51 protein-coding genes and 1 tRNA gene (2 of these 52 running past the window's edge) are annotated in these 56,673 nt (G+C 71.1%); 29 read left to right on the forward strand and 23 right to left on the reverse strand.

What is annotated here, in order from left to right:
- Window positions 1-255, forward strand: partial view of a DegT/DnrJ/EryC1/StrS family aminotransferase gene (locus G401_RS0118390; protein ID WP_027343669.1) — the final stretch only. It extends 852 nt beyond the left edge of the window; 255 of the gene's 1,107 nt are visible here — the last part of the coding sequence; its start codon lies off the left edge, out of view; its stop codon occupies window positions 253-255.
- A gap of 131 nt (window positions 256-386) precedes the next feature.
- On the opposite strand, the gene G401_RS0118395 is transcribed toward G401_RS0118390, so the two are convergent.
- Window positions 387-1,409: a TolB family protein gene (locus G401_RS0118395; protein ID WP_027343670.1), complete on the reverse strand. Its 1,023-nt coding sequence runs from the start codon at window positions 1,407-1,409 to the stop codon at window positions 387-389.
- Window positions 1,406-2,647, reverse strand: a complete 1,242-nt coding sequence (locus G401_RS0118400) for an MFS transporter (RefSeq protein WP_027343671.1) — start codon at window positions 2,645-2,647, stop codon at window positions 1,406-1,408. The genes G401_RS0118395 and G401_RS0118400 overlap by 4 nt, the downstream gene beginning before the upstream one ends.
- A 158-nt stretch (window positions 2,648-2,805) precedes the next feature.
- On the opposite strand from G401_RS0118400, the gene G401_RS0118405 reads away from it, so the two are divergent.
- Window positions 2,806-3,417, forward strand: a complete 612-nt coding sequence (locus G401_RS0118405) for an acyltransferase (protein WP_027343672.1) — start codon at window positions 2,806-2,808, stop codon at window positions 3,415-3,417.
- A gap of 76 nt (window positions 3,418-3,493) precedes the next feature.
- Window positions 3,494-4,111 (forward strand): DUF998 domain-containing protein, encoded by a 618-nt coding sequence (locus tag G401_RS46590; RefSeq protein WP_051366810.1) that lies wholly within the window; start codon window positions 3,494-3,496, stop codon window positions 4,109-4,111.
- Between the two features lie 916 nt (window positions 4,112-5,027).
- On the opposite strand, the gene G401_RS0118415 is transcribed toward G401_RS46590, so the two are convergent.
- Entirely contained in the window at window positions 5,028-5,807 is a 780-nt protein-coding gene (locus tag G401_RS0118415) for an alpha/beta fold hydrolase (RefSeq protein ID WP_281174192.1), read from the reverse strand.
- 142 nt (window positions 5,808-5,949) lie between these two features.
- Between G401_RS0118415 and G401_RS46595 the strand changes: the two genes are divergently transcribed.
- Window positions 5,950-6,942, forward strand: a complete 993-nt coding sequence (locus G401_RS46595) for a hypothetical protein (protein ID WP_051366811.1) — start codon at window positions 5,950-5,952, stop codon at window positions 6,940-6,942.
- A 73-nt stretch (window positions 6,943-7,015) separates the two neighbouring features.
- Here G401_RS46595 and G401_RS46600 read toward each other — a convergent pair whose 3' ends face one another.
- From G401_RS46600 to mce, 4 genes are all read right to left on the reverse strand, one after another.
- Window positions 7,016-8,479 carry a coiled-coil domain-containing protein gene (locus G401_RS46600; protein ID WP_034592132.1) on the reverse strand — a complete coding sequence of 488 codons (1,464 nt, stop codon included), beginning with the start codon at window positions 8,477-8,479 and terminating at the stop codon, window positions 7,016-7,018.
- Between the two features lie 156 nt (window positions 8,480-8,635).
- Window positions 8,636-9,865, reverse strand: coding sequence for a coiled-coil domain-containing protein (locus tag G401_RS0118430; protein WP_027343674.1), 1,230 nt, complete (start codon window positions 9,863-9,865; stop codon window positions 8,636-8,638).
- Window positions 9,866-10,068: 203 nt separating this feature from the next.
- Window positions 10,069-11,400, reverse strand: a complete 1,332-nt coding sequence (gene ccrA, locus G401_RS0118435) for a crotonyl-CoA carboxylase/reductase (protein WP_034592212.1) — start codon at window positions 11,398-11,400, stop codon at window positions 10,069-10,071.
- A gap of 192 nt (window positions 11,401-11,592) precedes the next feature.
- Complete coding sequence (gene mce / locus G401_RS0118440) at window positions 11,593-12,042, reverse strand: methylmalonyl-CoA epimerase (RefSeq protein WP_027343676.1); 450 nt, start codon at window positions 12,040-12,042, stop codon at window positions 11,593-11,595.
- 74 nt (window positions 12,043-12,116) lie between these two features.
- On the opposite strand from mce, the gene G401_RS0118445 reads away from it, so the two are divergent.
- From G401_RS0118445 to G401_RS54800, 6 genes are all read left to right on the forward strand, one after another.
- Entirely contained in the window at window positions 12,117-13,301 is a 1,185-nt protein-coding gene (locus tag G401_RS0118445; protein WP_027343677.1) for an acetyl-CoA C-acetyltransferase, read from the forward strand.
- Window positions 13,298-14,245, forward strand: coding sequence for a methylmalonyl Co-A mutase-associated GTPase MeaB (gene meaB / locus G401_RS46605; protein WP_034592134.1), 948 nt, complete (start codon window positions 13,298-13,300; stop codon window positions 14,243-14,245). The genes G401_RS0118445 and meaB overlap by 4 nt, the downstream gene beginning before the upstream one ends.
- A gap of 109 nt (window positions 14,246-14,354) precedes the next feature.
- Window positions 14,355-17,390, forward strand: coding sequence for an FtsX-like permease family protein (locus G401_RS0118455; RefSeq protein ID WP_169734209.1), 3,036 nt, complete (start codon window positions 14,355-14,357; stop codon window positions 17,388-17,390).
- A complete protein-coding gene (locus G401_RS46610; protein ID WP_084557322.1) occupies window positions 17,390-18,493 on the forward strand; it encodes an ABC transporter ATP-binding protein in 1,104 nt (367 codons plus the stop codon). The genes G401_RS0118455 and G401_RS46610 overlap by 1 nt, the downstream gene beginning before the upstream one ends.
- Window positions 18,493-19,146, forward strand: a complete 654-nt coding sequence (locus G401_RS0118465) for an ABC transporter ATP-binding protein (RefSeq protein ID WP_027343679.1) — start codon at window positions 18,493-18,495, stop codon at window positions 19,144-19,146. Before G401_RS46610 ends, G401_RS0118465 begins: the two co-directional genes overlap by 1 nt.
- Before the next feature lie 82 nt (window positions 19,147-19,228).
- Window positions 19,229-20,086 (forward strand): Asp23/Gls24 family envelope stress response protein, encoded by an 858-nt coding sequence (locus tag G401_RS54800; protein WP_051366812.1) that lies wholly within the window; start codon window positions 19,229-19,231, stop codon window positions 20,084-20,086.
- A gap of 147 nt (window positions 20,087-20,233) precedes the next feature.
- On the opposite strand, the gene G401_RS0118475 is transcribed toward G401_RS54800, so the two are convergent.
- Complete coding sequence (locus G401_RS0118475; protein ID WP_027343680.1) at window positions 20,234-21,910, reverse strand: acyl-CoA mutase large subunit family protein; 1,677 nt, start codon at window positions 21,908-21,910, stop codon at window positions 20,234-20,236.
- A 145-nt stretch (window positions 21,911-22,055) separates the two neighbouring features.
- Here G401_RS0118475 and G401_RS0118480 point away from each other — a divergent pair, with 145 nt between their 5' ends.
- The 9 genes from G401_RS0118480 to G401_RS46630 all read left to right on the forward strand — a co-directional run bounded on the left by G401_RS0118480 (window position 22,056) and on the right by G401_RS46630 (window position 35,039).
- Complete coding sequence (locus G401_RS0118480) at window positions 22,056-25,142, forward strand: FtsX-like permease family protein (RefSeq protein WP_157545854.1); 3,087 nt, start codon at window positions 22,056-22,058, stop codon at window positions 25,140-25,142.
- Window positions 25,139-28,018 (forward strand): hypothetical protein, encoded by a 2,880-nt coding sequence (locus G401_RS0118485; RefSeq protein WP_027343682.1) that lies wholly within the window; start codon window positions 25,139-25,141, stop codon window positions 28,016-28,018. Before G401_RS0118480 ends, G401_RS0118485 begins: the two co-directional genes overlap by 4 nt.
- The gene (locus tag G401_RS0118490; RefSeq protein ID WP_027343683.1) at window positions 28,015-28,863 is read left to right on the forward strand and encodes an ABC transporter ATP-binding protein; all 849 of its coding nucleotides are present in this window, start codon (window positions 28,015-28,017) and stop codon (window positions 28,861-28,863) included. The genes G401_RS0118485 and G401_RS0118490 overlap by 4 nt, the downstream gene beginning before the upstream one ends.
- Before the next feature lie 4 nt (window positions 28,864-28,867).
- Window positions 28,868-29,776 carry a tetratricopeptide repeat protein gene (locus G401_RS0118495; protein WP_027343684.1) on the forward strand — a complete coding sequence of 303 codons (909 nt, stop codon included), beginning with the start codon at window positions 28,868-28,870 and terminating at the stop codon, window positions 29,774-29,776.
- A 25-nt stretch (window positions 29,777-29,801) separates the two neighbouring features.
- Entirely contained in the window at window positions 29,802-30,785 is a 984-nt protein-coding gene (locus tag G401_RS46620; RefSeq protein WP_084557323.1) for an arginase family protein, read from the forward strand.
- A 1,107-nt stretch (window positions 30,786-31,892) separates the two neighbouring features.
- Window positions 31,893-32,177, forward strand: a complete 285-nt coding sequence (locus G401_RS56780; RefSeq protein WP_027343685.1) for an SHOCT domain-containing protein — start codon at window positions 31,893-31,895, stop codon at window positions 32,175-32,177.
- A gap of 35 nt (window positions 32,178-32,212) precedes the next feature.
- A complete protein-coding gene (locus G401_RS46625; RefSeq protein ID WP_051366813.1) occupies window positions 32,213-33,175 on the forward strand; it encodes a sensor histidine kinase in 963 nt (320 codons plus the stop codon).
- Window positions 33,172-33,840 carry a response regulator gene (locus G401_RS0118515; RefSeq protein WP_027343686.1) on the forward strand — a complete coding sequence of 223 codons (669 nt, stop codon included), beginning with the start codon at window positions 33,172-33,174 and terminating at the stop codon, window positions 33,838-33,840. Before G401_RS46625 ends, G401_RS0118515 begins: the two co-directional genes overlap by 4 nt.
- Before the next feature lie 164 nt (window positions 33,841-34,004).
- Window positions 34,005-35,039 (forward strand): golvesin C-terminal-like domain-containing protein, encoded by a 1,035-nt coding sequence (locus G401_RS46630; protein ID WP_245601764.1) that lies wholly within the window; start codon window positions 34,005-34,007, stop codon window positions 35,037-35,039.
- Between the two features lie 13 nt (window positions 35,040-35,052).
- Here the strand turns inward: G401_RS46630 and G401_RS0118525 are convergent, their stop codons facing one another.
- Window positions 35,053-37,101 (reverse strand): BTAD domain-containing putative transcriptional regulator, encoded by a 2,049-nt coding sequence (locus tag G401_RS0118525; protein WP_027343687.1) that lies wholly within the window; start codon window positions 37,099-37,101, stop codon window positions 35,053-35,055.
- A gap of 161 nt (window positions 37,102-37,262) precedes the next feature.
- Here G401_RS0118525 and G401_RS0118530 point away from each other — a divergent pair, with 161 nt between their 5' ends.
- Window positions 37,263-37,865 (forward strand): hypothetical protein, encoded by a 603-nt coding sequence (locus tag G401_RS0118530; RefSeq protein ID WP_027343688.1) that lies wholly within the window; start codon window positions 37,263-37,265, stop codon window positions 37,863-37,865.
- Window positions 37,866-37,869: 4 nt separating this feature from the next.
- On the opposite strand, the gene G401_RS0118535 is transcribed toward G401_RS0118530, so the two are convergent.
- The 3 genes from G401_RS0118535 to G401_RS46640 all read right to left on the reverse strand — a co-directional run bounded on the left by G401_RS0118535 (window position 37,870) and on the right by G401_RS46640 (window position 40,092).
- Complete coding sequence (locus G401_RS0118535) at window positions 37,870-38,604, reverse strand: HD domain-containing protein (RefSeq protein WP_034592137.1); 735 nt, start codon at window positions 38,602-38,604, stop codon at window positions 37,870-37,872.
- 44 nt (window positions 38,605-38,648) lie between these two features.
- Entirely contained in the window at window positions 38,649-39,473 is an 825-nt protein-coding gene (locus G401_RS46635; RefSeq protein ID WP_051366814.1) for an MHYT domain-containing protein, read from the reverse strand.
- 106 nt (window positions 39,474-39,579) lie between these two features.
- Window positions 39,580-40,092, reverse strand: coding sequence for a DUF6232 family protein (locus G401_RS46640; protein ID WP_051366815.1), 513 nt, complete (start codon window positions 40,090-40,092; stop codon window positions 39,580-39,582).
- Between the two features lie 575 nt (window positions 40,093-40,667).
- On the opposite strand from G401_RS46640, the gene G401_RS0118550 reads away from it, so the two are divergent.
- Window positions 40,668-41,639: a C40 family peptidase gene (locus G401_RS0118550; protein WP_027343690.1), complete on the forward strand. Its 972-nt coding sequence runs from the start codon at window positions 40,668-40,670 to the stop codon at window positions 41,637-41,639.
- Window positions 41,640-41,902: 263 nt separating this feature from the next.
- On the opposite strand, the gene G401_RS0118555 is transcribed toward G401_RS0118550, so the two are convergent.
- Together G401_RS0118555 and G401_RS0118560 are read right to left on the reverse strand one after the other, a co-directional pair.
- Window positions 41,903-42,835: a sigma-70 family RNA polymerase sigma factor gene (locus G401_RS0118555; protein ID WP_034592225.1), complete on the reverse strand. Its 933-nt coding sequence runs from the start codon at window positions 42,833-42,835 to the stop codon at window positions 41,903-41,905.
- A gap of 600 nt (window positions 42,836-43,435) precedes the next feature.
- Window positions 43,436-43,642, reverse strand: a complete 207-nt coding sequence (locus tag G401_RS0118560) for a DUF397 domain-containing protein (protein ID WP_027343692.1) — start codon at window positions 43,640-43,642, stop codon at window positions 43,436-43,438.
- A 407-nt stretch (window positions 43,643-44,049) separates the two neighbouring features.
- Between G401_RS0118560 and G401_RS0118565 the strand changes: the two genes are divergently transcribed.
- Both G401_RS0118565 and G401_RS58345 read left to right on the forward strand, forming a co-directional pair.
- Window positions 44,050-44,913: a helix-turn-helix domain-containing protein gene (locus G401_RS0118565; RefSeq protein WP_027343693.1), complete on the forward strand. Its 864-nt coding sequence runs from the start codon at window positions 44,050-44,052 to the stop codon at window positions 44,911-44,913.
- 51 nt (window positions 44,914-44,964) lie between these two features.
- Window positions 44,965-45,168 carry a DUF397 domain-containing protein gene (locus tag G401_RS58345; RefSeq protein ID WP_157545858.1) on the forward strand — a complete coding sequence of 68 codons (204 nt, stop codon included), beginning with the start codon at window positions 44,965-44,967 and terminating at the stop codon, window positions 45,166-45,168.
- Between the two features lie 27 nt (window positions 45,169-45,195).
- Here G401_RS58345 and G401_RS0118575 read toward each other — a convergent pair whose 3' ends face one another.
- Both G401_RS0118575 and G401_RS0118580 read right to left on the reverse strand, forming a co-directional pair.
- A complete protein-coding gene (locus G401_RS0118575) occupies window positions 45,196-46,185 on the reverse strand; it encodes an NADP-dependent oxidoreductase (protein ID WP_034592140.1) in 990 nt (329 codons plus the stop codon).
- 23 nt (window positions 46,186-46,208) lie between these two features.
- Complete coding sequence (locus tag G401_RS0118580; RefSeq protein ID WP_034592144.1) at window positions 46,209-46,661, reverse strand: MarR family winged helix-turn-helix transcriptional regulator; 453 nt, start codon at window positions 46,659-46,661, stop codon at window positions 46,209-46,211.
- Between the two features lie 129 nt (window positions 46,662-46,790).
- On the opposite strand from G401_RS0118580, the gene G401_RS46645 reads away from it, so the two are divergent.
- Both G401_RS46645 and G401_RS0118590 read left to right on the forward strand, forming a co-directional pair.
- Complete coding sequence (locus tag G401_RS46645) at window positions 46,791-47,576, forward strand: serine/threonine-protein kinase (RefSeq protein WP_051366816.1); 786 nt, start codon at window positions 46,791-46,793, stop codon at window positions 47,574-47,576.
- A gap of 64 nt (window positions 47,577-47,640) precedes the next feature.
- Window positions 47,641-48,354 carry a DUF1775 domain-containing protein gene (locus tag G401_RS0118590; protein WP_027343696.1) on the forward strand — a complete coding sequence of 238 codons (714 nt, stop codon included), beginning with the start codon at window positions 47,641-47,643 and terminating at the stop codon, window positions 48,352-48,354.
- 215 nt (window positions 48,355-48,569) lie between these two features.
- On the opposite strand, the gene G401_RS0118595 is transcribed toward G401_RS0118590, so the two are convergent.
- Window positions 48,570-49,058 carry a DUF4188 domain-containing protein gene (locus G401_RS0118595; protein ID WP_027343697.1) on the reverse strand — a complete coding sequence of 163 codons (489 nt, stop codon included), beginning with the start codon at window positions 49,056-49,058 and terminating at the stop codon, window positions 48,570-48,572.
- Between the two features lie 75 nt (window positions 49,059-49,133).
- On the opposite strand from G401_RS0118595, the gene G401_RS46650 reads away from it, so the two are divergent.
- Window positions 49,134-49,883: a MerR family transcriptional regulator gene (locus tag G401_RS46650; RefSeq protein WP_084557326.1), complete on the forward strand. Its 750-nt coding sequence runs from the start codon at window positions 49,134-49,136 to the stop codon at window positions 49,881-49,883.
- On the opposite strand, the gene G401_RS46655 is transcribed toward G401_RS46650, so the two are convergent.
- Window positions 49,778-51,091, reverse strand: a complete 1,314-nt coding sequence (locus G401_RS46655) for an MFS transporter (protein WP_245601766.1) — start codon at window positions 51,089-51,091, stop codon at window positions 49,778-49,780. The two genes, G401_RS46650 and G401_RS46655, sit on opposite strands and share 106 nt — an antisense overlap.
- Before the next feature lie 70 nt (window positions 51,092-51,161).
- Here G401_RS46655 and G401_RS0118610 point away from each other — a divergent pair, with 70 nt between their 5' ends.
- Complete coding sequence (locus G401_RS0118610) at window positions 51,162-52,127, forward strand: GlxA family transcriptional regulator (RefSeq protein WP_027343698.1); 966 nt, start codon at window positions 51,162-51,164, stop codon at window positions 52,125-52,127.
- Here G401_RS0118610 and paaI read toward each other — a convergent pair whose 3' ends face one another.
- The 3 genes from paaI to G401_RS0118625 form a co-directional block, all read right to left on the reverse strand.
- A complete protein-coding gene (gene paaI / locus G401_RS0118615) occupies window positions 52,128-52,493 on the reverse strand; it encodes a hydroxyphenylacetyl-CoA thioesterase PaaI (RefSeq protein WP_034592232.1) in 366 nt (121 codons plus the stop codon).
- A gap of 14 nt (window positions 52,494-52,507) precedes the next feature.
- Complete coding sequence (locus G401_RS46660) at window positions 52,508-53,209, reverse strand: tetratricopeptide repeat protein (RefSeq protein ID WP_051366859.1); 702 nt, start codon at window positions 53,207-53,209, stop codon at window positions 52,508-52,510.
- A 101-nt stretch (window positions 53,210-53,310) separates the two neighbouring features.
- Window positions 53,311-53,565, reverse strand: coding sequence for a hypothetical protein (locus G401_RS0118625; RefSeq protein WP_027343700.1), 255 nt, complete (start codon window positions 53,563-53,565; stop codon window positions 53,311-53,313).
- 95 nt (window positions 53,566-53,660) lie between these two features.
- On the opposite strand from G401_RS0118625, the gene G401_RS0118630 reads away from it, so the two are divergent.
- Window positions 53,661-55,079 (forward strand): carbohydrate-binding protein, encoded by a 1,419-nt coding sequence (locus G401_RS0118630; RefSeq protein WP_051366819.1) that lies wholly within the window; start codon window positions 53,661-53,663, stop codon window positions 55,077-55,079.
- A gap of 89 nt (window positions 55,080-55,168) precedes the next feature.
- Here the strand turns inward: G401_RS0118630 and G401_RS0118635 are convergent.
- Window positions 55,169-55,241, reverse strand: a tRNA-Arg gene (locus G401_RS0118635).
- Between the two features lie 97 nt (window positions 55,242-55,338).
- Here G401_RS0118635 and G401_RS52915 point away from each other — a divergent pair.
- On the forward strand, window positions 55,339-55,845 hold the full coding sequence (locus tag G401_RS52915) for a hypothetical protein (protein ID WP_157545860.1): 507 nt from the start codon (window positions 55,339-55,341) through the stop codon (window positions 55,843-55,845).
- On the opposite strand, the gene G401_RS0118645 is transcribed toward G401_RS52915, so the two are convergent.
- Window positions 55,787-56,673 carry the 3' portion of an alpha/beta hydrolase gene (locus G401_RS0118645; RefSeq protein ID WP_211240774.1) on the reverse strand. The gene runs 112 nt beyond the window's last position, so the window shows 887 of its 999 coding nt (coding positions 113-999); the start codon falls outside the window, past its right edge; the stop codon is at window positions 55,787-55,789. The genes G401_RS52915 and G401_RS0118645 overlap by 59 nt on opposite strands.

A 56,673-nucleotide genomic window follows, 5' to 3' on the forward strand; every position in this document is an offset into this window, starting at 1 on the left:
CGCGTACCCGGCGACGGCACGCCGGCCCGCCGTGACGCGGTGCTCGCCGAGCTGAACGCGGCCGGGATCGGAGCGGGCATCCACTACCCGTACCCGGTGCACCTGACGCCGGCGTTCTCGGGTCTCGGCTACGGGCCCGGTGCGTTCCCGGTGGCGGAGAAGACCGCGACGGAGATCCTGTCGCTGCCGCTGTTCCCGCAGATCACGCCCGAGCAGCAGCAACGCGTCGTCTCGGTGCTGACCACCGCCCTGTAACGCCGCTTCACGGCACCCCCAAGATCCCGTTTGGATCAGGGAAATCACCCGAATCATGGACCAAGATTCGGGTGGAAAACCTGATCCAAGCGGGATCTTGGCGTACCCGGGAGCCGGCTTGGGGGGCTTGGCTAGCGGATGACGGCGGGGGACCAGGCGTCGTGGACCAGGACCGACGGGCTGCCGGAGCCGTCCGCGGGGACCTGCCAGATGTCGCTGGTCGCCGTACCGGCCGTGTCCCGGGAAAGTCCATACAGGACGGTCTTGTCGTCGAGCCACTCCACCTGGTCGTCGACGCTGCGCTCCTCGGCGAGCACGGTCTCCTTGCCGCTGGCCAGGTCGTACACCGCCAGCCGCCAGTGCCCCGCCGGCAGGTCGCCGTGCTTCTTGAAGGCGATCTTCGTACCGTCCGGCGACAGCGACGGGCACTCCACGTCGCCGCGTACGCTCACCAGGCGCCTGTCCGCGATGCTGCCCTTGACCAGCCACGTCTTGCCGCCCGAGGCCGCCGTCGCGTAGAAGGCGTCGTCGTCCACGAAGGTCACGCCCCACACGTTGCGGTCCGTGGCCGTGATCTTCCTGCCGTCCACCAGCAACTCGTACTGTTCCGCGTCCGCGACCACCTGGCCCGAGGAGCGGCTGATCAGCGTACGCGTGGAGAACTGCCCCGGATTCGCGTAGGAGTCGCCGAAGACGAAGGTCGTCGTGCTGGTCAGCGTGCCGTCGCGGGAGATGCGGGCCCGGCTCGGCAGTCCCGAGAGCGACAGGTCGGCGGTGGGCTGGAAATCCGCCCCGAGCATCTGCCCCTTGTACGACGTGACGAGTCCCCGCGTCGCGAACAGGCAGATCGCGGCGCCGCGCTGCGCGTACACCCGATCGCAGGTGGCGGGGGTGACGGCCCGCGGGCCGTCGGCGTTCGTCAGGGGTGTGACGGCGACCTGGCCGTAGCCGTCGCCGAGGGCGGTGTTGCGGAAGACCAGGTGCGGCGCGGCCAGGTAGCCGGCGAGATCGGTGGAGGTGGCGGTGGTCGTGGCGGATTTCGCGTCGGCCTGCTGCCCGTGCACGTGCGCGAGGTACGCGACGGTGCCGCCGACGGCCACGACGACGACCGCGGCCAGGGCGAGGAGCCGGCCGCGGGTGAGGGTCTCGGTCACACGGCCTCCACGGGCGTACGCGTGGCGAGCAGCCAGGCCGCCACGGGGATGACGATCGCCAGGAGCACCGAGACGAGGGTGAGCGCGCGGGCCGGGCCGAGGGCGACCGACAGCGAGCCGAAGGCGACCGACGAGGCGAACCGGGCGAAGACCTGGACGGTCTGCGCGGCGGCGAGGCCGGTGCCGCGTCCCTGTTCGGGGATGAGGCGACTGATCAGCGCCGAGAGTACGCCGTCGGTCGCGGCGTAGAAGGTGCCCAGCAGGGCGAGTGTGACGATCGTCCAGGCGAGGCCGGTGACCGGGACGGCGGCCGTGATGTAGACGGCGACCAGCACGACGTGCCCGCCGATGAGGACGGCCGGCTTGCCGATGCGGTCCGCGAGCCGCCCGAGCGGGATCGCCAGCGCCAGGTACGCGATGTTCGTGCCCACGTAGAGCAGCGGGAACCACTGGGCGGCGAAGTCGTCGCGGTGCTGCAGGGACAGGTAGAGGAAGCCGTCGCCGACGGTGAACAGGCCGAGCAGCGCGGCCGCGAGCACCGGTTTGCGCATCGCGCGGCCGGTCGCGATCTTGAGCAGCGCCCCGATGCCGGGCTTCTTCGCGCCGCTCGCGGTACGCCGGTTCGGCACCAGCAGGACGAGCACGGCCACCCCGATCAGGGCGGCGGCGAACGAGGCGACCCAGACGGACCTGTAGCTGCCCGGCAGCAGGGCGAGGATGCCGAAGGCGACGATCGGTCCCACGGCGGCGCCGACCGTGTCCAACGCCCGGTGTACGCCGAACGAGCGACCCAGGTTCGCCGGATCGGAGTTCGCCGCGATCAACGCGTCCCGGGGCGCCGTACGCAGCCCCTTGCCGAGCCGGTCGGCGCTGATCACGCCCAGGATGGCGGTGAGGCCGTGGGCCGGGAACATGGCGAGCCGGCTGAGCGCGGAGACGCCGTAGCCGATCACGGCGACCAGTTTCGGCTGCTCGCCCCGGTCCCCGGCGAAGCCGCCGACCAGCCGGACGAGTCCGCTGACGCCCTGGTAGACCCCGTCCACCAGCCCGTACGCGACCAGGCTCAGGCCGACCTCGGCGGTCAGGTACACCGGCAGGACGGCGTTGACCATTTCCGAGGAGATGTCGGTGAACAGGCTCACCAGGCCGAGCACCACGACCGTGGTGGCCACGCGACGGGCAGCGGGGGCTGCGCCGGACTCGGTCTGACCGGGCCGGTCACGGACCGAGACGTACATGGGACCCAACCTTACGGGCCGCGGCCCTCGTCCGACAGACGGCTAAACGACACTTTCCGCTGCTCGCGCGGCTGATCCGGGGCCGGTATCTTCGGTCCGGTCCGCTGAGGATCCGCTGGGAAGGCCCGCTGAGGGTCCGCTGGAAGGAACAGTCCGCCATGACAGTACGCATCGCCGCCACCGCCGACGTCGACGAGCGCGCGACGATCGGAGACGGGACGAACGTCTGGCACCTCGCCCAGATCCGGGAGGATGCGACCCTCGGCGAGAACTGCAACGTCGGCCGGGGCGCGTACGTGGGACCGGGCGTGCGGATCGGCGACAACGTCAAGCTCCAGAACTACGCCCTCGTCTACGAGCCGGCCGTGCTCGGCGACGGGGTGTTCATCGGACCGGCGGCGGTGCTGAGCAACGACGAGTACCCCCGCGCGGTCACCCCCGACGGCCGTCTCAAGAACGGCGACGACTGGCACGCCGTAGGGGTCGAGATCGGCGACGGCGCATCGATCGGAGCCCGGGCCGTCTGTGTCGCCCCGGTCCGCGTCGGGCGCTGGGCACTGGTCGCGGCCGGTGCCGTGGTGACCAAGGACGTGCCCGACTTCGCGCTGGTCGTGGGGGTTCCGGCGCGACGCGTACGCTGGGTCGGCAAGGCCGGCTTCCCGCTGGAGGAGAAGGGCGACGGGCTGTTCGTGTGCCCGCGTACCGGTGCGGAGTACGTGGAGAGCGAGGGCGTCCTGAGCGAGTCGGACCCCGGATCCACCCAGGGGTGAACCCCGCCTCCGGAACCCGGGCCGGTTCCTCCTTCGCGGCGAGGAGATCGGCCCGAGCGGCGCTGAAGATCATTTCGTGATCGTTGAGCTGCCGCCCGTCATCGTCCCCGCCCGCCGCCTCGCCCGCCTGGCCGGTCTCGGCCTCGTCGTGGCCGCCGTCAGCACCCTCGCCGGCCACCTGGCCGCCGACCCCGGGCTCACCGCCTGGGGCGCCACCATCAGCGACTACGCCGCCGCCGACCGGGGCGGAGCGGTCGAGACCGGCATGTTCCTCTGCGGACTGTCCTCGCTGCTGCTCCTGGTCGCCCTGCACCTGGCCAGGCAGCCGCTCACCTGGCTCGCCTCCGCCGGCATGGGCGTCTGGTCAGCCGGCCTGCTCATCGCCGCGTACGTGCCGACGGATCCGCTCGGCGAGCCACTCAGCATGAACGGCCAGATCCACCGGTACGCGTCGGTGACCGCGTTCGTGGCACTCGTGATCGCCTGCGTGTCGCTGGGCCGCCGGCTCGGTGAGGCCGCCTGGCTGCGGGTGCTGACCGCGGTCGCCGGAACAGCTGGGGTGGCGATGCTCGTCAGCGCCGAGATCGGCCACCGGGTGATGATCGGGGCGGCCGAGCGGATCCTCACCGCCGCCCAGATCCTGGCCCTGATCCTGCTGGCCGTCCGCGTCAGCCGGCAACCTCAAGATCATTAGAACCATGATGTCCCGGGCTCGTCGACCTCACCGCCACTTGTCGCGACTGTCCGACTTGTGCCCCAAGATGTCCGACGATCTTGCGCGAATGCCCCGAATTTCGTCCGGTGTACCCGGAATGCCCGGACATTCGCGCAAGATCGCCGACCGCAGGGAAGATCGAGGTCCCCATCCGGGCCTGGCTGGTCCGGGCTGTGTCGCGACTGTCCGCTGTGGCCGGCTAGCCGGATCGGCTGGGTGGCTGGGCGGTGATCGTTCGCGGTGGGGATGTAGTTTTCGACCCCGTCCCCTCGATCCAATGCGGCCGGGATGTAGGTAAAGGCCGATTTCTTACATCCCCACCGCTGTAGATCTTGGGCGTGGGGTGCGTTTTGACATCTCAACCGCTGTGGATCACATCCACGCCGTCTCGCCGACGGCCATTGCCCGTGATGCGGGAACGATCTTCCGTCACATGGACACGGGGCACTATTTTCTTGATCGTTTACGGCTGGGGTGTAAATCCAGCCCGATCTGCATGATCAATTACGCGTCAGGTGCAGCAAAACCCGGTCAGCGCGCTCCAGAACCGTAAACGATCATGCATCGGGTGGCCGTTTTCGAACCTCAGCCGTAAACGATCGCCCCACCAGCCGCCGCCCCAGCGCCCATCTCGGACAGTCGCGACAAAGTCAGAACCGGCCAGGGTCGGACGGTAGCCCCGATCGTCGACCGCCTCGGGCGCAAGTCGGATAGTCGGGACAAAGGCTGGGGTGAAGGTTGAAACGGTGACCGGACGACGGTGGACGATGCTTCGCCTCGGAAACCTGGCAGTGGAGTCCCCGGAGCGCAGCGATAGGGGCGCAACGGTCTCCCGCGCGAGGAGCGGAGGTGAGATCGACGAACCCGGGACATGAATTTGATCTTGATTAGATCTTTACGCACTCCGCACATCGGACCGGAGGAAGTCCAGGAGGAGCGGGTTGAAGCGGGTCGGGGACTCCAGGCTCGGGAGATGGCCGGCCCAGTCCAGGTGGACGCGGCGGACGTCCGGGATCTCCGCTTCGAGCGAATCCGCGATCGCCTGGAAGAACGGCAGGTCGTACGCGCCGGACACCACCAGCGTCGGAGCCGTGATCGAGGCCGGGTCGTAGGGCTCGTGGCGTACCTGGACGTCGGCGGCGTCCTTCTGCACCGTGAACTGGTGGAGTTGCAGGGCGCCGACGAATTCCCTGGTCTCCGTGGACGCCGCCGGCCCCACCCAGGTACGCACGTTCAGCTCCACGGCGCCCGCGAGGTCGTCGGCCTCGATGCACGCGTTCTCGGCCTCGCCGAACGCGAGCACGTCGGGCGTCTCCGGATACCCCGTACGCCCGCCGCACACCACGGCCAGTCTCGTGACGCGGTCCGGCCGGTGAGCGGCGATCTCCTGGGCGATCCGGCCGCCGTAGGAGGCGCCGACGATCGCGTACTCGCTGATGGACAGCGACTCCAGGAGGTCCGTGACGTCCTCGGCGGGGCTGTAGCCGACGGTGCCGAAGGGTGTCTCGCCGTAGGCGCGGAAGTCGCAGCGCACGACGCGGAAGCCGGCGTCGAGCAGGAGCCGCCACTGCTCGTTCCACATGCGACGGTCGGTGACGGACGAGTGGAGCAGGACCACGGTGGGGCCGCCGCCCTCGACGTCGTGGCTCAGGCGCGGAAGCTCAGACGAATGCACGTCGGGAGCCTAGGACCCGGACGGATGTACCGACAGCGAATATGACATTCGTCCTGCGGAAGTGCGTATGGAGCGATCTGCCCGCGAACACCGTGACGCGCGACCCTGAAGGGGACGACGATTCCGAAAGGTGGCACCCGCCATGCGACGTCTCGCACCGGCCTTCGCCCTCTACTTCCTCGCTCCGTTCGTGGCGGAGTTCCTGCTGGGTGACTTCCCGGTCACGATGATCTTCCTGATCCTCCCGTTCTCGCTGATGTACGGCGGCGGGGCGCTGCTCATCCGCGAGGTGACCCGCCGGGCCGGGCGCGGCTGGCCGACGATGGCGCTGCTCGCACTCGCGTACGGGGTGCTGGAGGAGGGGCTGACGACGCAGTCGCTGTTCAATCCGAACTACGTCGACGCACATCTGCTCGACCAGGGGTTCGTGCCCGCGCTCGGTATCGCGGTCCCGTGGACGATCTTCGTACTCGCGATCCACGTGATCTGGAGCATCAGCACGCCGATCGCGATCGTCGAGGAGTCCACCCGGGACCGCCGCGAGCAGCCGTGGCTGCGCACGCCCGGCCTCGTGGTGACGGCCGTCCTGTTCCTCCTCGGCACCGTCTTCACCTTTGCCGTGTCCTACGGGGACGGCCATTTCATGGCCACACCCGCGCAGCTCATCGCCAGCGTCGTCGCCGTGGTCGCCCTGGTCGTCGCCGCCTTCGCGCTGCCGCGCCGCCGTCCCGCCGCGGGTACCGGCGGCGTGCCGGGAGCCTGGGTCGTCTTCGGCCTCACCCTGGCCACGGGGATCGTCTTCTTCGCCGCGCAAGCCCTGCCGACCTGGCCCGGCGTCGCCGTCATGGCCCTGAGCCTGGTCCTCGCGGTCGTCGGCACCGCCCTCTGGTCGGCCCGCGCCGGCTGGGGCCGGTGGCACCGCTTCGCCGTCGCGGCCGGCTCGCTGCTCACCTACACCTGGCACTCGTTCCTGATGCACCCGATCGGCGAGGCGACCGCTGTCGTCAACCTGGTCAGCCACATCATCTTCGCGGTGGTCGCCGTCCTCATCCTCTGGTACGCGTACCGCCGCACGAGCCGTCCGCTGAGCGCCCCGGTCCCCGCCGCGCCGGCGGAGGTGGTCCCGGCCGCCTGACCGGAACCACGGAAGGAGATACGGAAAAAGGGGCGCCTGCTCGGGGAGGCGCCCCTTTTTCCTGCGTACGCGATCAGTGGGCGACGGTCGCCTCGTCCGGGACCGGCAGCACGGCCGTCTTCTCCTCCTCGGCGACGGGCTGCGGCGGGATCGGCTCGGTCGGCGGCTCCGCCTGCTCGGCCGCGACGGGCTGCTCCGCCTTCGTGGACTGTTCGGCCTTCGCGGGCTGCTCCGCCTGGGCGGACTGGTCGGCCTTCGTGGACTGTTCGGTCTTGGCGGGCTGCCCTGCCTTGGCGGGCTGCGCGATCCGCACGGTGTTCTCGGCGTGGTCGACACTCGCGGGCTGCTCGGCGTTGTCGGCCTTGTCGGCGCTCCCGGCCTGCTCCGGCACGGCAGCCGCCGCGGCGGCCTGCGCACGGGCAGCGGATTCACGGGCGGCCTGCTCGCGGGCGGCCTGCTCACGCAGCTTGTCGAGCTGCGCCTTGACCTCGTCGGACTCGCGTCGCGCCGCGTCCAGCCCGCGGTTCGCCTCCTGGCTCTGCAGCTGGATCTGCCGGGTGGCCTCCTGGATCTCGGCCAGCTCCTTGCGCCCGGCGGCCAACTGCTGCTGTACCTCCGTCAGCCCTTCCGTCGCCACCTGCGACTCGGACCGGGCCACGGCCACCTTCTGTTCGAGTTCGAGCAGGGTCGCCTGGGCCGCTGCCGCGGCGCGCTGCTCGGACTCGGCGAGCTGGGCGGCGCGTACGCGGGCCTGCTCGGCGGCGGCGGCCCGGGCTGCGGCCTCGGTGGCCTCGCGCTCGGCGGCCGCGCGGGCGGCCTGGATGTCCGCGGCGGCGGCGTCCTTGAGCTGCTGGACCTCGGCCGCCGTGGCGGTACGCAGCTGCTGCATCTCGGTCGTGGTGGTGTCCCGGAGCAGTTGGATCTCGGCCGTGACCGCCTCACGCTGCTGCTGGAGCTCGGTGGCGGCCGCCGCGCGCTGCTGCTGGGCCTCGCGCGTCGCGGTGTCGCGGAGCGTGCCCGCGTCGCGCTGGGCGCTGGCCAGGGTCTGGGCGGCCTGCTCGCGGCGTTCGGCGTCCGCGCGCTGCTCGTCGGAGCGGCGGGCGGAGAGGGCGACCTCGAAGTCGCGGATGGCGGCGGTGGCGCGCTCGCGGGCGTCGGCGAGCATCCGCTCGGCCTCGGCGCGGTCGTCGGCGGCCTGCCGGTGGCCGTCCTTGATGATCTCCTCGGCCTGCTCCTCGGCCATGGCGAGGATCTGCTCGACCCGCGGGCCGAGGTGCCGGAACGAGATCTTCTGCGGCAGTTGGCCGCGGCGGCGCAGCTCGGCGATCTCCTCCTGGAGGAGCTGGACCTGGCCGGCGAGCGCCTGCATCTGCTGGTACGCCTGTTCTCGCTCGGCGGCGAGCGTGGCGATCTCGGTTTCCGCCTGGACGACGTACCGGTCGACCTGTCTCTTGTCGTAGCCCCGCAGAGCTCCTTCGAAACCGGGCTGGGTGGCTACGCCCTCACCGAGCGCGAACAGATCTCCGCCTTGCGACATGGGGCCAATCCTCACATGTCTCGTCTACTCCCGCACTCCGCCTCTCCGCAGTCACAGGAGATGCTCAGGAGTCTCCCCAGGACGGGAGACGATACAACGGGCCGCCGGTTCCAGAAAGGAGGAACCGGCGACCCGAGGATGCCCCGGATGAACAGATCAGGCCGAAGCCTTCTCCTCGTCGTTCTTCTTGCCCTTGTCGGCCGGCGCGGCCTGCACGGGGACGATGCCGGCGAGGCCGGACAGCATCTGGCCGAGCTGGGTGGTGACAGCGTCCTTCTGGCGCGTGAGGTCCTCGACCTCGCGGCGGGCGTGCGTGGTGGTGAGCTCCGCCTCGGTACGCGCCTCGGTGAGCAGTCGGTGCGCCTCGGCCTTGGCCTCGCTGACGGCCTTCTCGGCAGCCGCCTTGGCCTTCTCGAGGGTCTCGGTCGCGGTGCGCTCGGACTCGACCCGGCGGGTCTCGGCGCGCTGCTCGATCTCCTTGGCCCGGTCCTCGGCGGCGCGGGCGCGCTCCTCGGCCTCGTTGACCATCTTCTGCGTGGCGGCGACCTGCGCGGCGTGCCGTGCGGACTCCTCGCGCTCGGTCTTCTCGCGGCGCTCGGCCAGCTCGAGCTGCAGGGCCTGGAGGTCCTTGTCGCGCTTGTCGCGGGCGTCGGCGAGCATCTTGGACGCCTCGGCGCGCTTCTCCTCGGCCTCACGGGAGGCCTTGGCCCGCAGCTGGGTGATCTCCCGCTCGGCGGTGGCGCGCAGCGTCGCGACCTCGCGCTCGACCGTGGCCTTCAGCTCGGCGACCTCGTGCGCGGTGGCCGTACGCAGCTGCTTGGTCTCGCGGTCGGCGTCGGCGCGCAGGGTGTCGGCCTCACGCCGGGCCTGGACGCGCACCTCGGCGGCCTCGCGCTCGCCGGCGGTGCGGACGTTGGTGGCCTCGCGCTCGGCGGTCGCCTTCATGGCGGCGGACTCGGCCCGCGCCTTGTCGGTGATCTCGCGGGCCTCCAGGCGGCCGGCGGACAGGATGCCCTCCGCCTCCCGCTTGGCCTCGCCGCGGTGGTCGTTGGCCTGCTCCTCGGCGAGGCGCAGGATCTGCTCGACCCGCGTGCCGAGACCCGAGAGGGTGGGCCGGCTGTTCTCTTCGAGCTGCTTATTGGTGTCGGTGAGCTTCTGCTCGACCGAGTTGAGTCGCTGTTCGGCCTGGCGCAGGCGGCGCTGGGCGTCGTTCATGCGCTGCTCGGACTCGCCGCGCGCCTGGTCCGACTGGATCAGCTGCGCGTTGAGCCGGGAAAGTTCCCGGTTGACCTGCTCGCGGTCGTAACCGCGCAGGACGACGGTGAAATCGCTGGCGTGGGACGCGCCGTCGAGGAACGGCGCGACATCAGGTTGCGGCTGGGGCATTGGGACATCCTGACAGACGTACCGGGGTGTTTCGCAAGAGCATGGGCCCTGTTTCGCTGACAAAGGCATGGTCAACTTGCGGGAGTTGTAAATTTTGTGGCTATTGCCCGTTCTTCGGGTGATAAATGCCACCGATGGAGCGGTACAGGCGCGTCGTTGAGCCTGTACCGGGTCACCCACACAGGGCATCCGCGCGTACGCGGTCAGACGCCCCGGAAACGGTTGATCGCCTCGCTGTGCCGGGCACGCTTCTCCGGATCGCGTACGCCGAGTCCTTCTTCGGGGGCGAGGCACAGTACGCCCACTTTGCCCTGATGTGCGTTGCGGTGCACCTCGTACGTCGCCTGCCCGGTCTGCTCCATCGGGAACGTCTTGGACAGCGTCGGGTGCACGAGGCCGAGATCGATCAGCCGGTTGGCCTGCCACGCCTCGTGGTAGTTGGCGAAATGGCTGCCGACGATCCGCTTCAGATGCATCCACAGATAGCGATTGTCGTACTGGTGCTCGAAGCCGCTCGTGGACGCGCACGTCACGATCGTGCCGCCGCGCTTGGCCACGAACACGCTGGCGCCGAACGTCTCCCGGCCCGGGTGCTCGAAGACGATGTCGGGGTCCTCGCCGCCGGTCAGCTCCCGGATGCGGGCCCCCAACCGCTTCCATTCGGCCGGATCCTGGGTGTTGTCGTCCTTCCAGAACCGGTACGCCTCGGCGGTCCGGTCGATCACCAGCTCGGCGCCCATCCGCTTGCAGAGATCGGCTTTCTCCGGACTGGACACCACGCAGACGGGGATGGCGCCGCCGTTCAGCGCCATCTGGGTCGCGTAGCTGCCGAGACCGCCGCTGGCGCCCCAGATCAGCACGACGTCGCCCTGCTTCATGTCCGCGCCGTGCCGCGACACCAGCTGCCGGTACGCCGTCGAGTTGACCAGGCCCGGCGCGGCGGCCTCCTCCCAGGTGAGGTGGGCGGGCTTGGGCATGAGCTGGTTGGTCTTGACGATCGCGAGCTGCGCGAGGCCGCCGAAGTTGGTCTCGAAGCCCCAGATGCGCTGCTGCGGGTCGAGCATCGTGTCGTCGTGGCCGGCCGCGTCCTCCAGTTCGACGCTGAGGCAGTGCGCGACGACCTGGTCGCCGGGCTGCCACTTGGTCACGCCCGCGCCGACCCGCAGCACCACGCCGGCGGCGTCCGAGCCGACGACGTGGTACGGCAGGTCGTGGCGCCTGGTCAGGGTGGACAGCTTCCCGTACCGCTGCAGGAACCCGAAGGTGGACATCGGCTCGAAGATGGACGTCCACACCGTGTTGTAGTTGATCGCGCTGGCCATCACGGCGATCAGCGCCTCGCCCGGGCCCAGCTCCGGCGTCGGGACCTCCTGCACGTGCAGGGACTTGCGCGGGTCCTTGTCCCTCGTGGCCTGACCGTCGAACATGGACACTTCGTCGGCGCGTACCGCGACGCCGAGATAGGACTCCGGGACGTCCAGACCGGCGACGCCGGCGAGTGCCCGCGCCGGGTCAGCAGCGTTCTCGGCCGACATGATCGCTTCGAGGATACGGTCCACCGGAGCCCCTCCGTCCATTCACACCTGAACGACCGTTGAGGCCGTGGCGTCAGGTTACCGTCGGGTAGCTTCGGGGTGGAACGCTTCTGTGAAATAGTCCACCGGCTCTGCACCGGGTTGGCCCGGCCGCTGCTCGGAGCTGCTCGGAAAGCGCTCCCAGCGCGCTGTTCAGTGCTCCGCGGCGGTCCCGGTCGCCGGCTCGACCAACTCGACGAGTACGCCGCCGGCGTCCTTCGGGTGCACGAAGTTGATCCGCGAGTTCGCCGTGCCGCGCCGGGGCTCCGGATACAGCAGGCGTACGCCCCGGTCGCGCAGCGCGGCACACGCGGCGTCCACGTCCTCGACCGTGTACGCGACCTGCTGCACCCCGGGACCGTTGCGGTCCAGGAACTTCGCGATGGTCGACTCGGCCGACAGGGGGGCGAGCAACTGGACGCAGCCGCCGGCGGCGGTCGGGCCGACGGCCATCATCGCCTCGCGTACGCCCTGCTCCTCGTTGGTCTCGACGTGCACGCAGGTCATCCCGAACACGCGCTCGTAGAAGGAGATCGCCTCGTCGAGATCGGCGACCGCGACCCCCACGTGATCGATGCGGATCAGGCCGATGCCCTGTGACATAGCCGACTGCTCGTGAACAACAGACATGTGGTTAGTCTTACCTGAACGCTAGCTAAGGTCGCAGGGAGGCCCTCATGAGTTCGGTCATCGTCGCGGGTGCGCGTACGCCCATGGGACGGTTGCTCGGCAACCTCAAGGACTTCTCGGCGGTCCAGCTCGGCGGCGTGGCCATCAAGGCGGCGCTGGAGCGGGCCGGTGTCGCGCCGGAGGCGGTCGACTACGTGATCATGGGCCAGGTGCTCCAGGCCGGCGCGGGGCAGATCCCGGCCCGGCAGGCGGCCGTGGCGGCGGGGATCCCGATGGACGTGCCCGCGCTGACGATCAACAAGGTGTGCCTGTCGGGGCTCGACGCGATCGCCCTGGCCGACCAGCTCATCCGGGCCGGCGAGGCGGAGATCGTGGTGGCCGGCGGCATGGAGTCGATGACGAACGCCCCGCACCTGCTCGTGGGCCAGCGCCAGGGCTACAAGTACGGCGACGTGACCCTGAAGGACCACATGGCGCTGGACGGCCTGACCGACGCGTGGCAGGGCATCCCGATGGGTGAGGCCACCGAGAACGACGGGAAGAAATGGGGCATCACCCGCGAGGAGCAGGACGCGTTCGCCGCCGCCTCGCACCAGCGGGCCGCCGCCGCCCAGAAGAACGGCGTCTTCGCCGAGGAGATCGCGCCGGTGAGCGTGCCTCAGCGCAAGGGTGACCCGATCGTGCTAGCCGAGGACGAGGGCGTACGCCCGGACACCACCGTCGAGACGCTTGCCCGGTTGAAGCCGGCGTTCACCAAGGACGGGACGATCACGGCCGGCTCGGCGTCGCCGATCTCCGACGGCGCGGCCGCGGTGCTCGTCATGAGCAAGGCGAAGGCGCAGGAGCTGGGCCTGGACTGGCTGGCCGAGATCGGCGCGCACGGCATGGTCGCCGGACCGGACAGCTCGCTGCAGGCGCAGCCGTCCAACGCGATCAAGAAGGCGCTCGCCAAGGAGGGCCTGACCGCCGCCGACCTCGACCTGATCGAGATCAACGAAGCGTTCGCGCAGGTCGGCATCGCCTCCACCCGCGAGCTCGGGGTCGACCCGGCGATCGTCAACGTCAACGGCGGCGCCATCGCGCTCGGCCACCCCATCGGCATGTCCGGCGCCCGGCTGGCCCTGACGCTCGCGCTGGAACTGCGCCGGCGCGGCGGCGGTGTCGGCGCGGCCGCCCTCTGCGGCGGCGGCGGGCAGGGTGACGCCCTGATCATCAAGGTCGCGAAGTCTTGAGCGAGGTCGACCGGCTGGTCGCGGCTGCGCGCGATGGGGACGCGCGCAGCACGGCCCGCCTGATCAGCCTCGTCGAACGAGGGGCGCCGGAACTGCCCGAGATCGCGGCGGCCCTGGGCGGCGACGCCCAGCGCGCGCACATCCTCGGCCTCACCGGCTCGCCCGGCGTCGGCAAGTCCACCACGACCAACGAGCTGGTACGCGCGTACCGGCAGGACGGCAAGCGGGTCGGGGTGCTGGCGGTGGACCCGTCGAGCCCCTTCTCCGGCGGGGCGATCCTCGGCGACCGCGTACGCATGCAGGAGCACGCCACCGACGACGGCGTCTTCATCCGCAGCATGTCCAGCCGGGGCCATCTGGGCGGGCTGTCCGCCGCGACCGCCGCCGCCGTACGCGTCCTCGCCGGGGTCGGCTGCGACGTGGTGCTCGTCGAGACGGTCGGGGTCGGGCAGGCCGAAGTGGAGATCGCGAGCCTCGCCGACACCACGCTGGTGCTGCTCGCGCCCGGTATGGGCGACGCGATCCAGGCTGTCAAGGCCGGCATCCTGGAGATCGCCGACATCTTCGTCGTCAACAAGGCCGACCGGGACGGCGTCGACGCGACCGTACGCGACATCAACGGCATGATCGCGCTCGGCGAGCGGGCCGCCGGCCAGTGGCGTCCGCGCGTCGTCAAGTCGGTGGCGGCCCGGGCCGAGGGCATCGACGACATCCGGGAAGCGATCGGCGACCACTGGGCGTACCTGGAGAAAAGTGGCGAACTGCGGCGCCGCCGGGAGGAGCGCGCGGCCGCCGAGATCGAGGCGCTCGTGCTCGGCCGGATGCGCGCCCGGATGGGTACGCTGCGCGGCGGGCACGCGCTGTCCGAACTCGCCGTGAAGGTGGCGGCAGGGGCGGTCGACCCTTACGCCGCGGCCGAAGAGTTGCTGTCTGATCTCGTCTGAGAGGTGACCTTCCAGTCTGTCACCGGCTGAGGCTATGGTGTCTGGCGGCGCGCCGGGCACACTCCGGTTCGCCGCGCGAACCACGCGGGGACAGAACCGGAGGAAGACCTTGACGGGTTGGACCGTGCTGCTGCGCGGGATGAGGTACCGGGCCGGGCGATCCCTGGTCGTGCTCATCCTGGCCGCCATAGCGGTGACCGCGGCGGTGCTGACGCCCGCGTACGAGAAGGCGGCGCGGCAGTCCGTGCTGACCGACTCGCTGCGCGACGCGCCGGCGTACTCGACGTCACTGACCGTGAGCGCGGTCGGCCCGGTGAACAGCCCGGCCGGTGAACCGCTGCCCGACTCCACGCTCGTCGGCGACCAGGCGTTCGGCCACCGGCCGCTGATCAAGAGCCTGATCTCCCGTCCGACCGCGGCGGTCGACACGCCGGCCAGCCTGAAGATCGGCAGCGACACGTGGGGCTTCCGGTACGTGTACCGGCAGGGCGCCTGCAAGCTGCTGAAGGTCACCGGGGCGTGCCCGTCGGACACCGGTCAGATCATCGTGAGCGACCGGGCGGCCAAGGCGCACAACTGGGCGGTCGGCCAGAAGCTCTCCATCGAACTCGGCGCCGGCACCCCCCAGGTACGCGAGATCGTCGGCACGTACACCCCGCGCGACCCGGTCGGCTCGGAGTGGGGTGCGCACGTCTACTTCACCGAGGGCGTGATCGCCGATCCGAACTCCGTGGAGAAGAAGGGCTACCCGACCGACGCCATGTTCGCCGGGGCCGAGGAGGACGTGAAGGCCGTCCCCTCCGCCACGCTCAACATGGAGATCGTCTACCCGGTCGCGGTCGGCTCGGTGAAGCTCGACGACGTGGCCGCGCTGCGGGACCAGATCGCCTCGGCCTCCGTCGACATCGCCGGCGGCGACCTCGCCCTCAACACCCAGCTGCCCGGCATCCTCGACGAGGTCAGCCACGACCAGGCCGAGATCTCCCGCACGATCCCCGTCGTCGCGGTGCCGCTGCTGCTGCTCGTGGTCGGCGTACTGATGATGCTCGTCGCCACCCTGACCGAGGAGCGCAGTCCCGAGATCGCGCTGGCCAAGCTGCGCGGCTACCCGGCCGGTCGGGCGTCCCGGTTCGGCCTGGGCGAGGTGCTGCTGCTGATCACCCTCGCGACACCGATCGGCCTGGCCGCCGGCCTCGGCGCGGCCGAGCTGGCCGCGCGTACCGTGCTGGCGCCCGGCGTACACGTGGATGTGACCGACACGCTGCCCCTGGCCGCCGCGGGGGCCGCGCTGATCGCGGCCTTCGTCGCCGCCTGGGCCGCGTCGCGGCGGACGGTGCAGTCGGGCGTGCTGAGCCTGCTGCGCCGCGTGCCGCACCGGACCGGCTGGCGGGCGAGCGCGGGTGAGGGCATCGCGGTCGCGCTCGCGGCGGCGGCGCTGGTCGCGGCCTGGCAGGACCGGTCCTCACCGCTCGCGCTGCTCGCGGCGCCGCTGTTCGCGATCGTGGCGGGCATCATCGTCGGCCGCCTGCTGCGGGTCTTCTCGGCCGTGCGGCTGCGGCTCGCCCGCCACCGCGGCAACGTGGCGACCATGCTGGCCGCCGCGCAGCTGGCCCGCCGCCCCGGGCGGCACCGGGTGGTCATGGTCGTGACGATCGCGCTGGCCCTGCTCGGCTTCGCCGCGACGGCCTGGGACGTCTCGGCCCAGGCCCGCTCCACGCAGGCCTCCCTCACGCTCGGCGCGGCCCGCGTCTACACCGTCAACGCCACCGACACCCAGGCCCTGATCGCCGCGGTACGCCAGGCGGCCCCGGACGGCTCGGCCATGCCGGTCGTGCGGCGCAGCGAGCGGTACGCCGACGATCTCGTCTCGGTGGTGGGCGTACCGGCCGACCAGCTCGGCAAGGTGGCGACCTGGCCCGGGCACAGCTCGGCCGAGCTGACCGAGCTGGGCACGAAGCTGCGGCCGAAGGCGGGCGAGCAGGTCAAGGTCTCCGGCCGGCTGACCGCCCACGTGACGGTGCACCAGCTCGGCTCGGCCCTGCTGCAGCTGGAGGTGCTCATCGCCCGGCCGGGGCAGACGCCGCTCTACACGTCGCTCGGCCACCTGCAGAAGGGCACGCACGACTACACCGGCACCGTCCCGGAAGGACGGTTCGTCGGGCTGGCCCTGGTCCGCGACGCGGCCGACGGCGGGCGGGCCCAGGTCTCCATGGACGTCGAGTCGCTGCGCTCGGACGGTTCCGAGCCGGACGTCGGCGACCCCAGCCTCTGGCAGCCCGTACGCGACGACGGCATCACCGTGAACGCCGACGGGTCGCTCAAGCTGGACGTCGACGCGACCGGCAACGCCGACTTCGTGGTGTCCTACCTGGACACTCCGGCTGCTCTCCCGGTCGCCTTGGCGGGCGAGGCCCCCGACGACGACCGGCACGCGAAGACCTTCACCTTCCTGGCGTTCGCCGAGGACCCGCAGAAGTTCGCCGTCGTGCGTACCGCGGACGGGCTGCCCCGGGCCGGCGTCCACGGCATGCTGGTCGACCTCGACTACGCGCTGCGCCGGGCCGACGCGACCACGGGTCCCACCGACGGCACCCGGATGATCTCGGAGGTCTGGGCCAACTCGGCGGCCCCGGCCGACCTGCCGCAACGGCTGGCGGCGGCCGGTGTGACGGTCACGCGTACGCAGACGATCGAGGGGCTCGACGAGCAGCTCGGCCGGCGCGCTCCCGCTCTGGCCTGGCGGCTGTACCTGCTGGCCGGCGTCGTCGCGGCGGCCCTGGCCCTCGCCCTGGTGCTGCTGGTGGCCCGGCTCGGCGCGGCGGCCCGGCGGCACGAGTTCGCCGCCCTGCGGGTCACCGGCGTCAAGGCGAAGGTGTTGCGCCGCGGCGTACGCCGAGAGCACATGGCCCTCATCGGCCTGCCGATCCTGGCCGGATTCGTCGTCGGCGTGGGCAGCGCCGTCCTGATGTTGCCCGGGTTCCCCCTGGTGACGGTCGGGGAGGTGAGCCCGGTGAAGTGGACGCCCACCATCGGCGCCCTCGCGGGCGCGGCCGTGGCCGGACTGCTCTGCCTGATCGTCGCCCTCGTCGTCGCGGTGCGCCTGGTCCGCCGGGCCGCCCCTGAGCTGTTGCGTGGTGATGTCTGATGGCCGCCATCGGCGTGACCTGCCGTGGGCTGGTCTCGATCTACCGCCTGGAGGGATACGACGTCGTCGCGCTGGCCGGCGTCGACCTCGACATCGCGCCCGGCGAGTCGGTCGCGTTGCTCGGCCCGTCGGGCTCCGGCAAGTCCACCCTGCTGTCCGTGCTGGCCGGCCTGATGCGCCCGGCCGCCGGGCGGGCCCATGTGGGCGAGGTGGACCTGGCCAAGGCCGGCGAGCCCGACCTGGCCAAGATGCGTTCGGCGCAGGTCGGCGTGGCGCTGCAGGGCGCACAGCGCAACCTGCTGCCCTACCTCACCGCGGAGCAGAACGTACGCTTCGCCCAGCGGGGCGCGGTCCGTGGCGGTCCCAAGCCGCCGTCCGCCCGTGAGGTGCTGAACCTCGTCGGCATGGCGGGCCGGGGCCGGATGCGGCTCAAGCCGGGGCAGCTGACGCCCGGCGAGCGGCAGCGCCTCGCCCTCGCGGTGGCCCTGGCCAACCGGCCCGGCCTGCTGCTGGCCGACGAGCCGACGAGCCAGCTCGACACGAACGCCCGCGACGACGTCCTGGCCGCCCTGGATTCCGTGCACCGCAACGGAACCACCGTCATCGTCGTCACGCACGACCCGGACGTGGGCGCGCGGATGGGGCGTACCGTCACCATCCGCGACGGCCGCGTCGGCGGCGAGGGCCGCTCGGGCGAGGAGTTCGCGGTCGTCGGCCGGGACGGCTCGGTGCACCTGCCGGCGGACGTCCTGGAGATGCTGCCGCCCGGCACGTACCTGCGGGTGATCCCGCAGAAGGACGGCTCTGCGCTGCTGGTGCCGGCCGACTCCGCCGCCGCGGTGGCCGCCGCCGAGGTCTCGTCCGACTACGCCCCCACCGGGTACGCGCCGGGCGAGTACGTCCCGGCCGAGCTGCCGCAGCGCTACCCGTCGGGCGATACGCACCGGCTGCCGGAGACGGCAACCTCTTACCCGGTCCAGAGCGTTCCCTCGCAATGGAACAGCGACACCCGGCAGTTCCCGGGCACCGGTTCGGGCCCGACCGTGGGTGATGGCGTGCACACCGGCCGCAGACCGGCCGACTATTACGGAGAGGAGCGCTGATGGGCGCGACTGTGCAGGTCGACCGGATCACGGTGGCCTACGGCAAGGACCGCCCGGCGCTGCGCGACGTCACGGCGATGGCCGTGCCGGGACGGGTGCTGGCGGTGACCGGGCCCTCGGGAGCCGGCAAGACCACGCTGCTGTGGGCGATGGCCGGTCTGGTCAAGCCGCAGGGCGGTGCGGTCACCGTGAACGGGAAGGCCGTCGCCGACCGCGATCAGGCCGTGGCCGACGGTGTCGTGCTGGTACCGCAGGAGAACGGGCTCGCCGCCATCCTCACCGCCAGTGAGAACGTCCAGGTCGCCCTGATCGCCAACGGCACGGCCCCGGCCGAGGCCCGCCGGCGTACCGCCGAGGCACTGGAGCAGGTCGGCCTGGCCGGTCAGGCGGATCAGCTGGTCGAGGAGCTGTCCGGCGGTCAGCAGCAGCGTACGGCCATCGCGCGCGGGCTCGCGCTGCGCGGCGACGTGCTGCTGGCCGACGAGGTCACCAGCGAGCTCGACGCGGCCAACCGGCAGAAGGTGATCGACCTGCTGCAGGCCGAGGCCCGCCGGGGCGCCGCCGTGGTGTTCGCCACCCACGACCCGCAGGCGGCCGCCGCGTGCGACGGTGAGATCCACCTCGTCGACGGTGTCGCGACCGTCGTCCGCTGATCATTCCCAGGCCACAGGGTTCGAACGGACCGCGGGACGCGCGTCGGCGCCGTCCCGCGGACCGGGGAGTTCGGTCGGCTAGGTGATCGTCGGGCGGGCGTACGGCGGTTATGCTGCCCGCGTCACCGCCGGGTACGACTCGCCTGACCTGGCCTGCGATCTGGGCCGGCAGACGCTCACCAACCGGCGGGCGAACCACGACCAGGGGAGCACCATCATGACCGACATCAGCCAGACCGCCCCGGTGGCAGTGCCCGCGCAGGCCGCTGAGGCCGCGCCCGCCCAGCCGGCGGCGGACGACAACTCCACGATGGACAACATCCGCGCCGGCGCGACCGACCTCGCCGCGCAGGGCCGCGAGGCCTTCAGCCAGGCGGCCGAGCAGGGTCGCGAAGCCCTCGGCCAGGCGGCCGAGCAGGGCAAGGAAGCCCTCAGCCAGGCCGCCGACCAGGTGAGCGACGCCGCCGACCGGGCCGTCGACGCCACCAAGCAGTTCGCGACCAACGCCGCCCGCCGGCTGCGCAACAACGCCGAGCTGCCGGCCGACCGGGGCCGTACGACCATCCGGCACGAGGTCGTCGAGAAGATCGCCGGCATCGCCGCCCGCGAGGTTCCGGGCGTGTACGACCTGGGTGGCGACGTCGCCCGGGTGTTCAGCGCTGTCAAGGAGCGCATCGGTCTCGGCGAGGCCGACGCGGACCAGGGCGTGAAGGTGATCCTCGAAGGCGCGACCGCGTCCGTGGAGGTCGTCATCGTCATCGAGTTCGGCTACGTCGTGCACTCGGTGACCGACACCGTCCGGGTCAAGGTGATCAACTCCGTCGAGAACCTGCTCGGCCTGGAGGTCACCGGCGTGGACGTCATCGTCGACGACGTGCACATCGAGGACGACGGCCCGGTCGGCAACGACCAGGCCCGCGCCGCCGACTACGTCGCCTGACCCCGATCGTCACCCCGCCGACCGCACCAACGCCTAGATCCCGTTTGGATCAGGGTTTCGCACGTAATCATGGGCCATGATTCGGGTGATTTCCCTGATCCAAACGGGATCTTGGCATTGCGGGTCGGGGCGGGTGGAGCGGATCGGTCAGAAGCGGGCGGGCTCGCGGTAGACGCCCCACTCGTCGCGCAGCGCGTCGCAGATCTCGCCCAGCGACGCCTCCGCCCGGCAGGCGTCCAGCAGCAGCGGCACCAGGTTCCCGGTACCCCGCGCGGCCTCCTTCAGCTTCGCCAGCGTGGCGTCCACAGCGGACTGGTCACGCGCGGCCCGCCGCTCCTTGAGCGCCGCGACCTGCTCGGTCTCCACCTCGTGCGAGACCCGCATGATCTCCAGCGGCTTGGCCAGGGTGTCGGTGTTCCGCGTGACGCCCACGATGTGCTTGACGTCGCTCTCCAGGCCCCGCTGGTACGCGTACGCGGAGTCGGCGATGTTGGCCGTGAACCAGCCGTTCTCGATGCCGCGCAGGATTCCCTGGGTGAAGGAGCCGTCCGAGCCCAGGGCGGTGATCCGGGCGAAGATCTCCTCCGCCTCGGCCTCGATCCTGTCGGTCAGCGCCTCGACGTACCAGGAGCCGCCGAGCGGGTCGGCCACGTTCGTGACACCCGTCTCGTGCATGATCACCTGCTGCGTACGCAGGGCGATCTCGGCCGACTCGTCGGAGGGCAGGGCCAGCGTCTCGTCGAGGGCGTTGGTGTGCAGCGAGTTCGTGCCACCGAGGACCGCCGACAGGGCTTCCAGCGCTGTGCGTACGACATTGTTGACGGGCTGCTGGGCGGTGAGCGAGACACCCGCGGTCTGCGTGTGGAAACGCAGCCATTGGGCCTTCTCACTGGTGGCGCCGTAGACGTCGCGCAGGCGGCGGGCCCAGATCCGGCGCGCGGCGCGGAACTTGGCGATCTCCTCGAAGAAGTCGACGTGGGCGTCGAAGAAGAAGCTGAGCCCCGGGGCGAACTGGTTGACGTCGAGGCCGCGCGACAGCCCGAGCTCGACGTACCCGAACCCGTCCGCCAGCGTGTACGCGAGTTCCTGCGCGGCCGTCGAACCGGCCTCCCGGATGTGGTAGCCGGAGACGGACAGCGGCTTGTAGCGCGGGATGCGTTCGGCGCAGTACTCCATGAGGTCGCCGATGAGGCGCAGGTGCGGCTCGGGGGCGAAGAGCCACTCCTTCTGCGCGATGTACTCCTTGAAGATGTCGGTCTGCAGGGTGCCGTCCAGGACGCTGGTGTCGGCGAGGCCCTGGCGTTCGGCGGCGACGAGGTACATGCAGAAGAGCGGGACCGCGGGACCGCTGATCGTCATCGAGGTGGTGACGGCGGCGAGGTCGATGCCGTCGAAGAGCACCTCCATGTCGGCGACGGAGTCGATGGCGACGCCGCAGTGGCCGACCTCGCCCAGCGAACGGGGGTCGTCGGAGTCGCGGCCCATGAGGGTGGGCATGTCGAAGGCGACCGACAGGCCGCCGCCGCCCGCGTTGAGGATCTGGTGGTAGCGCTCGTTGGTCTGGTGGGCGTTGCCGAAGCCGGCGAACTGGCGGATGGTCCAGGTACGCCCGCGGTACCCGGTGGGGTAGAGGCCGCGGGTGAAGGGGAACTCGCCCGGCCAACCGATCCGGTCGAAACCAGGCACTGTGCCGCCCTCCGGCGGCCCGTACACCGGCTCGACGACGTCACCCGAGAGCGTGGTGAAGTCGGCGTCGCGCTTGCGCGCGGCGTCATAGCGAGCCTGCCAGCGGGCACGGCCGGCGGCGATCTCGTCAGCGTCCATGAGCGGATGGTAGTCCAGAGTCCTGAACGATCGCTAAGGCGAAGTAAACCGGCGGGTAGGAAGCCCGCTGTGGCGGGGATCACGGGTCCATAACGATCACTGGTCACAGGCGAACGTGAACAGCCGGTTCGGTGGTCATGCTCGCGTGATCCGACTTGTGTGGGAGGCGTTGCGGGGCCGCCGGGCCCAGGCCGCCACGGTGTTCGCCCTGACCGGGCTGGCCGTGGGGACCGCCGCCGCCGCTCCCTGGTACGTCTTCGCCACCGCGGAGCAGCTCACCGGCCGGTACGTCGCCGACGCGCCGGTCGCCGAGCGCGTCGTGCACCTGCGCGGTGAGCGTACGAGTGGGGACGGGCCGGTCGACCCGCACGACGTCCGGGCCCGGGTCGACGCGATCGTGGGCGGCCACGCCGGGCCGGTCTGGGCCGGCCGGGAGCTCACCGGCAAGGTCATCAACGCCGGCACCGCGGCGGCCGGCGACGACGCCCCGGTCCCGACCCGCCTGCTGTCCCGCGACGGCGTCTGCGACCAGGTCGTCGTGCAGGGCGCGTGCCCGGCCGGGCCGGATCAGGCCATGATCACTACCGCCTTCGCCCGCGAACGCGGGATGGCGGTCGGCGACTTCCTCTCGTTCAAGCCCGAGGACCACCAGGTGCTCGGCCGGTACCGGATCACCGGGATCTACCGGCCCGCCGCCGACACGGACGCGTACTGGGCGGGGGTGTGGGCGCATCCGGACACCGAGCTCGACCCCGTCTTCACCACCGCCGAGGGGATCGCCGCCGTTCCGTCGGTCACCCCGGTCACGATCGTCGATCTCTGGCTGACCCCCGGCGCGTACGCCGACGGTCTCGGGCCGCGCCTGCGGGATTCGGCGGGCACGGCCGACGGCTGGAAGCTGACCGTGGACACGGCCGTCGGCGAGGTGCCCGTCCGGGCCGCCAAGGCCGCCGGGACCGTCAGCGCCGCCGTCGTCGGCGCGACCGGGCGGTTCGTGCTGCTCGCCTGGTTCGCGCTGCTCGTGGTCGTCCGGCACACCGTCACCGACCGGCGGCACGATCTGGCCCTGGTGAAGCTGCGCGGCGTACGCCGATGGCGGACCTGGACGCTGACCCTGGGCCAGGCGTTCGCCACGATGCTCAGCGGGGCGCTGGCCGGCACGGCGCTCGGTGTGGCGGGCGTCTGGCTGCTCGTCGGCCCGGTACGCCGTCCCGACGACCTCGCTCTCGCGCTGCCGCAGAGCGCCGCCCTGTTCGGCGGGGTGCTCGCGGCGGCGCTGCTGCTGGCCTGGTTCTCCGAGTTGCGCTCGCTCCGCTCGCCGGTCGTCGAGCTGCTGCGCTACGTCCCGCCGAGGGCTCGCCGCCGGGCGGCCGACATCGCCGAGATCATCGTCGCCCTGCTGCTCGGCATCGCCGTCTGGCAGCTGTCCGCGGGGAACCGCGGCGGCAGCGTCGCCGCCACGATGGTTCCCGCGCTGGTCGCCATCGCGGCCGGCCTGATCGCCGCGCGGTTCGTGTTGTGGCTGGCCGGGGCGGCCGGCCGGGGTGCGATGCGGACCGGGTCGCTGGCGATCGCGCTCGCTGGGCTGACCGTACGCCGCCGGCCGACCCTGCGCTGGGTGGTGACCCTGATCGTCGTGGCGGTCGCCGGGCTGGCCACGGCCGCGGGCGAGATGATGCGCGCCGACGCGACCGCCCGCGTACGCGCGGAGCAGCAGCTCGGCGCCGACCGGGTGCTCTCCGTAGGTGCGCCCAGCCGGTCGGCGCTGCTCGCGGCGGTCCGCCAGGCCGATCCCGACGGCCGGTACGCCATGGCCGTCAGCGCCTTCCCGCACGCGACCGGGTTCTCGGCCGGGCTGATCGCGGTGGACTCGTCCCGCCTGGCGAACGTGGCCGCGTGGCTTCCCGGGTACGGTCCGCGTCCGGCGGCGGCCGACGCGCCCGACCCCGGCGTGATCGTGCCGGACGGGCCGGTGACGCTGGACGCCTCCTTCGACCCGCGTACGCGACCGGACGGCCTGCTGATGAAGCCCGGCGAGAATCCCAGCGTCCTCGGTACGCCGATCCCGCCGCCGTCGCACGTGGACGCCGACGTCTACGTGCGCCTCGATCTCGTCGGACCCGCCGGGGAACCGTTCTCGGTGGCGTGGGGGCCGCTCGCATCGGGCCGGGAGACGTATGCGGCGAAGGTCGAGGGCTGCGGCGGGGGCTGCCGGTTCGTCGACCTGGCGCTGTTCACGAAGCACGCGGGCGGGTTCGTCCAGGCGCCCTGGGGTACGCAGGTCGTGCTGCACGGCCTGGCGGCCGCGGGCAAGCCGCTCTTCCCGGCCGCCGCCTTCACCGATCGGACCGCGTGGAGCGCTCCGGCCGCGACCGGCGCCCAGGCGTTGGAGATCGCCGCGACCGCGAGCGGCCTCGCGCTGACCGTCCCGCCCGGCTGCGGCCCGCGCGGCGCGTGCCCGCTGTCCGTCCTCCGGCCGGCCGCACCTCTCGCCGCGGTCGTCGCGGGACCCGTCGGCCGCAGCGGCCGCAACGCCACTCCTGTGCTGAAGCTGTCCGGATCCGGCGGCATCCCGGTCGAGGTCGCCGGCCGGGCGCCTGCCCTGCCGCGGGTCGGCGCCGACGGTGCGCTCGTCGACCTCGCCCAGCTCGACGCGGCCCTGCCGAGCACCGCTCCCGGCGAGCAGATGGAGGTCTGGCTGGCCGCGGGCGCCCCGAACTCCCTAGTGGACTCACTGCGGCAGGCGGGCCTGCAGATACGCGGCGAGCGTACGGTCGGCGCGATCCAGCACGGCCTGCTCGACCAGGCGCCCGCCCGCATCCGCCAGTTCCAGCTCGGCGTCTTCGCCCTCGGCGTCCTCATCGCCGCCGTCGCGCTGCTGCTCGCCGCCGGCGTCGAGCGCGCCGACCGGGCCCGCGAGCTGTCCGCGCTGCGCGTACAGGGGTTGCGGCTGCGGGAGGTCCGCCGGTCGGGAATCCTCGGGTACGCCGTACCGGCCTTCATCGGCATCGTGGGCGGCATGATCGCCGCGGCCGCGGTCGGCTGGCTGCCCGCGACCTCGCCACCGCTGTTCGCCGACGACTGGAAGGTGTTGAGTCCGCCGTCCGGCGCGACCGCCGCCGGTCTCTGGCTCGCCGCGGGGGCGGCCGCGATCGTCGTGGCGGCCGCGCTCGCGTACTCGGCCCGGCGGCTCGTCCGGGCGTCCGTTCCCGGAGTGCGAGGAGTCCGATGATCGCGATCGTTGCGGCGGCGCTACGTGCCCGCTGGGGGGCGTACGCGATGATCGCCGCGCTCGCCTGCGGCATCGGTGCACTGGCGGCGGTGGGTGCGGCGTATCCGCGTACGGTGGCCGACCGGATCGCCGCGGCCGAGATCTCGACCGCACCGCTCGCCGACCGGTCCTTCCTGCTCACGGCGGACAAGCTCGGCGGCGGCGAGGGTACCTTCCAGAACCTGGCCGAGACCGCGCGGGCGCTGCCGGACTTCACGACCGTCTACGGCGCCTCGTTCCAGGTGTTCGGGGTGGATCCGAAGCTGCCGGCCGTCCTCATGTACCGCGAGGGATTCTGCGCCCGGGTACACCTGACCGCCGGCCGGTGCCCGCGCGGTGCCGGCGAGGTGATCGTCCCGGCGAGCGACGCGGACCGTCTGCACGAGACCGTCGGTACCCGGCTCGACCTCCTGGAGGCCCAGCTGGGCGAGAAGGGCCAGGCCCTGCCGGGCGACCTCGGTACGCAGCCCGTCGACGTCGTCGGCGTCTACGAACCGATCGACCCGGGCTCCGACTACTGGGGCGTCCAGCGGGTCTTCGGCGCCGACGCCCGCCTCGGTACGCGTGGCCCGCTGCTCACCCTGCCCGACACGCTCGGCATCGTGCCGCACGCCGCCGAGGGCTACACGATGGACGTCCAGCCCGGCCGGTCGCTGCTGATCACGGGGGACTGGGCCGCGCTGGAGCACCGGGTCGGCTCCGGCAGCATCGTCCTGACCGGCAAGGGCCTGCCCGAGCTGATGGGGCGGATCGCGGCGAAGCGGACGTTCGTGGAGATCATGACGCCGGCCGTCGTGCTGCCGGTCCTCGGCCTCGGCTGCTGGGTCCTCTTCCTCGCGATCGGTACGCGGGTCCGCGCGGACGGCCCCGAGAGCGGGCTGTCGGCGCTGCGCGGGTTGCCCGTCGGCCGCCGGTGGTGGCTGGCCGTCGGCGCGCCGCTGACCGCCGTCACGATCGCCACTCCGCTCGGCGCTCTGGCCGCGGCGATCGCGACCGGCGGCTTCGACACCGAGATGCTCCGGGCGGCCGGACTCGCGTACGCCGCGGAAGTGGTCGTGATCATCCTGGCGACCAGCGGGCCGCTGCGTTCGGGCCTGGCCGACACGCTGCGCCGGCTGAGCTCGCCGCGCGGCCTGCGGTTCCCGGTCCTGGAGGTGCTGCTGCTGGCGCTGACCGCGGCGAGCCTGGCGCAGCACGCCTCGGGCGACACGACGGGTATCGGGATCTTCGCGCCCACGCTGCTCGCGGTCTCGCTGGCCGTCATCGCGGCCCGCCTGCTCGCGGTGCTCGCCCGGCCGCTGGCCGGCGGCTCGCTGCGGCGCGGCCGGCTGGTCCGCGGGCTCGCGCTCGTCGTGCTCACCCGCCGCCCGTCAGGCCGGCAGCTGCTGGCCCTCACCGGCGCCGTCACCGCGCTGTTCGCGCTGGTCGTGAGCGCGGTCAACGTGGCGGCCACCGCGCGCGACAGCCAGGTCATGCTCTCCGTCGGCTCGGCCCGCGTCCTGAAGGTCCAGGGCGACGCCGCCCAGGTCCTCACCGCGGTACGCACGCTCGACCCGGACGGGAAGTACGCGGTGGCGGCCGGCACGATCGGCACGGGAAGCGGGACGCTGGCGGTCGACCTGAGCCGCAGCGGACTGATCGACTGGCCGGAGGCGGGGCGGGTGGGCACGGCCGCCGGGGCCGCCACCGACAGCGGCGAAGCCGTCCAGCCCGGTGCCGAAGTGCTCCTCCGGGCGGTCACCAACGTTCCCGGTGCCGCCTCGCCGAAGGCGTCCATCGTGCTCAGCATGGCCGTCGAGACGTCGAAGCACACCTTCCGGGACCTGTCGCTCGGCGTACTGCGGAAGGGCACGGCCACCTACACGGGCCGCGTACCCGACGAGTGCGAGGGCGGCTGCCGGATCGCCGGGCTGTGGGCGGTCGCGCTCGGCGGCGGCGCCTGGGCCGAGGTCTCCCTGGAGACGCTGACCGTCGGCGGGCGGAAGGCCGACCTGTCCGGCTGGCACCTTCCCGGGCAGACGGGCGACCCGATGGCCTGGTCGATCGGCGACCTCGCGAGCGCGCCGTCGAGCTGGATGCTGCCGGCCGATGTGCCCGTGCAGCTGCCGGTCGCGTACGCGCGTGCCGACGAGGCGACGCTCAAGATGCTGGTCCTGCCGATCCGCGGCGCCGACCGGCAGGGCACCCCGGTGACCGGGGCCGTCGCCGAGCAGGCCCTCCCCCGCATCGGTACGCAGGGAGTCCTCCTCGATCTCGAAACCGCCCTGCGGGCCTCGGTCGGCGGCGTGTACACGACCGGCATGCAGGTGTGGCTGACCGCCGACGCGCCGGCCGACGTCGCGGACCGGTTGACGGCGCTCGGCGTACCCGTGGTGGGGCAGGAGGATCGCGCCGCGGTGCAGGCGGCCGCCGACGGTACGCCCGCCGCCCTGACCCTGCGCATGCAGATGCTCGCGGTGCTGGTGGCGCTGGTCCTGCTGGTGGTGGCCCTGACCAGCGCGGCGGCCGGTGACCGGCGGATGCCGGAGCTGGCCGCGTTGCGCGTGGCCGGCCTGCCCGAGCGCACCGTACGCCGTGCGGTCCGCCGTGCCCACCTGTTCGTGCTCGCCGCCGGGGTGCCGCTGGGCCTGGCCGCCGCGGCGGTCGCCTGGGCGGTGGCGCGGTCGGCGCTGCCGATCGTCGAGGGCACGCCCTGGCTGCCGGTGCCCGGCTGGCCCGCCCCCGCCTCCGTCCTGCCGCCCCTGATCGGGGCCGTAGCGCTTCCGGCGCTCGCGATCTACCTTGTGTTCGCGGGGCGCCGCACCTCATCGGCACGTCCCCTCAAGGAGAAGAAGTGACTGAGCACGCTGGACTCGCCGTCGCCTGCCGTCGCGTCGTGCAGATCTACCGGGGTGAGGGCGGCGACGTGGTCGCCCTCTCGGGTGTCGATCTGACGATCTCACCCGGGGAGATGGTGGCCCTCGTCGGGCCGTCCGGCTCCGGCAAATCCACCCTGATCGCCCTGCTCGGCGGCCTGCTGCGGCCGTCGGCCGGCCGGGTCACCGTGGGCACCTACGACATGGGCCGGCTGACCGACCGGGAGGTCTCCCGCCTGCGGGGCACCCGCATCGGCATCGTCCTGCAGGGCGCGGCCCGCAACCTGCTCCCGTACGCCTCGCTCTACCGCAACGTGTGGCTGGCCCAACGGCGGGCGGCCGCGACCTCCGGCATCGCGCTCGAGGATCCGGAGCGGGTGCTCGACCTGGTCGGCCTGCCCGGGCAGGGCAAGGCGCGGCTGAGCGACCTGCCGCCGGGCGCCCGCCAGCGGGCCGCCCTGGCCGTCGGCATCGCCGCCTCGCCGGGCCTGCTCCTGGTCGACGAGCCGACCAGCCAGCTCGACACGGCCGGCCGCGACGAGGTGATCTCGGCCCTGGAGACGATCAACGCCGAACGCGGAACGACTGTGGTCGTCGTCACCCACGACGGCGAGGTCGGCGCCCGGCTCGGCCGGGTCGTGACGATCCGCGACGGCCGCGTCGGCGCCGAGGGCCGCAACGGCCAGGACTTCGCCGTGGTCGCCGGGGACGGCACCGTCCAGCTGCCGCCGGAGGTGCTCGACGAGTTCCCGCCCGGGACGCTGTTCACCATCGATCACGCCGACGGTGGCACGGTCACGCTGGTGGTGGGGGCGTCCGTAAACTAGGGCCATGACCGATCCCCGCAACGACCCGCTCCGCAACCCGTCGATCTTCACGCGCGGCGCGGTGGACCTCGGTGCCCTGCGCCCGGCGAGCCCGCCGCCCGCGCCGGCCGAGGACGACGAAGCACCGGCGGAGTTCACCGGTACGCCGCGTTTCGGCAGCTCGGTGGCGCTCGACGTGACGGTGGCGACGTTCCAGCAGGACGTCGTCGAGCGGTCGAAGACGATCCCGGTCGTCCTGGAGTTCATCGCCAGCGGTCAGTACGCCGGCGATCCCGCTCTGGAGCAGTTCGCGGCGGACGGATCGTTCCTGCTCGCCCGGTCGGACGTACGGACGGATCCGCAGCTGGCTCAGGCCCTGCGGATCCAGTCCCTGCCGACGATCTTCGCGTTCGTGGGCGGGCAGCCGATCGACGGCGTACCCGGCCAGCTGCCGGAGGCCCAGCTGCGGCAATGGCTCGACGCCGTGCTCCGCGCGGGCGGCGTCGAGGTGGCCACGCCGGTCGACCCGCGCCTCGACGAGGCCGACGACCTCCTGATGAGCGGCGACCTCGACGCGGCCGAGCGGGCGTACCAGAAGATCCTCAACGAATCGCCCCGCGACGCGGCCGCCGAGGCGGGCCTGGCCCAGGTCGGCGTGGCCAAGCGGCTCGTCGGCGTCGACTACGCCAGCGCGGTCGCCGAGGCCGACGCGAACCCCGACGACCTGGAGAAGCAGCTGATCGCGGCGGACGTGCTCGTCATGTCCGGCTCGGCCGACGAGGCGTACGCGCGCCTCGTCGCCGTGGTCCGCCGCAACTTCGGTGAGGACCGCGAGAAGGTACGCCGCCACCTAGTCTCTTTGTTCACCATGGCAGGGCCGGACGATCAGGCGGTGATCGCCGCTCGGCGCGCTCTGGCCGGCGCCCTTTATTAAAGGTGACATTGATGGCTACGCTCGGTTGATGCGCCGGATCGCCGTGCTCGACGCGCCGACGAACCTCGGCCTGCGTCCACCGACACCCACGTCGGTGCCCGGCTGCGCGAAAGCGCCCGGAGCACTCCGCGATCAAGCCCTGCTGAGCAGGCTCGACGCCCGGGACGCGGGCTGCCTGACGCCGCCCCGGTACGACCCGGGCGACTGGCGTCCCGGCGACGGGGTGGCACAGGCGGCCCAGATCTCGGCGTACGCGTTGCGCCAGGCCGACCGCATCGGGGCGATCGTCGACGGCGGCGAGTTCCCGCTGGTCCTGGGCGGTGACTGCTCGGTGCTGCTCGGTTCGATGGTGGCGATGAACCGGCTCGGCGCGGAGGTCGGCGGGCGCATCGGCCTCGTCTTCGTCGACGGCCACTCGGACTTCCGCCACCCCGGCAACGCGCCCTACGTCGGCGCCGCGGCGGGGGAGGACCTCGCCCTCGTCACCGGCCGGGGCCAGATGGAACTGGCCGGCATCGAAGCCCGCCGCCCCTACGTACGCGACGCGGACGTGGTCGTGCTCGGCATCCGGGAGCGCGACGAGTACCGGATGGACCTGGCCGCCGGGCAGTTCGCCGTGCGTACGGCGACCGTGCTGCGCTCCGCGGGACCGGCCAAGACCGCGCAGTGGGCCCGTGAACAGCTGTCCGGCTGCGCCGGCTACTGGGTGCACATCGACGTGGACGTCCTCGACCCGGACGTGATGCCGGCGGTGGACGCGCCCGACCCCGGCGGCATCGCGTTCACCGAACTCGAACAGCTCATCGCCGGCCTCGTGGCCTCGCCGGAGTGCCTGGGCCTGGAGCTGACCGTCTTCGACCCCGATCACGACCCCGACGGCGCGTACGCGCGGGAGATCGTGGAGACCATCGTGGGAGGACTGTCGCCGCTGCGGCGTACGGCCCCGCCGCGACGGGGGCGGGTGCCGTCCCAGCGCCCCGCCAAACTCCCCAAGAGCGCGGCTTCCTGAGGGCCAACCAAGATCAATTTCAAGATCTTTCAAAGGCTTTTGTCCCGGGTTCGTCGATCTCGCTTCCGCTCCTCCCGCGGGAGACCGTTGCGCCCCTATCGCTTCGCTCCGGGGACTCCACTGCCAGGTTTGTGGGGCGACGCATCGTTCACCGTCGTCCGGTCACCGTTGCACCCCTCACCCCGGCCTTTGTCGCGACTGTCCGATATGGCGGCCGGGTGGGTCGGCTGGTCGGTGATTGTTCGCGGCTGGGATGTAGTTTCCGGGCCCATCCTCTCGATCCATTGCGGCCGAGATGTAGAGAGGCCGTTTTCCTGCATCCCGACCGATGTGGATCGAGGGGAGGGGCTCGTTTTTACATCTCGGCTGTTGTGGATCACGTCCATGCCGTCCTGCTTCCAGTCGTTGTCCGTGATGCGGGAACGATCTTCCGTCAGGCGGACACGGCGCACTGATTTCTTGATCGTTTACGGCTGAGGTGTCAATCCGGCCCGATCTGCATGATCAATGACGCGTCAGGTGTAGCAGAACCCGGTCGGCGCGCTCCAGAACCGTAAACGATCATGCGCCGGGTGGACGTTTCGACACCACATCCGTAAATGATCACCCCACTGACCGCCGCTCAGCACCCATATCGGACAGTCGCGACAAAGCCGGAACCGGCCAGGGTGGGACGGTGGCGCCGATCTTCAACGTGGTCGACGATCTTGCGCGAATGCCTCGAATTTCGTCCGATACACCCGAAAAGCCCGGACATTCGCGCAAGATCGTCGACCGTGACGGGCACAAGTCGGATAGTCGGGACAAAGGCCGGGCGGAGGGTGGGGTGAGGCTGGGTGGGGGTGGGGTGGGACGGTGACCGAACCGCGGTGGATGATGCGTCGCCCCACTCACCTGGCAGTGGAGTCCCCGGAGCGCAGCGATAGGGGCGGAACGGTCTCCCGCGGGAGGAGCGGAGGTGAGATCGACGAACCCGGGCCACATGTCCATAAAATGATCTTGCTCTACTCCCGTCGGAGTACGGCGAAGAGACGCCAGGGGGACGACGCAGACCCCCACCCTCCCGCGCCACTCTCGATGTATCGAAGGCATATCGAGGGAGGAAACATGATCACCGCGTTCGCGACCCACGCCTATCACGGCGGCGGCTGGTGGTTCTTCGCACCGTGGCTCTGGATCCCGTTCTGGTTTCTCATCTTCTTCGTGATCCGGGGGCTGTTCTGGCGGCGGCACCGCCACCACCACGGCTACGGCTGGGGGCCGGGCTGGCACGGCGGCGAGAGCGATCCCCGTGTGATCCTCGCCCAGCGGTACGCCCGCGGTGAGATCAGCGAGCAGGAGTACACCGAGCGGCTGGCCGTGCTCAACACGCCGCCGGCGAACCCTCGGTAGCGGGACGGGCGTACATGCGAGGCAGGATGGTGGGCGTGACAGGATCTCGTCGGCACCGCTTCGGCTTCGGCTGGCCGTTCGGGCTGATCCTGGTGCAGCTCGCCATCGCCGCCATGCTCGCCTGGCACCTCGGCACCCATGTGACGTGGCCGCAGGTCGCGTTCGTCGTCGCCGGCCCGGTCGCGCTGCGTATGACGTTCCACCGGCCGTTCCTGGCGGCGACCATCATCGCCGCGATCGACGTCACCGCCGTGCTCGTGCACGTCCCGATCCAGCCGCTGCTGCCGAGCACCGTCGTCGCCGTGGTCGGGCCGATCGCCCGCGCCCGGCGGGAGGCGTACCGGCAGTGGCAGGCGGAGGAGCAGCTCCGCCGGGTCGAGGAGGGGCGGCGCAAGGAGGCCGACGAACGCGTACGCATCGCCCGCGAGCTGCACGACATCCTGGCCCACAGCTTGTCCCTCATCAACGTCCGCGCCTCGGTCGCGCTGGAGATCCTCGAAACGCACCCCGCCGAGGTGCGCCCCGCGCTGGAAGCGATCAAGCAGGCGAGCCGGGACGGGCTGACCGACGTCCGCTCGGTGCTCGCCGGGCTGCACGGGGGGCAGGCGCCGCGTACGCCCGCCCCGGACCTGTCGCGGTTGGACGATCTCGTCCTGCAGGCGCGGGCGGCCGGGCTCAGCGTGAACGTCGAGACCGTCGGCGTACGCCGTGCGCTGCCGGCGGCCGTCGAACTGGCCGCGTACCGGATGGTGCAGGAAGCTCTGACGAACGTGATGCGGCACAGCGCGGCCCGGGCGGCCGACGTCGTCATCCACTATGGAGAGAAGATGCTGAGCATCGGAGTCGCCGATCCCGGCCCGGCCCAGCCCGCCACCGAACCCGGCGGCGGCAACGGTCTCATCGGCATCCGGGAACGCGTACGCGCCCTCGGCGGCACCGCGACCGCCGAGCCGGACGGGCACGGCGGCTTCCGCGTACTGGCGATGATGCCCTCATGATCCGGGTGCTCCTGGCGGACGACCAGGCCCTGGTACGCGCGGGCTTCCGGGCCCTGCTCGACGCCCAGCCGGACGTGACCGTGGTGGGGGAGGCCGACAACGGCGCGCGGGCGCTGGACCTGGCCCGCGAGCTGAAGCCCGACGTGGTCCTCATGGACATCCGCATGCCGGTGCTCGACGGCCTGCTCGCCACCCGCCGCATCGCCGGGGACGCGACTCTCGCCGACGTGAAGGTCATCATTCTGACCACCTTCGAGCTGGACGAATACGTCTTCACGGCGCTGCGCGACGGCGCGGCCGGCTTCCTCGTCAAGGACACCGAACCGGCCGACCTCGTCCGGGCGGTACGCGTCGTCGCCGCCGGTGAAGCGCTGCTCTCCCCGGGGGTGACCCGCCGCCTCATCGCCGAGTACGCGATCCGCTCGCGGGCGCCCCTCCCGCCGACCGGCCACCTGGACGCGCTGACCGACCGCGAACGGGAGGTCGTCACGCTGGTGGCCCTCGGTCTGTCCAATGAGGAGATAGCACGCCGTCTGGTGGTGAGCCCGCTGACCGCCAAGACGCACGTGTCCCGGGCGATGATCAAGCTCGGCGCCCGCGACCGCGCTCAGGTGGTCGTCGCCGCCTACGAGGCCGGCCTGGTCCGCCCCGGCTGGATGGACTGACTCCGTTCCACGTACGCGCCGCCCTGATCCCGCTCGGATCCCGGGTGGGCGGCGGCAAGGGTCATTGACGTAGATGAAAACCCCTGCTAGAAAGATCTTGCTGCGCGGGACCACATCACCCCCTTCTTCCTCGGAGGAAATCGATGCTGTCTCGTCGTTCTCTCATGCGCAACGCCGTCATGCTCGGCACCGGCGCGACCCTCGGCGGACTGGAACTCCTCGATGGAGCCCCCGCCCTGGCCGTCGCCACCCCGACGATCGCGAGCTGCGCCACCTGGGGCGCCCGGGATCCCTCGTCGGCGCTGACCCTGCTGAGCAACAACCCCAACAAGATCCTGATCCACCACACCGACACCCCGAACCAGTCGGACACCTCGCAGGCCGCCGCGTACGCGCTCGCCCGGTCGATCCAGAACTACCACATGGACACGAACGGCTGGTCGGACACGGGGCAGCACTTCACGATCTCGCGCGGCGGCTATGTCATGGAGGGCCGTCACTACAGCCTGTCGAAGCTGACCGCCGGCAGCGGCATGGTGCAGGGCGCGCACTGCCCGGGGCAGAACACGCAGGCGATCGGCATCGAGCACGAGGGCACCTACATGACGGTGACCCCGCCCGCCGCGCTGTACAACGAGTCGGTGGAGATGTGCGCGTACATCTGCACGAAGTACGGGATCGCGCCGACGGAGATCTACGGGCACCGCGACTTCTACGCGACGGACTGTCCCGGCGACGCGTTCTACCCGATGCTCCCGCAGCTGCGCCTGGACGTGGCGGCGAAGCTCGCGGCGTGGACGCTGACCGTCGACAACACGTCGAGCGGCTTCCGGGCCAGCGCCAACTGGGGCACGTCGACCTACTCCACGCAGCGCTACGGGACCGACTACCGGTACGCGAACCCCACCCCCGCCAGCGACGCGGCCTACTTCAGCGCGACCCTGCCCAGCGCCGGCAGCTACAAGCTCGAAGTCTGGTACGCGGCCAACAGCGGCTACAACGCGACCACGCCGCACGTGGTGTTCGCGTCGACGGGCAACCAGACGGTGACCGTGAACCAGACCGCCAACGGCGGCAAGTGGAACAGCCTCGGCACCTTCTCGTTCAACGCCGGCGCCCAGGATCTCGTGGCCGTCAGCCGCTGGACCTCGGGCACCGGCTACGTCATCGCGGACGCGCTGAGGATCACCAAGGTCTGAGCCGTCATCAGGCCTAAGCGGGTGTGATGTCGGCCCGGAGGCGGCGGGCCTCGTCCTGGTACGCCGAGGCGAGTTCCCGCTGCCCCGCCGCGTGATGCAGCCGGCCGAGCTGTTCGGCCGTGTCGGCTTCGGCGCGGCGGTCGCCGAGGCGCTGGTAGATCCGCAGCGCCCGGAGCAGCCGGTCGGCCGCCACCTCCGCGGGCTGGTCGAGCCGGCCGAGTTCCACCAGCGCGTACGCCTCGCAGTGCCGGTCGCCGATCGCCGCGAAGTAGTCCAGCGCGGAGGTGAGCAGCGTCATCGCCTCCTGCGCCCGGGCGTCCTTGCGGGCGGCGACACCCAGGTGCCGGTGCAGGTGGGCCTGCCGATGCCGGTCGCCCGACTTCTCGGCCAGCACGAGCGCCTCGCGCAGCCAGGTCTCGGCCTGATCGAGTTCGCCCCGGGCCAGCCAGACCTGCCCGATGGCCCCCCGCGCGTACGCCTCGCCGCCGAGGTCGGCACTCTCCTGATAGGACTCCAGCGCCCGCCCGTAGTACTCGGCGGCCAGGTCGAGATCGCCCCGGATACGGTGCACCGTGCCGAGGCCGGAGAGCGCGGCGGCCACTCCGGCCGGGCGCCCGAGCTGCGCGAACAGCAGCCGGGCCCGGCCGAACGCCGCGTCGGCACTCGCGTACTCGTCGCGGTAGAGGTGCAGCTGCCCGAGGCCGCGCAGGGTCACCGCGGTCCCCAGCTGGTCGCCGACGCGGCGGCTGATCTCCAGCGCCGCGGCGTGCGACGCCTGCCAGACGTCCGCGTGCCCGCCCAGGTCGCACCACGGCAGCAGGGTCAGGGCAAGCTCCCACGCGAGGTCCGAGCGGTCGAGCCGGCCCGCGATCTCGATCGCCGTCAGCAGCGTGCGGTGCTCGGCCGCGAACCACGCGTCGCCGTCCACCGGCGCCGGCACGGGCGGCGACCATCGAGGCGCGACCACCACGCCCGGCCCGAAGGGGCTCGGCGGCAGCGTCCGCGCCGCGCGCTCCGCGAGGCACAGAAGTCCACTCAGGACACGCGCGAGCCCCTGTCCGTCGAGCTGTCCCGGCTGCGCGTCCGCCAGCATTCTCACCAGCACGGGTACGCGATATCGGCGCTGACCGAGATCGTCGGTGCCCGCGTCGGCGACGAGCCGGGCGGGCACCAGCCGGCCGAGCTGATCCTCGCCGGAGTTCAGCAGGGCACCGGCGAACCAGGCCGGCATCGTCGTCTCGCCGAAGGCGGCCAGCCCGCGCAGCACCACGGCCGCCTCGGCGGGCAGCTGCTGGGCGTTGGGCGGGGCGATCGGCACGGCCGCGGCGGTGTCGGCGGCCAGCAGCTCGGCGTGCAGCCGGCGCAGCTCCGGTCCCGGCCCGACGCCCAGTTCGTCGGCGAGCGTACGGCTGACGTCGGCGTACACCCCGAGGGCGTCGGCCTGCCGGTCGGCACCCATGAGCGCCCGGATCAGCAGCGCCCAGAACCCTTCCCGCAGCGGATGCTCGGCGGTCAGCCCGCGTAGCTCGGCGATCGCGTTGGCCGTGTCGCCCAGCCGGATACGCAGATCGAACAGCTCCTGCAGGGCACCCATCCGGCGCTCGGCCAGCTGATCGAGCTCGACCCGCCAGACCGGACTCGCGGGCAGGTCGGCGAGCGGCTGCCCACGCCAGAGCCGCAGGGCGCTCTCGACCGTACGCAGCGCCTCGGCGAGATGCCCGAGGCGGCGCAGCCGGGCGGCCTCGTCGGTGTCGCGCAGGAACCGGGCCGCGTCCAGCTCGGCGGCACCGAGGACGGCGGCGTAGCCGGGCGGGTACCGGACCACGTGATCGTCGCCCAGACTCGTACGCAGTCCGCTGACGTAGGTCTGGATGTTCGCGGCCGCCGACCGGGGTGGATCGGCCGGCCAGAGCACCTCGATCAGGCGGTCCACCGACACCGGCCGGTCGGGTTGCAGCAACAGGGTCGCCAGCAGCTGGCGTGGCTTCACACCGTTGATCGCCACGGGCCGGTCGGCGTCACGGACCTCGAACGGCCCGAGCAGGCGGAACTGTAGTCCCACCCGGCCGAGCGTACGGGAGGCCCCTCGGCCTTTCTAGTGGCGGTTGTAGCCGAAATGGAGAACTCCTGTAGGTGAACGGATGACTCTGTTGCGTACCCCCGCGCAGCAACCGGTGGTGAAATGGGTCGGCCCCGGCGCCGACCCGCTGCTACGTTGACGCCATGCCCTCGGTACCACCCCGCTCCATCCGGCGCGCCCACCGCATCCTGCTCGGGATCGTCGTCGCCGGTCTCCTGGACATCGCCGCGATCCTCGTCCTCTGGCGGCACGCCGACGCCGTGTCCCCGCGGCTGCTGGACATCCTGCTCACTCCTGACCAGACACCCGCGTTGCTCGCCGGCATCCACGAGGACAGCCAGCCCGCGCTCGTCCTCGGCGGCGCGGCCGCGGTCGTCTTCGGGCTCGTCCTGCTCCTGTTGTGGCGCCGCGTCTCCGTCGCCCGGCCGCTCGGTCTCGTCGCGGCGGCCGTACTCGTCTCGGTGCAGGTGTGGCTGCTCGTCGGTAGCGCCAACCTCACCGCCGGCGAGGCGATGTCGCCCAACACGGGCTTCGGCCCGGAGGCCGCCCGCCAGGTCAACAGCCTGCTCATCCCGGTCTGGTTCTCGATCGTCCACTGGCTCACCGGTGCGGCGCTGCTCGTCGGGGCCGGAGCGCTCTTCTTCATGCTGATCTCCGAGACGACCAAGGATTTCCTGGAGTCGGCGCAGGAGGAGAGCCGGGCCGAGGAGGTCCTGGACCTCACCAAGCTCCGCCGCACCTCCTGACCGCTCAGGACTCGTCGAGGATCGCGGCGAACCGGACCTCGGCCAGGTCGAGCTGATCGAGGATGTGCTCCCTCGCGCCCGCGCTCAGCGGCGTGTCCGGCCGCCCCACGAGTTCCCGCAGGATCGGCACCAGCGGCCGGTACTTGCGCGCCGAACTCACCACCTTCGGCCCGGTCGCGTGGATGACGCCCACGCCGTTGTCGGTGAAGTCCGAGATCTTGATGACCCGCGCCCACGGGTCCCGGTCCAGCGCCGCGGCGACATGCTCCCGGTACTGCTCGTGCGCGTCGCGGTCGGGCGCGTACCGCGGGTTGGTCACCGAGGCCACCAGCGTCGCGACGCGCGGCCCGAACTCCCCGGCCAGCCGGGCGAGCGCGGCCTCCCGGGGCGGTTCACCGTTCACGGGTACGCCGGCCAGCGCGTACGGCTGATCTTCGACGGAGTCGTGCAGGAGAGCCGCGATGAGGACGTCCGGATCGTCGATGCCGTAGTAGTGCTTGATCCGGATCGTGACGCGCAGCAGGTGATTGAGGTAGGGCTCCCGGATGCGCCGCTGCTCGGCGTGCAGGCGGGCGGCGAGGTCGAGGGCGGCGGTCAGCCGGGCGCGGTCGTGTTCGGGCAGGTCGGCGATCTCCAGGGCGAACCGGCCTCGCAGGCCGGCCTCACCGTAGACCTCGGTGACGGCATGCAGCGGCATGGTCGCGAGCGCTCGCCCGGGGGCGCCAGGGGTGTCCACCATGCCCTGCTGTATACCGGATCATCGCTCGATGCGTCTCACCGGTGTCAGCGGGGCGACGGCAGATTCCGTTCCTCCGTACGCGGCCGCGGCGGCCGGGCGGAGACGCGGACGACCGGTGGGAGCGGGCCGCCCCGGAACTCCTCCTGCGTCATCGCCTGCAGAGCGCTGACGGCCAGCGCCAGGATCAGGACCGCGGCGGCGGCGAAGGTCGGCACACTCAGCACGGCCGGGGTCAGCCCGGCGCCGGGCGGCACGACCGTGCGGTCCAGGGTGACGCGTACGGCCGCCATCGCGGTGTAGTGCATGCCGGCCACGGCCAGCGCCATCAGGAACGACGTGATCAGCAACGGGCGCCAGCCGCGTACGGAGACGGCACACCAGAGGGCCACGGTCGCCGCGGCCACCGCGATCATCACCGACGCGATCACCAGCGGGCCGTCGAAGCTGACCTGGCCGGCGACGTGGACGGCGTACACGCCGATGTAGTGGGTGGCGATGAGGCCGGTGCCGGTGAAGAAGCCGCCGAGCACGATCCGGCTGGTTCGCGGCCGCCCGTTCACCACGAGGAACAGGCCGCCGCCGACGGCCGCGAGGGCCAGCAGGAAACTGGCCGCCGTCGGGCCGGTGGCGATGCGCAACGGGCTGGCGGGAACGTCGAAGCCGAGCAGGGCCATGAAGTGCATGAGCCAGACGCCGGCCCCGCCGATCGCCAGGGTGCCGAGGGTCAGCCAGCGGAACCGCCGGCCCCGGGAGGCAGCCGTACGCGCCCGCGAAGTGCAGGTCAGACCGGTGAGTGAGCCGGCGAACCCGAGCACGACGGCGAGCACCGGAGTGAGCCACCCGTACGCGAACTGGTGAATCTCGGCCATGCCGACATTGATCCATGTTTCCGCCGGGCGGGGTCGGACATGCTGTGCGCTCGGTCCCGCCCTGGTGCCCCGCGAGGGTCGCCGCGCTCCGGGCCGGCCGGTCCGGTCAGGCGGCCTGGGTGTACCAGGCCTGCATCGAGGACGCGGCCGACGGGAACGCGACGTCGGAGTCGACGCGCCAGGCGCTCTCGCGGGCCCGGATGATGGCCCGGGAGACGGCACCGTAGCGGCGCTCGTCGTCGCAGTAGTAGAGCTGAATGGTCAGGCCCCGGTAGTCGGCCCACAGTTCGTAGGCCCGCGGACGCCGCAGGAAGAAGCCGACGGCGACCCCGGCCAGGATCACGACGGCCACGATCGCGCCGAGTACGCCACCCGGCTGCAGTTCGCGGGCGAACAGCCCGGTCAGCGCGATCCCGCCGGCGGCACAGGCCCCGGCACGCAGCGCCATCGGGTGGTGGGGGCCGCGCACCGTGCGCAGGTTGTGCAACTCGGTGACGTCGAACCGGCGCTGACCGACCACGAACCACCGGTCGGTGACTCGGACGCCGGGCAGGTTCAGGTGCTCGCCGGCCAGCGGGGTGCCGTGCCCGGAAGGGGTAGCACGACGGGTGGGGTGCATGGGTTGCCTCCGTTGTCGGCTGAAGGGGGCTGGCGGAGTGGGTGAAGCTGCCTGATCTCGATGCACGGTGGCGCATCTCGATAAGCACATTGTCTAAGTGACTGCCATCGTAGGGAACTGTTTCAATCTGCCACCTGGCCAACTGGCACTTCGCATGCCAGCGCCCAGCGTGTGGCCGGTTGAAACGCCCCAACGAGGGACATCAGCCGCCGCCCCCAGCGACTCGGAGCTGTGGAATTTTCCGGTCATTCCCGGTCGTACGCCAACGCGTGGTGCATTCCGGCCTACCGTCGTGCCGCTACCGCGAGTTACGGTGTCGAGGCTGGTCAGGGACCCCGATCGCCCACCCCCGGGCGGCACCTGGCCCGCGCCGTCGCCTCACCGACGGTGGCACACCGGGCGATCACAGTACGGCCAGGGCCACAGTGTGAACCGGGGAACCCAGTAATCGGGGCGAATCCACCGATGGTGGTAGTGCCAACTTCCGCCCCGGGCCGCCAGGACCATCGCGGCCTCCTCCGGTAGACGGCGAGCCACGCGTCCGCGCAGGCTCAGGAAGAAAGGTCGCCGACCCTTTGCGAAGCCAACGACGGGGTCTGCGGTTCGCCGTACCCCTGTTCGCCGCGCTCGCGCTCTTCCTCATTCCGGGAATGGCGCAGGCGGCACCCTCCGCGGCAGAGCTGCAGGCCCAGATCGACCAGGCATCGAAGAAGCTCGAACAGACCGTCGAGCTCTACGACAAGAGCACCGAGCAGGTCAAGGCGGCACAGAAGCAACTCGACCAGCTCAACACCAGTCTCGGGCCGCTGCTGCAGCAGCGCGATGTCGCCCGGGCAGCCGTGACGCAGGTGGCCGTCTCGGCGTACACCGGCAGCGGCGAACTCGCCACGGTCAACGCCCTGCTCGGCAACGATTCGCCGACGACCGTGCTCGATCGCCTCGACACGCTCCAGCAGATCGCCGTGGAGCAGACCGATGTGATCAACGCGTCGCGGGACGCGGGCGACAAATACGACGCCCAGAAGGCGGCCCTCGACCAGACCCTCAACGACCGCAACGCCGAGGTCGCCCGGCTCACGGCCATGAAGACCCAGATCCAGGCGGACCTCAAGAAGCTCGAAGCCCAGAAGAAGCAGCTGTACGGGAGTGCGACCAGCTCCGGCGGCGGCCGCTACACGGGCAAGATCCCGGCGATCTCGGGCAAGGCCGGCATCGCGGTGCGGTACGCGTACAACGCCATCGGCAAGCCCTACGAATGGGCGGCGGACGGCCCGAGCAGCTACGACTGCTCCGGTCTCGTCCTCGCCGCCTGGCGGGCCGCCGGTGTCTCGCTGTACCACAACGCGGCCACACAATGGGACGAAGTCGCCCACATCCCCAGATCGTCACTGCAACCAGGCGACCTGGTCTTCTATGAAAGCCTCGGACACGTGGCCATCTACGTAGGCGGCGGCCAGGTGATCCACGCCCCCACCTTCGGCGACCACGTACGCCTGGCCAGCGTCAACATGATGACCCCATACGGCTTTGGCCGAGTCAGAGCGTAAGCACCCGCACTCGGCCGCGACGTCCGGCAGTGCAAGATCCGCAAGCGCGAAGCGTTTGAGGATCTTGCACTGCCGGACGTCGCATAAGGGCCGATGTGCCCTCGTCTCGCCCGAAGGGCGAACGGGCAATAACCTTCCCAGCAACCACCCCGGGGGGAAGCGCGCCCATCGGTGGCCGCAACCACCGGGGGAAGTAACCACCCATGGCCTGAACCACGAATGGCCGCCACCCCCACGGGCAGCGGCCATTGCGGACAGGATGTTTAGGCGGCTTGGAGGCCTTCGGCTCGGGCCAGTTCGCGGAGGCGGCCGAGGGCCTGGATCTCCAGCTGGCGGATGCGCTCGCGGGAGAGCGAGAAGCGTGAGGCGACCTCGGTGAGCGAGTGCTCGCGGCCGTCCTCCAGGCCGTAGCGGGCGCGCATGATGCCCGCGGACCGGTCGTCGAGGTGGTTGAGCAGGCCCTCGATGCGCTGCCGCTCCAGTGCGGAGAGCACGATCTCCTCGGGGCTCGGCGCGTCCGAGTCGGCCACCAGGTCACCCAGGTTGGTGTCGCCGTCGTCGCCGACCGGCGTGTCCAGCGAGACCGTGTCCTGCGACCAGCGGATCAGCTCGGTCACCCGCTCGACGGGCACCTGCAGGGCCGCCGCGATCTGCGCGGGCTCGGGCTCCGAACCCAGCTCACGAGTGAGCTGACGGGCCACGTTGCGCATCCGGTTGACGTCTTCCACCAGGTGGACCGGCAGCCGGACCGTACGCTCCTGCTGGGCGATCGCCCGGCTGATCGCCTGGCGGATCCACCACGTCGCGTACGTCGAGAACTTGTAGCCCTTGATGTAGTCGAACTTCTCCACCGCCCGGACCAGGCCGGTGTTGCCCTCCTGGATCAGGTCGAGCATCGGCATGCCGGAGCGCACGTAGCGGCGGGCGATCGAGACCACCAGTCGCAGGTTCGCCCGGATGAACAGGTCCTTCGCCCGGTTACCCTCGGTGATGAGCAGTTCGAGGTCTTCGCGGCCGACGCCCTTCGGCTGCTGCCCCTCTTCCAGCCAGTGCTCGGCCAGCAGGCCGGCCTCGATGGACTTCGACAGCTCTACCTCCTGCGCCGCGTCCAGCAGCGGCGTACGGGAGATCTCGTGCAGGTAGACGCCGACGAGGTCACGCTCCTCGGCCACCTGGTCGGTGCGCAGGATCGTCATGTTCTCCACGTTCGGGCCCCTCCCCCGTAATTGCCGCAGCGGTCTGCGGTACTGACATCTGCGTAACAGATGACCGACGGAGCTGATTCCTTCTCGCCGATCTGAAAGTGTCACAGCTAACTGTGAAACCCCTGAAAGGCACATGCGACTTCGCTGATCAGCGAGGTACGCTGCGTCGTCCACCACCCGGACCGGCGCTCAGCTCAACGTCGTGTTCGCCTGTTCCATTCCACCTGATCGGGGTCGACGGCACAGCGACCCAGGTCACTGCGTACCTGCGATCCCGGTCACGTCGGCCCTTCCGTGCGCTGTCTCTTGCGGTATAGACGCGCTGACGGCGGCTCCGGGTTGCCATCTCCCCGGTACGAGTGACACGGAGTAATCAAAACGATGTTGTTTTAGGCAACTAGGTAGACATAGTTGCTATCGCTCGCGTACCCCTGAGCTGGGGAGATGCTCACGACCAGTGATGCCGGGGCAGGGGGCTGCCTGCGGCCGACCCTCGGTGGTGTGTATGTTCACAGTGGACTCGGAAGCGGCTTCAGCGGGCGCGGACGGTCTTCCACGGCATCCGGGTGACCGCCCGGGTGCCGTCTGTCTCTAGAGACTCGCCGGTCGGTCGAACTCACCCGCCCGTACGCCGGCGACGAACTCGCGCCAGGACTCGACGCCGAGGCTGATGGACAGCTCGGGGATGTTCGAGTTGCGCAAGCCGACGTTCTCCAGATCCAGCTCGGCCACTTCGACGCAGGAACCGCTCTCGCACTTCGTGCTGCGTCGCCAGGCCGTGACCCGTTCTGCGGTCACGCTGCTTCCTTTCCCGGTCCACTATGTAGGTTTTCCTCGCATATGCCGGTCTACTGCCATATGCAAAGACACAAGTACAGACGCCGGGATGAAAGATGTCAAGGCGCCAGGCGGCGATGCGCCAGGTGGCGATCAGGGTCCCGGCGCGCTTCGCGGTACCGTCGCTGATCAGGGATGATCCTTATCGGATCCGAGCATGCACCTGGTGCGCCGTGTGAGCATATAGATCCACACAGTGACAACCATCCGTGCGCGAGGTAGGCTTTTCGTCAACAGCTGTCAGATAGCGTCAACTAGCCAGGTGGCCATCTGCCGCCACTGCGAACGGACGCCGTCGGATCTGCGGAACGCCGCAGATGGACTTGGTCGCATCTGGAAAGACGGCTTCGGCTTGGGGGTGAGACGCGATGGCACCTGTCGCTCAGGGACCGACCATCGCCCGCCGTCGGTTGTCCAACGCTCTGCGAGCGGCCCGGGACGGTTCCGGCCAGACGCAGGAGCAGGTCGCCGGCGCGCTCGACTGGTCCATCTCGAAGATGATCCGGATCGAGAACGGCAAGGTGAAGCCGACCGTCACCGACGTGAAGGCGCTCCTTCAGCTCTACGGCGTACGCGAGATCGACCGCGTCGACGAGCTCACGGCGCTCGCCCGGGCCAGCCGGCAGCGGGCCTGGTGGGCGGAGTACCGCGACCAGCTTCCGCAGGGCTTCGCCGATTACGTCGCGATCGAGGCCGACGCGAGCGACCTGATGTTCTTCCAGCCGCTCTACATTCCCGGCCTGTTCCAGACCGAGGCGTACATCTGGGACGTCATGCGCAACCGGGTGCCCGAGGACCTGGCCGACGCCGACAAGCCGATCCGTGTCCGCGTCCGTCAGCTGCGCCAGCAGCACCTGCTGTCCGGCCCGCGGCGGCCGAAGATCGACGCCGTCATCGACGAGTCCGCGCTGCGCCGGGTCGCCAGCAATCCCGCCGTCATGCGGGATCAGCTGCTGCACCTGGCCGGGCTGGGCAACGACCCGCTGATCACCCTGCGGGTGCTGCCGTTCGAGGCGGGCGTGGCCGTCGCCATGAGCTCCTTCATCATCGTGCGGTTCCCCGGCGACGATCCCGACGTCGTCTACTACGAGAGCGGGATCGCCCACACCGCCATGCTGGACCGCAGCGACCCGGCGCCCTATTGGTCGGCGTACAACAAGCTGGTCGCATCGGCGATGTCGCCCACCGATTCACTCACGTTCATTGCGAAGGTCGCCTCCGAATACCGCTAGCGGAGCCGTGTAACACTCGGGACATCGACGAAACAGGCAAAGGTGGTGTCGATGTCCAGACAGGAACTGCCGAAACGGGGGGAGTGGCGGCGGGCGCGCGAATGTGAGTCGAGTTCGTGCGCGGAGGTACGGCGTGACGGGGTGACGACTCAGATTCGCAGCTCCCTGGAGCCGGAAAAGGTCGTGAGCCTCACGGCCGACGAGTGGGCGGTCTTCCGGGCCGGGGTGGCCGCCGGGGACTTCGACGAGATGTGACGGTCGAGCCCCGCGGCGGCCGGGCCGTCAGAGGGCGACCAGCATCTTGCCGGTGTTCGCACCACGCATCAGATCGATGAGGGCCGCAGGGGCATTCTGCAGGCCCTCCACGACGGTCTCCTCGGCGATGAGCCGCCCGTCGGCCAGCCACGATCCGGCCTCGGCGAGGAAGTCAGGCATGAGCGCGGAGTGGTCGTTCACGATCATTCCGCGCAGTGTCAGCCGCTTGCCGATGGCGAGCGCGAGGTTGCGCGGTCCCGGCTGGTCCTCGTTGTACGCCGAGATCGCCCCGCACAGCACGACCCGTCCACGAAGGCGCAGCCGGCTGATGGCGGCCTCCAGATGGTCCCCGCCGACGTTGTCGAAGTAGACGTCGATCCCGTCCGGGGCGGCCTTCTTCAGGGATTCCGCGACCGGTGCGGCCTTGTAGTCGAACGCCTCGTCGAAACCGAGGCGTTCGGTGAGATGGCGGACCTTGGCCGGCGTACCGGCGGATCCGATGACCCGGGACGCGCCCTTCAGCCGGGCGAACTGGCCGACGAGGCTGCCGACCGCACCCGCCGCTCCGGACACGAAGACGGCGTCGCCCGGCCGGAACTCGCCGACCTCCAGCAGGCCCGCGTACGCGGTGAGGCCCGGCATGCCCAGCGCGCCCAGGTAATGCGTCAGGCCGAGGGCCGGGTCGACCTTCCGGAACCGGTCGGCCGGGGCGGTGACAAGGTCCCGGAAGCCGAAACCGTGCAGCACGAAATCGCCGGGGGACAGTCCCGGCGCGGCCGAGTCGACCACCTCGCCCACGGCGCCGCCGTCCATCGGCCGGTCGAGCTCGAAGGGCGGCACGTAGGACTTCACGTCGTTCATACGCCCGCGCATGTACGGATCCACCGACATGTAGAGGTTGCGGACGCGTACCTCGCCGGGGCCGGGCTCGGGGACGTCCGTCTCGACGAGGCGGAAGTCGGCCGGTGTCGGCCAGCCGTTCGGGCGCGCGGCCAGGTGGATCTCGCGGGAGAGCATGGGTTTCCTTTCGGGGACGGGCATTACGCGTCGGCGAGGGTTCGGGCCAGGTCCTGCAGGGTCTGCCGGAGCCGCCGCAGGTCGGCCGGATCGAGTCCGGTCGCGTCCGCCAGCTGCCCCGGTACGCCGAGCGCGGCGGCGCGCAGCCGTCGTCCGGCCGGCGTCAGGGACACCACGACACTGCGCTCGTCGTCCGGGCTGCGCTCCTTGACGACCTGGCCGGCGGCGACCATCCGCTTCAGCAGCGGCGAGAGCGTCCCGGAGTCGAGCATCAGGGCCTCGCCGAGCGCCTTGACGGTCACGCCGTCCGGATCCGCCTGCCAGAGAACCAGCAAGACCAGGTACTGCGGGTAGGTCAGGCCCATCCGGTCGAGGATCGGGCGGTAGACGGCCGTCACCGCCCGGCTCGCCGAGTACAGGGCGAAACAGACCTGGTTGCGCAGGGCCAGTTCCTCGGCGCCGCGTTCACCACTCATGACCACCACATTAAGATTTACTTTGGTTGTGCACAATGCAAACCCGTGACCTGCGGCGCGGGCCACAGTCGCGAAACTCCTTCGCCAGGCCGGTTGTCTGGCGTCGATGTGTCCGGAACACTCTCCTCCGTGTGGCTTCCCGTCGGTACGGCCCTGAGTGGGCGCTACGTGCTGACCGGTCCGCTCGCCATGGGGGGCGTGTCGCACGTGTACCGGGCGGTCGACACCGTGCAGGGCGTGACACGGGCAGTGAAATGCCTGTCCGGGCGCGCGCATCAGCGCAACGCCGTCCCCGAGCTGGTACGCCGGGAGGCGATGATCACCACCCGCCTCCGGCACCCGAACGTGCCGAGGGTCTACGACTACGGCGACGTCGCCCTGCCCAACGGCTCGACGATCGGGTTCATGGTGCTGGAGCTGCTCCAGGGCGAGTCGCTGTCGGCTCGGATGGAGCGCCGCATCCTGCTGAGCTGGGATGAGGCGACCCGCATCGCGGCCAGCATCGCCGACGTCCTCACCGTGGCGCATCGGCGCGGAATCACCCATCGCGACCTCAACCCGGACAACGTCATGCTGACCCCCGCCGCCGTGAAGATCATCGACTACGGGCTGGCCCGGTCGACGGACGACGGTGTGAGCCGGGCCGACGACGTGTACGCGCTGGGCGTGCTGCTGTACCGCATGCTGACGGGCGGCTCGCCGTACCAGACGCGCAGCATCGGCCGGCCGCGTCGCGGGCTGATCCCCGCGAGCCTCGCCCCGGTCCCGGTCCTCGCCGTTCCGGGCCTGCCGACCGCCCTCTCCGATCTCGTCCGCGCCTGCATGGACAAGAGTCCGCCCAACCGCCCGTCCGCGCGGGAGGCATCCATCACCCTCTGGCGTCTGCTCACGCCGATTCAGGTCGGCGGGAACTAACCTTGCGGGCTGGCCGACTACGAAGGCGTACGCGGCCACGGTGGCCGGAGTGAGGGGGAGAGCGGTGCTCGCACGCAGGATCGCGGCCGGGGTGGCCGGTGTCGTCATCGGTGGGGTCGCGCTGGCCGGATCGGCTTTCGCGCACGTCGAGGTCGAAGGCAAGCCCGCGCAGGCGCTGGCCAAGAACGCGCAGGTGAGCTTCTCCGCCGAGGCCGAGAACGGCTCCGCCGGCATCAAGTCGGTCCGGGTCGTGCTGCCCACCGGCATCGCGCCGGCCGACGTCACCTACGTCTCCGGCCCGGCCGGCTGGACCTTCGCCGCCACCGCCGACGGCTACACCGTGTCCGGCAAGGCGCTGGCCGTGCACAAGGACGCCGCGTACGCGATCAAGATCCGGCAGCTGCCCGCGGCGGCGAGCGTGGCCTTCAAGACGCTCGTCACCTATGACAACAATGCGGTGGACCGGTGGATCGAGCTGCCGACGGCGGGCGACCCGAGCCCGGACCACCCGGCGCCGCTGCTGAAGCTCGCGGCCGCCGCCCCCGGCGCGTCGCCTGAGCCGGCCGTGCTGATCAGCCCGTCCGCCGCGGCGAGCCCGTCGACCGAGTCGGCCACCGTCCCGTCGCCCTCGACGACGGCCGACAAGGCCGCGGCCGAGGCGAACTCGCCCGCGGGCACCAGCGTCGCCACCTGGGTGATCATCGGCGCTTTCGCGGTGGTCGCGGTCGCGCTCGGAACGGTGCTGGGCCGCCGCCGCGCCGCCGCCCGCCAGCGCTGACCCCAACCTCGGCACCACCCACCCGGCACACCTGCCGCCGTGGCCCGATCGTCTCGACGATCTTGCGCGAATGTCTCGAATTCTGTCGCATCTGCCCGGAATGCCCGAACATTCGCGCAAGATCGTCGCAAGGCTCCCGGCCGCGCAAGATCGCCGCAAGGTTTCCCGGACGCGCAAGGGCGCGCGCACGACGGGGTGTGGGGCAGGGCGCGCCGTCAGTGGGTCGGGGTGGGGGCGCCGCGGCGGGTTGCGGCGGTTTCTCCCTTGCGGGCCACGGGAAGGTGTTCGCCCGCCTGGGCCAGGCCGAATCGGGGCATGTTCGCGTACAGGGTCTCGTAGTGGCCGGCCGAGACGAGATAGGTCTCGTGCCACACGCCCACGTCCCCGCTGCCACCGACGGCCTTGTTGTACGCCTTCCAGGCCGGCCGGTGCGTGAACCGCGGGTCCCGCGCGAACTTCTCCAACTGCTCCACCGTCCGCCAGTACTGCACGGTCAGCGTGCCGCTGCCGGTCATCGCCAGCGTGTGGCCCAGCAGTCCGGAGTTCGGGTCGGCGTACAGCTCCTTCATCATGCGCGGCATCGCCGACATCATCGGCAGCCACTTGTGGATCTTCCACTTCTTGTTGAAGCGCATGCCGATCATGAAGACGACGAAGTCGCCGTCGATGTTCGCGGTCATGCGGCCGGGGACGACGTGTGCCATGATGGTCTCCAGATCTCGGATAGCGGATAGTGTCACTATCCATCTGAAGAGTCCGACGCGCAAGAGGGATGCCGGATGAAGGTTGGCGAGTTGGTGGAGCGCAGCGGCGTACCGCTGCCGACGGTCAAGTTCTACCTGCGGGAAGGCCTGCTCCCGGCGGGCGAGGCCACCGGCCGCAATCAGGCCGCCTATGGCGAGGAGCACCTGCGCCGCCTCCGCGTGATCCGCGCCCTCGTCGACGTCGGCGGCCTGCCGATCACCGCCGTCCGCGAGATCCTGCGCGCCGCGGACGACCCGGACCAGGCCGGCCACGACGTCCGCGGGCTCGCGCACTTCAATCTCGCCCGGCCCACGCGTACCGACCGCTCCACCGCGCAGTGGCGGTCCGCCCGGGTCGACGCCCTCGCGCTCGTACGCGCGAAAGGGTGGAACGTTCACGAGGAGAGCGTCTGGCTCGACCAGCTCGCCGACGCGATGGCCGCCCTCCGGGCGCTGGGGCACGAGGACATCCTCGGCCTGATGGACCACTACGTCGCCTCGGCCGAGCAGCTGGCCGGCCCGGAGGTGGCCGTGGTGATGGCCCAGCCGGACCGGCCGTCCATGGTGGAGTCGGTCGTCACCGGCACGCTGCTCGGCGAGGCGATGTTCGTCGCGCTGCACCGGATGGCCCAGGAGGACGCGTCCAGCCGGTTCGATCCGTCCGGCCGGCCGCCGGCGGATCAGGCCGGGGTCGGCGCCGGCGTGGCGGAGCGGGTGCCGACCGCGGCCGAGACCCCGGCCGCCACGAAGCACAGGCCGCCGGCGACGTACCAGGCGAGGGAGTAGCTGCCCAGGGCATCCCGGATCACGCCGGCACCGACCGCCGCCACGGCCGCGCCGATCTGGTGGGAGGCGAAGACCCAGCCGAACACGATCGGGCCGTCCGCCCCGAAGTACTTGCGGGCCAGGGCGATCGTCGGAGGCACCGTCGCCACCCAGTCCAGGCCGTAGAACACGATGAAGAAGAGCATGCTCGGATGGGTGGTCGCGTCGAGCAGGTGCGACAGCAGCAGGAGCGAGAACCCGCGCAGGGCGTAGTACCCGGCCAGCAGCAGCCGCGGGTCCATCCGGTCGGTCAGCCAGCCCGAGCAGATCGTCCCGACGATGTCGAAGATGCCGATCAGGGCCAGCAGGCCGGCTGCGGTCGTCTCCGGCATGCCGTGGTCGTGCGCGGCCGGGATGAAATGCGTACCGATGAGGCCGTTGGTGCTCGCGCCGCAGATCGCGAAGCCGACGACCAGGGCCCAGAACGTGCCCGTCTTCGAGGCCGTCCGCAGCGCGCCGATCGCCCGCGTGGCGGCGTTCACGGTCGGCGGCGTCGGGGGCGTCACCTCGGTCGACTCGGCACCCAGCGCGGTCAGACCGACGTCGCTGGGGTGGTCGCGCAGGAGCAGCACGACGAGCGGCACGACCACGAGAGCCGTTCCGGCCACGGCCAGCGCGGCCGTTCGCCATCCGTGCGCGGCCGACAGCTGGGCCAGCAGCGGCAGGAAGATCAGCTGACCGGTCGCGCCCGCCGCGGTGAGGACGCCGGTGACCACGCCGCGGTGGCGTACGAACCAGCGGCCGGTGATCGTCGCGACGAAGGCCAGCGCCATCGAGCCCGTGCCGACGCCGACGAGCACGCCCCAGCAGAGGATCAGCTGCCAGCCGGCGTCCATGAAGACGGTCAGGCCGCTGCCGACGCTGACCAGCAGGAGCGCGAGGGCGACCACGCGGCGGATGCCGAACCGTTCCATCAGGGCCGCCGCGAACGGCGCGGTCAGGCCGAAGAGCAGGAGGTTCACCGAGACCGCGCCCGAGATCAGGCCGCGGCTCCAGCCGAACTCCTCCTGCAGGGGCGTGATCAGTACGCCGGGAGTGGCCCGGAATCCGGCCGCTCCGATGATCGCCACGAAGGCGACGGCGGCCACGAACCAGGCGCGGTGGATGCGGGGCGGCCGGGGGCCCGGCGTGATGGACGCGTCGGTACGCGCGTCTGCTGTCGTCGTCACGAGATCATCGTCCCGATATGAGCGGCGGATCACGAGTGGCCCGAGAGCCACTATGTGAAAGAATCAGGCCATGAACGTTCGACACAAGGTCGCGATTCTGGCCCTCGACGGTGTGGTGCCCTTCGACCTGGGCGTCGCGACGCAGATCTTCCGGGTGGCGCGGGACGCCGACGAGCAGCACCTCTACGACATCGCCGTCTGTACGCCGGACGGCGCCCCCGTGCGTACATCCGTGGGATTCTCGATCGTGGCGGACCACGGGCCGGAGGCGATCGACGGCGCGGACACCGTGATCGTGCCGGGAGTGCACCGGGGGAGCGCGCTGATGGAGGGGCGCAACGAGCCGGAGGTGACGGCCGCGCTGAACCGGCGGCGGCCCGGCACGCGGCTGATGTCGATCTGCACGGGCGCGTTCGTGCTGGCCGCGGCGGGCCTGCTGGACGGGCGGCCGGCGGCGACCCACTGGGCCTGGGCCGCGCAGTTCCGGCAGCTGTTCCCGGACGTGAAGCTCGACCACGACGTGTTGTTCGTGGACGACGGCGACATCCTGTCCTCGGCGGGTGTCGGCGCCGGGATTGACCTGTGCCTGCACGCCGTCCGCGCCGACTTCGGCAGCGACGTGGCCAACCGGGCGGCCCGCAAGTGCGTCGTGCCGCCGTGGCGGGAGGGCGGGCAGGCGCAGTTCATCGAGCGGCCCGTCCCCTCGCCCGGCGACACGAGTACGGCGCCGACCCGGGAATGGGCGCTGCGGCGGCTGGCCGAACCGCTGGACCTGCGCTCGATGGCCCGCCACGCCCGGATGAGCGTACGCACGTTCACCCGGCGGTTCCGGGAGGAGACCGGGGTCAGCCCGGCGGAATGGCTGACGCGCCAACGGGTCGAGCACGCGCGCAAGTTGCTGGAGAGCACCGATCTGTCGGTCGACGCGGTCGCCCGGGAGGCCGGCTTCGGCACCACCGTCTCGCTGCGCCAGCGGCTGCACGCGACGGTCGGGGTGGCGCCGAGCGCGTACCGGCGGACTTTCCGGGGGTTGTGACTAACGCAGTGTCCGGCTCGTCCCGCGGAATTCGGCGACGACTCTGTCTCCACATCGGACGGTGATGTCGTAGATCCCCGACCGCCCATAGCGTACGCGTTCCGCCGCGATCGCGATCAGCTCGTCGCCGAGGCGGGCCGGACTCACGAACGTGATGTCGGCGGACGCGGCCACGGTCGCCGGCCCCGGGTAGTTGCAGGCGCAGGCGAAGGCCGTGTCGGCGAGCAGGAAGATGTAGCCGCCGTGCGCGATGTCGTGCCCGTTGACCATCGACGCGGTCACGGTCATCGACAGTTCCGCGGCCCCCGGCGACAGCCGCCGGACCGCGATCCCCAATGCCTGGGAAGCGCGGTCGGCGGCCATCATCTCGGCGGGATCGCTCACGCCTGTTCGTCCTTTGTAGAGGATGCGGCTGGCTCGGTCTTCACAGCGGATGCGGCGTGCTCGGCGCGGGTCTCCTGGATCCAGCGCAGCGTCCCGGCCGCGCCGCATTCGGTGGCGATCCGGGTCGCCTCGTCCAGCAGGTCCGCCGCCTCGCCGGCGCGGCCCTGCTCGTGCAGCAGGTCGCCGAGCGCGAGCAGGCCGGCCGCGACCCCCGGCCAGAACTCCAGCTCGCGCCGCAGATCCACGGACTCGGTCAGGAACCGTTGCGCCGTCTCGGGATCCTTCGCCTCGTACTGGGCGGCGAAGCCGAGATGGCGTACGGCATAGGAAAGCGTGAGGCGGTCGTCGACCTTGCGCGCGAGCTCCGCGGAGCGTTCGAGATGCGGCAGCGCGGTCACCCCGTCCTGGTGCAGCACCTGGTGGAAGCAGCCGATCCAGAACTCCGCCTCGGCCAGGCCGCGCTCGTCGCCGAGCCGCTCGTACAGCTCGGCCGCGCGCTCCAGCGCGGGCAGCTCGCCCGGGTCCTCGGTGCGGGTGAACAGGAAGTCCGCGTGCAGGATGCGGCCGCGGGCCAGCGCGAGGTCCGCCTCCAGCGCGTCCAGGTCCCGGGCCGCCTCGGCCACCGCCGCGGCCTCGCCCTTGAAAACGGCGTCCTCGTACAGTTCCTGCGCTCGGTCCAGTCTCAGGTCTCGGGTCACCATCCGAAACTACCCGGCGTACGCGTTGCGCAGCATTCCTATTGCGGCGGCGTGACCGTGGCGTGTGGACGCCGCCGCCCGCCCTCAGTCGTCGTCCGCTCTCAGTCGCCGTCGGCCATGTCGGTGCCTTCGATGCTGGCGATGCCGAGACCGAGCCGGTCGAACGCCTCGACCCGGGCACTGAGCGCGGCGGCGTCCCGGGTGAGCAGGTTGGCGTACTCGGCGATCTCGGCGGGGCCGATCACGTTGGACAGGCGATCGGCGTACTCGACGAGTTGCTCGGCGACCCGGTGGCATTCGCGGGCGGCCTGGCGGGCGTGGTTGAGGTCTTGGTGCGGGTCGGCGCTGGGCTTCATGTGTTCTTCCTACCGCAGGGCACGCGCCTTGATCACGCACATTGACACCCTCGCACCCATGGACATTTACAGTTAGCTTTCTTAATAATTACGAGATGTCGAACACACCCCCTCGGGCGCGCCGATCGTCGGCGCGCTGGATCGTCGCCGTGGTGGCGAGCGTCGCCACCACGTTCGCGGCGGCGGCGCTCGTCTCGGTGCCCAACGGGCAGGCCGCCGGCGCCTCCGTCCAGGTCGCCTGCTCCTACCCCGCATGGGCGGAAGGCACCAGCTACAAGGTGGGTGACAGGGTCACCTACAACGGTCGTGCGTACGAGGCGCTCGTCGCGCACACCGCCTACGTCGGCGCCGGCTGGAACCCCGCCGCCACGCCGTCCCTCTGGAAGGATCTCGGCGCCTGCGACGGCACCACGTCGCCCTCGCCCTCGGCTTCCCGCTCGGCGTCCCCCTCGCCGTCGCGCTCCGCCTCGCCGTCCGCGTCCCCCTCGCGGTCGACGTCCCCCTCCGCGTCACCGTCGGCCTCCCCGTCGCCGTCGGTCTCCACTTCCCCCGGTGGAACGACGTGCGCGGTCAAGTCCCGCCCGGCCGGCAAGGTCCTCCAGGGCTACTGGGAGAACTGGGACGGCTCGTCCAACGGCGTACACCCGCCGTTCGGCTGGACCCCGATCACCAACACCCAGATCGCGGCCCACGGGTACAACGTCATCAACGCGGCGTTCCCCGTGATCCGCTCGGACGGCACCGTCCTCTGGGAGGACGGCATGGACGCCGGAGTCAAGGTCGCCACCCCCGCCGAGATGTGCGCGGCGAAGGCGGCCGGCGCCACCATCCTGATGTCGATCGGCGGTGCCGCGGCCGGCATCGACCTGTCCTCCAGCACGGTCGCCGACAAGTTCGTCGCCACGATCGTGCCGATCCTGAAGACGTACAACTTCGACGGCATCGACATCGACATCGAGACCGGCCTGACCGGCAGCGGCAGCATCGGCACCCTGTCGGCGTCGCAGTCCAACCTGATCCGGATCATCGACGGCGTACTCGCCGCGATGCCGTCGAACTTCGGGCTCACGATGGCGCCGGAGACCGCCTACGTGACCGGCGGCAGCGTCACCTACGGCTCGATCTGGGGCGCGTACCTGCCGATCGTCAAGAAGTACGCGGACAACGGCCGGCTGTGGTGGCTCAACATGCAGTACTACAACGGCAGCATGTACGGCTGCTCCGGCGACTCGTACTCGGCCGGCACGGTGCAGGGTTTCGTGGCTCAGACCACGTGCCTCAACAACGGTCTGGTCATCCAGGGCACGACCATCCGCGTCCCCTACGACAAGCAGGTCCCCGGCCTGCCGGCGCAGTCGGGAGCGGGCGGCGGCTACATGGCGCCGTCGCTGGTGTCGCAGTCGTGGAACTCGTTCAGCGGTCAGCTCAAGGGACTCATGACCTGGTCGATCAACTGGGACGGGTCGAAGAGCTGGACGTTCGGCGACAACGTGAAGTCGCTCCAGGGACGCTGATCATCCCGTGAAGTGATCGTCTCTTGAGTACGCGGCGGGCCTTCTCCAGGAGGGCCCGCCGTTTCGTGTCCGCGTCCGGCGGCGGGGAGTGCGCCCGGCAGGATTCGAACCTGCGGCCAACTGCTTAGAAGGCAGCTGCTCTATCCGCTGAGCTACGGGCGCGTGTACGCAATCAGCGTACCGAAAAGGATATTGGTGCCCTTCCGCTGGACGGTTGATTGGGGCGAACGGCCAGGCTAGGTTAGCCCGCGTGGACGTGATGAGTACCACATATCTCCCGGTGCTGGTCGCCCGGGAGGCCGTTGCGGACGACGTCGTCCTGGAGCAGTTCCTGGGAGACCTGTCGATCGGCTTTCTGCCGGGGCCGGCCTTCGAGGCACTGGTGACATGGGAGCAGCTGTACGCCGTGCAGGCGCACCCGATGGAGCTGCACCGGCGGGCCTTCGAGTGCCTGGCGAAGTTCGCGGCGGACGCTCAGGTCGTCGGGCAGCCGCCGGCGTTGATGCTCTCGTTCGGCGGCTGGGAATCGTGCATGCTGCTGATCGGCGAGTTCTGGGAGAGGCTGGCGGGCCACGTTCCCGGGGAACTCGTGGTCGGTGTGCCGGCCCGGGACGTGGTCATGGTGACCGGGTCGGCGTCGCCGCCGGGGCTGGAACGCGTACACCGGGCGGTCGACCGGCTGTTCTTCGCGGGCGGGACGAACCTGCTCAGCCGTGATCTGCTGGTGTGGCGGCAGGGGTGGGAACTGTTCCATCCCGGCCAGTAGGAAGGTAGGCGCCCATCCAGCGGCCCAGCTCATCGAAGAGCCGGGCGCGGGCGGGCTCCCGGGACAGGGTCAGGTCGTGCTTGCCGCCCGGGATGCGGACGAGGGTCACGTGCGTGCCGAGATTAGGGGCCCAGCGCGCGATGTGGTCCACGTCGAGGACGGCGTCGGCGTCGTGGGCCGCGTCCGTGAAGGTGGCGCCCCGGTAGGTCGCGTCGGATGTGGCGACGAGGATGGGTACGCCGGTACGCAGTCCTGCGCGTACGCGTGTGTGTGCGTTGCGGATGGCGCGCAGCCAGCCGAGGCGGACCGGGAAGCTGGAGACCGGCTTCCAGTCGAGGCTGTACGCCCATTCGCCGTGATGGTCGACGTGCAGGCTCTGGCCGTAGACGCTGACCGTCTTGCCGGGCAGCGCGCGGTAGACGCCGGTGTTCGCCAGGCCGGCGATGGCCGGCGCGAGCGGGCGGCGCAGCAGCCAGGGGATGTTGAAGTCGAGGAACGGGCTGTTGAGGAAGAGCCCGTCGATCAGGCCGGCCGTACGCCGGGCGTGGGCGTACAGCGAGGCGATGAGGCCGCCGGTGGAGTGGCCGTTGAGCAGGACGACGTCGTGACCGTCCTCCTCGCGCACGATCCGGACGGCCTCGTCGAGTTCGGGGAAGTAGTCGGCCATGCTGTGCGCGTAGTTGGGGGTCTGGTGCCCGCGGAGCGAGCGACCGTATTTACGCAGGTCCAAGGCGTAGAAGTCGTAGCCGAGGCCGGCGTAGAACTCGGCCAGGTGGGTCTGGAAGAAGTAGTCGTTGAACCCGTGCACGTAGAGGACCGCGCGGCCGG

Origin of the sequence: Hamadaea tsunoensis DSM 44101 (assembly GCF_000428945.1) — a bacterium.
GTDB classification, from domain to species: domain Bacteria; phylum Actinomycetota; class Actinomycetes; order Mycobacteriales; family Micromonosporaceae; genus Hamadaea; species Hamadaea tsunoensis.

What these genes read in the sequence shown, in the direction of transcription:
- G401_RS0118400 (WP_027343671.1), bottom strand. Translation starts at nt 2,647, where the DNA reads ATGTACGTCTCGGTCCGTGACCGGCCCGGTCAGACCGAGTCCGGCGCA.
- G401_RS0118405 (WP_027343672.1), top strand. Translation starts at nt 2,806, where the DNA reads ATGACAGTACGCATCGCCGCCACCGCCGACGTCGACGAGCGCGCGACG.
- G401_RS46595 (WP_051366811.1), top strand. Translation starts at nt 5,950, where the DNA reads ATGCGACGTCTCGCACCGGCCTTCGCCCTCTACTTCCTCGCTCCGTTC.
- G401_RS46600 (WP_034592132.1), bottom strand. Translation starts at nt 8,479, where the DNA reads ATGTCGCAAGGCGGAGATCTGTTCGCGCTCGGTGAGGGCGTAGCCACC.
- G401_RS0118430 (WP_027343674.1), bottom strand. Translation starts at nt 9,865, where the DNA reads ATGCCCCAGCCGCAACCTGATGTCGCGCCGTTCCTCGACGGCGCGTCC.
- ccrA (WP_034592212.1), bottom strand. Translation starts at nt 11,400, where the DNA reads ATGTCGGCCGAGAACGCTGCTGACCCGGCGCGGGCACTCGCCGGCGTC.
- mce (WP_027343676.1), bottom strand. Translation starts at nt 12,042, where the DNA reads ATGTCACAGGGCATCGGCCTGATCCGCATCGATCACGTGGGGGTCGCG.
- G401_RS0118445 (WP_027343677.1), top strand. Translation starts at nt 12,117, where the DNA reads ATGAGTTCGGTCATCGTCGCGGGTGCGCGTACGCCCATGGGACGGTTG.
- G401_RS46610 (WP_084557322.1), top strand. Translation starts at nt 17,390, where the DNA reads ATGGCCGCCATCGGCGTGACCTGCCGTGGGCTGGTCTCGATCTACCGC.
- G401_RS0118465 (WP_027343679.1), top strand. Translation starts at nt 18,493, where the DNA reads ATGGGCGCGACTGTGCAGGTCGACCGGATCACGGTGGCCTACGGCAAG.
- G401_RS0118475 (WP_027343680.1), bottom strand. Translation starts at nt 21,910, where the DNA reads ATGGACGCTGACGAGATCGCCGCCGGCCGTGCCCGCTGGCAGGCTCGC.
- G401_RS0118485 (WP_027343682.1), top strand. Translation starts at nt 25,139, where the DNA reads ATGATCGCGATCGTTGCGGCGGCGCTACGTGCCCGCTGGGGGGCGTAC.
- G401_RS0118495 (WP_027343684.1), top strand. Translation starts at nt 28,868, where the DNA reads ATGACCGATCCCCGCAACGACCCGCTCCGCAACCCGTCGATCTTCACG.
- G401_RS56780 (WP_027343685.1), top strand. Translation starts at nt 31,893, where the DNA reads ATGATCACCGCGTTCGCGACCCACGCCTATCACGGCGGCGGCTGGTGG.
- G401_RS0118515 (WP_027343686.1), top strand. Translation starts at nt 33,172, where the DNA reads ATGATCCGGGTGCTCCTGGCGGACGACCAGGCCCTGGTACGCGCGGGC.
- G401_RS46630 (WP_245601764.1), top strand. Translation starts at nt 34,005, where the DNA reads ATGCGCAACGCCGTCATGCTCGGCACCGGCGCGACCCTCGGCGGACTG.
- G401_RS0118530 (WP_027343688.1), top strand. Translation starts at nt 37,263, where the DNA reads ATGCCCTCGGTACCACCCCGCTCCATCCGGCGCGCCCACCGCATCCTG.
- G401_RS0118535 (WP_034592137.1), bottom strand. Translation starts at nt 38,604, where the DNA reads ATGGTGGACACCCCTGGCGCCCCCGGGCGAGCGCTCGCGACCATGCCG.
- G401_RS46635 (WP_051366814.1), bottom strand. Translation starts at nt 39,473, where the DNA reads ATGGCCGAGATTCACCAGTTCGCGTACGGGTGGCTCACTCCGGTGCTC.
- G401_RS46640 (WP_051366815.1), bottom strand. Translation starts at nt 40,092, where the DNA reads ATGCACCCCACCCGTCGTGCTACCCCTTCCGGGCACGGCACCCCGCTG.
- G401_RS0118555 (WP_034592225.1), bottom strand. Translation starts at nt 42,835, where the DNA reads ATGACGATCCTGCGCACCGACCAGGTGGCCGAGGAGCGTGACCTCGTC.
- G401_RS0118565 (WP_027343693.1), top strand. Translation starts at nt 44,050, where the DNA reads ATGGCACCTGTCGCTCAGGGACCGACCATCGCCCGCCGTCGGTTGTCC.
- G401_RS58345 (WP_157545858.1), top strand. Translation starts at nt 44,965, where the DNA reads ATGTCCAGACAGGAACTGCCGAAACGGGGGGAGTGGCGGCGGGCGCGC.
- G401_RS0118575 (WP_034592140.1), bottom strand. Translation starts at nt 46,185, where the DNA reads ATGCTCTCCCGCGAGATCCACCTGGCCGCGCGCCCGAACGGCTGGCCG.
- G401_RS0118580 (WP_034592144.1), bottom strand. Translation starts at nt 46,661, where the DNA reads ATGAGTGGTGAACGCGGCGCCGAGGAACTGGCCCTGCGCAACCAGGTC.
- G401_RS0118595 (WP_027343697.1), bottom strand. Translation starts at nt 49,058, where the DNA reads ATGGCACACGTCGTCCCCGGCCGCATGACCGCGAACATCGACGGCGAC.
- G401_RS46650 (WP_084557326.1), top strand. Translation starts at nt 49,134, where the DNA reads ATGAAGGTTGGCGAGTTGGTGGAGCGCAGCGGCGTACCGCTGCCGACG.
- G401_RS0118610 (WP_027343698.1), top strand. Translation starts at nt 51,162, where the DNA reads ATGAACGTTCGACACAAGGTCGCGATTCTGGCCCTCGACGGTGTGGTG.
- paaI (WP_034592232.1), bottom strand. Translation starts at nt 52,493, where the DNA reads ATGATGGCCGCCGACCGCGCTTCCCAGGCATTGGGGATCGCGGTCCGG.
- G401_RS0118625 (WP_027343700.1), bottom strand. Translation starts at nt 53,565, where the DNA reads ATGAAGCCCAGCGCCGACCCGCACCAAGACCTCAACCACGCCCGCCAG.
- G401_RS0118630 (WP_051366819.1), top strand. Translation starts at nt 53,661, where the DNA reads ATGTCGAACACACCCCCTCGGGCGCGCCGATCGTCGGCGCGCTGGATC.
- G401_RS52915 (WP_157545860.1), top strand. Translation starts at nt 55,339, where the DNA reads ATGAGTACCACATATCTCCCGGTGCTGGTCGCCCGGGAGGCCGTTGCG.